This window comes from Rhizobium sp. 32-5/1, assembly GCF_029537235.1.
Taxonomy (GTDB): domain Bacteria; phylum Pseudomonadota; class Alphaproteobacteria; order Rhizobiales; family Rhizobiaceae; genus Pararhizobium.
Window position 1 is genome coordinate 1,432,809 of record NZ_CP120638.1, and the last position, 57,671, is coordinate 1,490,479.

A 57,671-nucleotide genomic window follows, 5' to 3' on the forward strand; every position below is an offset into this window, starting at 1 on the left:
TGCGCCAATGCACATGCTCGACCAGAGCCATAATGTCACCGACCCGATCGAAAGCCTGATGAACTCGGCGACCGAAGTCAGCCGCGCCTATGCGCAGGCGCTGCTCGTCGATCGCAAGGCGCTTGAAGCCTATCAGGACGGGAACGACGCATTGATGGCGACGGAAACGCTGAAAGCCGCATTCCGCACCCATGTCGAGCCTATTCTTGCCATGTCGCGTTATGAGGCCGGCGGCGCGATTTCGCCGGTCGCGGCCTATCGGGCGAGCGGCTATCGCGCCAAGGTCTCGGGCGAACGCCCGGCATCGAAAAGCGGCGGCGGTGGCATCGTCTGACAGCCTCCGTATCGGAAAGAACAGCCTCGAGCCCCGGCGTGGAAATGCCGGGGCTCGCTTGCTTTCCGGCTGGAATATTACCTCTAAACGATATATTCGAAAATTGTCACGTGCTCCTCTAACCATTTGGCCGTGCCGCACTATTTCGATTTATGAAATGCAACGGGAAAGGAACCATCCATGGGCATTGAAAGCATTCTTATCTTCATCCTGGTCGGCGCAGTCGCCGGCTGGCTCGCAGGACTTATCGTCAAGGGCTTCGGCTTTGGCCTGCTCGGCAATATCGTCGTCGGCATCGTCGGCGCCTTCATCGCGGGTATGCTGTTTCCGCGGCTCGGCGTACCGCTCGGCAGCGGCATTCTTGGCGCCATCCTGGCAGCAACCCTTGGCGCGGTTATCCTTCTCCTTCTGATTCGCGTCATCAAGCGCGCTTGAACCAGACAACTGAATGGCCTGCAGGTCACTGCGGGCCGTTTTTTTATCCTACGATCTACGGGAGCAGCCATGTCGGAGCTTTACAAGTCGGACCTCGAGCAGGCCCTGAAGGCTTTCATCGCCGATCACCCAGGCATTCATTCGCGCGAAGAAGCGATTGCGGCCGTGCTGGAAAACTGGTTCAGCACGCATGGATACCTGCCCACGGGCCAGACCGGAACACGCCCCGAGGATCTTGACGCGACCAACGACGACTGAAACAAATCGCCGATACAGCATCCGATTGTTTCATCGTGAGCGTCATGAGCCTTTCTTCCGTCAAAGCCTTCTTCTCCGAAAAAGCGCCGGATATCACCGTCATCGAACTTGAGCAGAGTACGGCAACGGTGGCGCAGGCCGCCGAAGGCCACGACGTCACACAGGGCCAGATCGCCAAGACGCTCGCCTTGCGCGTCGGCGAAACGGTTATTTTGGTTGTCATCCGCGGCGATGCCCGGCTGGACAACAGGAAATTCAAGGCGAAATTCGCAACCAAGGCCAAGATGCTCGGATTTGACGAGGTGGAAGCGGAGACCGGCCATCCGGTCGGCGGCGTCTGCCCCTTCGGCCTCATAAAACCACACACGATCTATTGCGATGTGTCGCTCAAGGCCTTCGACGAAGTCGTGCCCGCAGCCGGTGCAACCAATGCGGCGGTGCGGATCAACCCGATCCGCATGGCAGAACTCGCTGACGCCGAATGGATTGATGTTTCGGATGTTTGACTATCGATGACGGGTCACAAAGGTTTGTCAGCGACGCTTTCCAATAATGAGCGGACCAGCTCTCTACCTCTATCCGTGACTGCTGTGACTGACGTGACCGGGGAAGAGCGTGAAGGCCCGTCTGTAAAGCGTTTGAACGACTACAATACCAAGATGAACAGCATCACAGATGCGAACGACAGCACGCCGAAGATGTTCAGAAGTGTCTTCATGATATGGTCAGTCATGCCGCACGTCCTTCCTTCACCGGTCAAACCCGGAGCGGCGCCTTTGCAACCGCTCTTGAAGGGAACAACGGACAAACTGTATATTTTGATCCATTGTCGGAACCAGTTTGACCGAATTTACGCCACATAGATTAAAAAACCGTCACCACCGAAACGCTTGAACCTCTGGTTAACCTTATCCCTTAACACACTGGTAGAATTCCTCCTGAGCTCGTCCGCGAAACTCCATCGACAGCCCTCGCCAGCTTGAGATTCCACCGAAAACAACGAGATGGCATTTCCTGCCCGCGCCGAAAAGACGTACCGTTGGGGAAATCCTGTCGGCACCTCGTCTATAGGCCCCTTGAGCGAACGGACCTATCCGCAGACCATGGGGTACCCGAAGGATTTCGAGTGAACGTCAGCGACCAGCATTGGTGAAACCGGTGAGGAAGGATGTGAGATTGTTCGAAAGCGCATCGCAGAGATAGCCACCCTCCTGGACGATGACGCTTGGCAGGCCGATTTCGGCGATGGCCTGCGCGATCCTCGCAAAACCGGATGTGGAAACCGAGAGACCGCCAAAGGGATCGCCCTCATAGGCATCGAGGCCGAGCGCCACGACCAATGCATCGGGCGCATAGGCCTCGATACGGCGCAGGGCGGCGGACAGGGCCTGCAGGAAGCCCTCGTCACCTGTCTTGCGCGGCAGCGGCAGATTGTAGTTGTAGCCGAGGCCTAAGCCTTCGCCGCGCTCGTCGGCATGGCCCCAGAAAAACGGATAGAAGCGCACCGGATCGGCATGCAGCGAAACGGTCAGCACATCGGAACGGCCGTAGAAAATGCCCTGTGTGCCGTTACCGTGATGCAGGTCAACGTCGAGGATCGCCACTCTTCGCCCATCCTTCAGCAGATGCTGGGCGGCGATCGCCGAATTGTTGAGAAAGCAGAAGCCGCCGGCCACATCGGCAAAAGCATGGTGCCCCGGCGGACGGCAGAGCGCATAGGCAGAACGATCGCCAGCCATAACCGCATCCGCCGCCTCCACTGCGCTCCACGCGCTCCAGCAGGCACTGATCCACGTATCCGCAGAAATCGGGCAGGCCGTATCGGCCATATGATAGCCCGCCTGCCCGACGGCGGAGGCCGGATAACTTCCGTGGCGGGCGAGCGGATGGATATTGGGAATGACCTCTTCGGAAGCACCCTCGATCCGCTGCCAGCGTAGGAAGATGTTTTGCAGGAATTCGAGATATTCCGGCGTATGCACGGCTGCGATGGATTTGAGGCCATGATTGCGCGGCCGGTGGATCTCCGAGCCGGCCGCCTTTGCTCCCGCCAGCAGCCGTTCGATCCGCTCGGGCTTTTCCGGGTTTGGCTGCGGCGCCCCGCTGGAGAGAAACATCTTGGGATGATGCGACTTCTGTTCGTCGGCATAGAAGGTTTTCATTGGTAGGGCCTTTCGCACATCCTGTCAGACGCCGCTCTCATACTGGCCGGCGAGCGCATCGAAGGCATCGCCGTAGACGGCATGGACATGCTCATCCTTCGACCATTCGAGCCCCAAACGCTCGTAGAAATGCTGCGCCGACAGGTTCTTCGCATCGACCGACAGGCGCAAATAACAACCGCCGTTTTCGCGCACATGGGCGGCCGTTGCCCGCAGCAGGGCGACGCCGATGCCGGAACCGCGGAAACGCTCATCCACCACGATATCCTGGATGTAGGCACCGGGCCTGCCGCGCCAGGTGGAGAAACTCGGGAAGAACAGAGACATGCCGGCAAAATCTTTACCCACTTCAGCGATCAGCACGGTGAAAGCGGGACGGTCCCCGAAGCCATGATGGCGAAGATCGGCGGGCGTCGCCGTAATCCTGCCTTCCTCACCCAGATGCCGTGCGATCATCATCAGGCCACCATGGATGGCCTCCGCATCCTCTACCGTTGCCAGTCGAATCGTGAAGGATATATCCGACATCAGAACGCCACCTTGTCGCCGCCCTTGAGCGCCAGCATGGCCCGCGCCTCGTCGGGCGCCGCGACCTCCAGCGACAGGTTTTCGAGGATGATGCGGATGCGCGCCACCTGTTCGGCGTTGGATTTCGCCAGTTCTCCGCGCCCGAGATAAAGGCTGTCCTCCAGCCCCACCCGTACATTGCCCTTCATCGTCGCTCCCATGGTGATCAACGGCATCTGCTGGCGTCCCGCGGCCAGCACCGAGAAACGATACTGGTCTGCGAACAGCTTGTCGGCAATACGCTTCATATGAACAAGGTTTTCCGGATCGGCACCGATGCCGCCGAGAATGCCGAGCACGAACTGGATGAACAGCGGTCCCCTGACCAGCCCGCGATCATAGAAATGCTTCAGCGTGTAGAGATGGCCAACATCGTAGCATTCGAACTCGAAGCGCGTGCCGCAGCCTTCGCCGAGCTGCTTCAGGATGCTTTCGATATCGGCAAAGGTGTTCTTGAAGATCGTGCCGCGTGTCGCCTCGAGCACCTGCGGCTCCCATTCGTGCTTCCACATCATATCGGCTTTGGCGAGCGGGAATACGCCGAAATTCATCGAGCCCATATTGAGGGAGCACATTTCCGGCTCGGCCCGCAGTGCGGCGGCCAGCCGATCTTCCAGTGTCATCAGCGAACTGCCGCCTGTCGATATGTTGATGACCGCACCGGTCGCCTGCTTGATGCGGGGCAGGAACTGCATGAACACATCTGGGTCGGCCGTTGGCCGGCCGTCTTCAGGGTTGCGCGCATGCAGGTGCAGGATCGACGCTCCGGCCTCCGCGGCAGCAATGGCTTGTTGGGCGATCTCGTCCGGCGTGACCGGAAGATGCGGGCTCATCGACGGCGTATGCACGGAGCCGGTCACGGCACAGGTGATGATGACTTTGTTTTTCATGATGCCCTCACCCGTTGACCGGCAGATCAAGTTCGCGCGCCAGGACCTCCAGCGCATCGCCGAGGATCGACACCATTTCGCCGACCTGTTCGGCGGTGATGATCAAGGGCGGCGCGAGGATGAAATTGTCGGCCTCGATACCGTCGCCGCGGATGCGCCGCGAATAGATGATCAGGCCGCGCGCGTAGCAGAGATCGACAAGGCGCTGGTTGGTGCCCTTGGCCTTCGGCAGCGATTCGAAGGTCACCGGATCGGCCACCAAATCGGCCCCCAGCAACAGGCCCTTGCCACGCACGCCGGCGATGAACGGAAAGCGCTTCGATAGATCTTCCATCTCGCCTTTGAGCAATTCGCCCATCGCCGCCGCATTGCCTTCGCAGTCCAGCCGCTCCATTTCCTCCATCACCGCGAGACCGGCCGCGCAGGCGAGCGGATTGCCGGCATAGGTATAGCCGTGCTGGAAACCGCCCATGTCGAGCACCGGCTTGACCAGCCGGGACGAGGCGGCCATGGCGCCGAGCGCCGCATAGCCGGAGCCGATGCCCTTCGACATGGTGACGATATCGGGTCTGCAGTTCCAGTGATCGCCGCCTAGATAACGGCCGGTGCGCGCCGCACCCGTCATCACCTCATCATGGATCAAGAGGATGCCGTACCGGTCGCAGATCTCGCGGATACGGGCGAAATAGCTGTCGGGCGGAACGAGTGCCGCGGTGGCTGCGCCACCGATCGGCTCCATGATGAAGGCGACGACACTGTCGGGCCCCTCCTCCACGATTTTTGCCTCCAGCATGTCGGCGTAACGAAGGCCGCGCTCTTCCATCGAGAGGTTGTCGCGGTCGCGATAGGCACGCGGCGCCGGGATCGCCGGCATCGGCTGGATCTGCGGCGCGAAGGTTTCGGTCAGCGCCAGATCGCCGGTCACACCAAGCGCACCCATCGTGCCGCCATGATAGGACGGAAACCGGCCGATCACCTTCCAGCGGCTCGCCTGACCGGTCGCGACGGCCCATTGCCGGGCGAGCTTGATCGCCGATTCCACCGCCTCGGAACCGCCGGACACGAAGAAGATCCGGTCGAGATCATCAGGCATCTTGGCCGCCAGGCGCCGCGCCAATTCCTCGGCCGGCTCGTTTTCGAAATGCAGGCGATAGGCAAAGGTGGTCTTTTCCATCTGCCGTTTCATCGCTTCGATCACATGGCGGTTGCCATGGCCGATATTGCTGACCATCGGCCCGCTCGACCCGTCGATGAAACGCTGCCCGTCCGCAGTCCAGAAGTAGATGCCTTCGGCGCGATCGACCAGAGGGCGGCGCAGGCGGGTAACGTAGAAGAGATGGGAAGCCGGACGTTCGATGTTCATGAGGATTTGCTCTGTCGATCTATCGGTTGAGGAAACGGTTCAGCACATTGGCGGTGACGCGCTCGACCATCGCGTCGCTGCGTAACAGCCCGGCTACCCATTCGCAGGTTCCGGCGTGGAACACCTCGCCCTTGCCGCGCTTGAAATGGACGATCATGCCGTTGCTGTAACGAACCTTTTCCATGTTCTCGTCGCTCGCCTCGCCATAGAGTGTCTCGGCGATAAAGCGGCCGTCTTCGTCGCCGAAGAACTGGTCTTCCGGCGAGAGAATGTCGCTTTCCTCGACCTGGCTCGCCATGCCCAACGCCAGGATTTCCAGCCCTTCCGGTGCGCCGCTGTCGGCTGTCGGATAAGGCAGGCCGTGGCGGATCTCATAGGACAGGCCATCGACCTCGTAGCCATAGATATGGCTGTCGGCGCCGAGCACGTCGCCATAAAACAGGCCGGTTCCGGCAAAGGCCCAGTGGCCGGGACGATAGATCGGAAAACCCTTGACACCGCGCGGCGCGCAGCCACCCCAGCCGGCATAGACGCCGCTTGTTGCATTGAGCCCGAAGGTCAGCGCGCCCGGCCGCCCGATTTCCGGCGCTTCCCAGGAATTGGTGGCGCGGGTCACGTCGCCGGTCGCGTAGACGGGGTCCTCTTTACGAGCGACATATTTGTAGCAGACCTGCCGCCGGCCCTCGTCCTGCAGCCGCGTCTGCCACATGAAATTGCCGGCAAAGCGCGCAACGCGGCCGCCTCTGTCGACATAGGCATCGATCGCGTCGCGCATCTCCCAGGTCCAGTATTCGTCGTGACCGACGCAGACGACGCAGTCATAGCCATCCAGCAGGTCTGGCCGGACATGCAGTTCGTCCTGCGAGACCAGGTCTACGGCATAGCCTTGCCGTTCGGCCCAGCGGAAGAAGTGGCTGTCATAGCTTGCCCAGCCGGACGAGGCATATTTCTTGGAATAGCCCTTGGCATAGGCCCATTCCATATGCGGATAACGCGGCACTGTGCCAGGTGGGAGGCTGACCTCCAGCGGCACGCGCGGCGCATCCGGCGGCAAGACCACGAAACCCCGACACCATGGACGCTCCCGGCTGACCGTGGTCGCGAACTGGTCGCGGCCCGGCCCGGTGATGCCCTGATAGTGATTGGAGCCGCCCCAAGTGTTGTAGGCCGCCCAGGTTCCGGTTGCCGCCACCTGCAGGATGCGGCCAGGTTTTGGCCCGGCCTTCGGCAGGACAATGATGAGGTGATGGCAGCGGATCGGCTTTCCATCTCGGCCATCCGCCGTCAGCGTGATGCGATAGCCGCCGGAGGGCCAGCTTTCATGGATCTGGAATGTATGGCTCGGCGCCCAGCCGCATCCCTCCACCGAGCATTGGTCCGGCGTCTCCTGCCAGGCGGTCGCAATGCCGTCCGTGCCGTAGACGGCCGTTTCGACGCTGCCATCCCGAACGACGTCCATGCGGCAGGAGGACGCCGTCGAGCTGATATGCAAATCCACCATCGCGCCGGGTGCATAAGAAAAATCGCACGTATAGCACCAGATTTCGCCGCGCGCGCCGTCCATGCCCGGCGTTTCGTAATAATGCCCGAGCACCGCATGGCGCCGTTCTTCAGCACTCAGCCCGAAATCGGGAAACGGATCGGTCACTTCAACCACGCAAGCTCCTCGGCATTCCGTCGACGACGCGTGTCGCGGCGTGACAGGAGAATGACCGGGGATGACGTCGACTGCAAATACATAGTGGCAATGCCATGCATAGACCGGGCGAATGATACAAGGCGTCGAGTTTTTGAATTTGCGTCGGATGGCGATGATGCAGGCGCTGCCCGCCACCTAGCTCACTCAGGGCGGTGGCGAGATGGCGGCCGCTGGTGAAAACCAGAACCGGAGAGACTGCTTCCGAGAGTTTTAAGTCACGGATCCCATCGCAAGACAACCTCGTTGATTTGAATGGACCTCACCGGGCGGGCATCTGCGAGAGTAGCACGTTAATGCCGGCCTGGCAGCATTCGGCATCCTGGGCCGGCGTTCCGGAACTGACACCAATTGCACCCACGACTTCGCCGTCAATCAACACAGGTATGCCTCCTGCAACCACGAGCAATCGGCCACCAATAGCCGAATGGATACCATAGGCGGGTTTGCCCGGCTGGCTTGCTTCGCCATAGCTTTCCGTGGTGCGCTTTGCTCCGGCCGCCGTATAGGCCTTGTCCTGAGCGATGATCGTGCTTGTGATCTTACCGCCGTCCATCCGCTCAAAGGCGATCAACTGGCCGGATTCATCTGTGACGGCGATACACATCGCAACGCCGATTTCGTCTGCTTTCGCGCGTGCGCCTTCAATCAGTATGCGGGCATCGTCCAGGCTCAGTCTCTTGATGGTCAGCATGATCTTTAAATCCTTAATCTAGAAGTTCGCGAAAAAGCCGGGATGGTTCTCCGGCGGCATTTCGGCAAGGAATGCGAGCGCCGCCGCGCCGACGAGGCCGGAATTCTGGCCCAGCGCCGCCCGGATGACTTGCACGTCGTTGAACGCCGGCATGGCCCGTTGGGCGATGTAGTTCTGGATGCCAGGCTGCAGGCGGTCGAACTCATGGGAAAGGCCGCCTCCCATGACGACAATCTCCGGGCTGAAGATATGGATGAGGCTTACGAAGCCACGGCCGAGGATTTCGGCCTCCTCTTCGATCAGTGTATTGGCAAGAACATCGCCATTCCGAGCGGCGGAAAAGACATCGCGGCTGTGAACCTCGGTGCCGTTTTTTCCAAGCACCGTTTCCGTGCAGTTCAGTGCCCTGATGCGTGCCCGCAGCGCAAAGGCGGTTCCCGATCCGTAGGCCTCGAAGCATCCCCGGTTGCCGCAGGGGCAGAGTTCGCCGTTCGGCATGACGGACATGTGGCCGATATGGCCCGCCATACCCTTGCGGCCGCGAACGACGCGACCGTCGCTGATGATGCCGCCGCCGATGCCGGTGCTGACCGTTACGTAGATCAGGTTGTCATACCCCTTGCCCTCACCGAACTGCCACTCACCGATCGCCGCAGCAATGCCGTCGTTTTCTAGGCTGACAGGATAGACGAAGCGCTTCTGCAATTCCGCCTTCAGCGGGAAGCCAGCAAAGCCGGCAAGCGTCGGCACATCGCTTGCGACCCCGGCCATCGTATCGACCGGACCGGGCGTCGACACACCGACGCCCACCACCGACAAGGGCTGCCCTGCCGCCAACACCCGTTCTGCCAGGTCGAGAATTTGGCTGAGAACGCGCTCTGGGCCGGCCAAAGCCTCCGTCTGATCCTCGGCCTGGGCAAAGATTGTACCCTGTTCGCCGACCAGAGCCGCACGAACCTGCGTCCCTCCCAGATCAATACCGATGGCGACCTGCTGCATCCCGCGATCCGCCGGCTAGAGAGCGTGCAACCACGCCATGCGCTCGGATAGCGATGGCGCGTTGAAGGCTAGTGAACCGAGGACGACGGTTTGGGCGCTGGCTTGGCGAAGCAGCGGCACGGTATGCTCGCGAATGCCGCCGTCGGCAGCAAGAACGATGCGATGGTCCGCGCCGCAACCGGCAATGATCCGCCCGGTCTGTTGCAGACGCTCGCCCGCCTTTTCGTCGAGCCCCTGCCCTTTCACACCGATCGCCGTGCCAAGCAGCGTGATGAAATCGAGGCGGGCTGCATATTTTCGGATCGTCTCGACCGGTGTTTCGACCCGAAGAACCATACCGGCAGCGATGCCACGGCGATCCATAAGGTCCAGCGCCGCATCGGCGACCGCCTCGTTCTCGACGTGGATGCTGATCAGGTCACTGCCGGCATCGGCGAATTGTTCGATCTGCGACAGAAGAATGCTGTCGGCAACCATCAGATGCACATGGATCGGGCGCGCGGAGATCTTTCGAACACCGGCGGCGAGATCTGGAAAGAACAGCATGGCCGGTGCGAAATGACCATCGGCGACGTCGATGTGCAGGACGTCGACAAAGGGTTCGACACGGGCAAGATCGTCAGCCAGACGCACGAGATCGGCCGACCAGACGGAGAACTCCGCAATCAGGCGATCCTTCGGAAGGGCGTTGATCCAGGTCTTGGAGTGGGCGGTCATGATTTCAAAGCTCCTTCAAAAATGTGCTCATGGCATTCCGGAAGTCGGCGACATACTGCGCGCGGCTTTCGGCCTTTGGTGTGATCTGGACAAACCGCGCCGTCGCAATCTGCTCGGTCAGGGTGCGGGCATGGGCGATCGGATGAATGCTGTCCTGTTCGGTTCCTATGACGAGCGTTGGAACGGCGATGCGTGAAACCTCGTCTTCCGTCACGCCCGGCCCATCACTGGAAAACGCGGTCAGCAAGGCTGATGTCACCGCGATCGGCTGTCGTGTGAAGAACCCGGTGAGCGAGGCCAGATTGTCGGGCGCCTCAACAGCAAGGCGCTGGCCGATTGGCCCGGCCAGAAAGACGGTCTTCGCCTCGTTGGGCGGCAGGGTCTGCAGAAGCCGGCCGATCTCGGCATTGGGCGCCATGTTGTCCGGTGCCGCCGCCGTTACCCACGCGGGTCTTGCCAGGATCAGTGCCTTAACGAGATCCGGTCGCGTGACGGCAAGCCGTAGCGCGATGGCCGCCCCCATGGAAATGCCGCCGACTACCACGGGTGCCATCAGCTGCGTTTCTATATAGGCGGCGATGTCATCGGCAAATGTCGCGATCGACAGGCGCTCGATCGGTCCGGACTGTGAAGCGCCATGGCCGCGCGCTTCCACTGTGATGCGGCAAAAACCGGGCTCGGGCGGAAAGGCTTCTTGCGTCTGGCCGGCATCTCCGCACAGGCCATGCTGGAAAACCACCGGCGGTCCCTCGCCTGCAATATCGACATGCAGCCGGGTGCCGTCATGCGTCTCGAAGAACCGGCCCTCGCTCATCGCTCTGCCCCCGCAAGCCTGGCCTTCAGAAATTCGGCAACCCTGCCGGCTTCTGGAGCGGAAAGCCCGTGTGTGATCAGGCTCCCGTCAAAGTCGATTTCGGCCAGTTTGCGCAGGTACAAGGAATAGTCGAGAACGCCCTTGCCCGCGGTCGCAAAATGGCCGTCCTTTGTTCGGTCCTTGGCATGGGCCATGATGATGCAGTCGCCAAGCAGATCGATCGCCGAAGAAACGATCGTCCGCTGCTCCTCCATTGTCTCCACCTCGAAGAGATTGGCCGGATCGAACACGATCCTGATGCGCGGGCTCTTCATCTCGTCAATCAGGCGTCGTGCCTTGGCCGCCGAATTGACGACATTGGCAAGCTCGGGCTCGATGCCGAGAGCAACGTCAAAGCCCTCGGCGATCTCAACCGCCGTACCCATGGCTTCCAGCAGATCGCGCCAGGCCTCCGGCGAATTATTGTCGGGATGCGCCTTCCACTGATCCTGCGGATCGCGCGTGCCCGTGCAGAGCGTGATCAGCCCGGTGGACATGGCAGCGCAGCGCTTGGCCAGGACCGCGAGCCGGCGATGGCCGGCCTCGCGGATGGCGAGATCGGGATGGATCATGTTGTAGGTGCCGGAGACAGCGACGATCTCGACGCCGGTCACTTTCGCTGCCGCCGCCACCGAATGCGCCTGTTCTTCGCTGATCTCCTCGGGCATCGCGGCAAGCCCGGAACAGGCCATGTTGTATTGCGCGCACGTATAGCCCGCATCGGCAACGGATTTCAGCACCGTTTCCGGATCAGCACCCTCGAAGGTCTTGGCGAAGATGCCGAGCTTCATCACACGCCACCCGATGTTTCGGCCAGCGCCACCGCCTTGCCGCTTTCGACGGAACGGGCGATCGCCACCATTGCCTGGACCGAGGCGAGACCATCGTCGATATCGGCGCCTTCCATGGGCGTGCCGTCCAGAACTGTGCGGGCAAAGCCCTCCAGCTGGCGGCGATAGAAATGCCCGTCGGCCCCAAGCACGCGATGGGTCGCGCCATCGGCTTCGCGAAAGATGTCGACTTCGCTCGACTTGTAGTACCAGGGATTGAAGGTCCTGCCGAGAATGCTGCCATTCTCGCCGTAGATCTGGAAGCCTTCGTGCCAGTCCATGCGCACCTGCACGGTCAGGTCGAGATGGCCAAGCGCGCCGGAGGCAAATTCGACATCGACAAACCAGCACCAGATCCCAGCACGCTCCGACAGGCGCGCGTCAACCGAAACGATATCGCCCGCGAAATAGCGTGCCGTATCGATCAGGTGGCAGCCATGCGCCAGCACGTAATAGCGGCGCAGGTCGGCCTTGGGATTGATCGAGGGCTTCCGCGCATTGGCGCTTGCAACGATCAGCGGCTGAACCGCATCCGTCATCGGGTAACGATGCGTGCTGTCACAATACCAGGCCTTCAGCGCGATCAGCGCGCCCATCTCGTCGGAAATGAAGCGCTTCGCCGCCTGGAGGCCGGCGTCGAAGCGCTTCATATGCCCGACCTGAAAGACTTTACCGGATGCTTCGACGGCGGCTTTCAGGTCATGGCATTCCTCGACCGTCAGGCCGACCGGCTTTTCGCACAGCACATGTTTGCCGGCTTCGAGCGCTCGAATGGAAGCCGGAACGTGGAAGGCATCGGCCGTCGCGATGATCACCGCGTCGATATCGGGATCGGCCAGCATCTTGTCGTAGTCGTTGTAGGACTTCTCAGCACCATGCGTTATCGCCATGCGCTCGCGCAGATCATCGGCGACGTCGCAGATTGCAAAGAGATCGGCATTGGCAGCCTTGGTGCAGCTTTCGAAATGGGCCGCCTGGGCGATCTGGCCCGCTCCCAATACCCCGACGCGAAGGCGTTTTTCCTGCTTTGCTGGCATGGAGTAAACTCTCGATTTTCTTTGGTTGAATGCTGTGAAGCCGGCGTGGTGTCTCCAAGCAGAACACGACCGCCACGCGCGACGAAGCCGTTAAAGCGCCAAGTGTGTATCGGGGTCGAAGAAATGCAGCTTTGTCGGGTCTAGAGCCAGGGCGATCTGCCTGCCCGTCTCGATCGTGCTGGTCGCCTCGAATTTTGCCACAGTATTGGCGGCGCCTTTGAGATCCTCGACGGCGTCGGGGTCGCCGGAATCCACCTGAACGGCATCGACGCTCAAGTGCACGATGAATTCAGATCCGAGCTCTTCAATGGTTTTCACGGTCGCCGGAATGGACGGAAATGCAGCACCAGACGGCAGGCGGCTGTCATAGAGGTCTTCGGGGCGGATTCCGAAAACGACGGTTTTGCCCTCGAACCCCGCAAGACCGGGCGCACGCTCGAAGACGCTGGCCGGCAAGGGAATCGAGAATGCCGGCACTTGAATGCTGCCGTTCTGAAGGCGCCCTTCATAGAGGTTCATCGATGGCGAACCGATAAAGCCGGCGACAAAGGCGTTGACCGGCCGATTGTAGAGCGCCCGGGGCGTATCGACCTGCTGAAGCACACCGCCCTTCAGCACGGCGACACGGTCGCCCATCGTCAGCGCTTCGGTCTGGTCATGGGTGACGTAGATCGTCGTGACACCGAGCTGGCGCTGCAGGCTTGCAATCTCCGCCCGCATCTGCACGCGCAGCTTCGCATCGAGGTTCGACAGCGGCTCGTCCATCAGGAATGCGGCCGGTTCGCGGACCATCGCGCGGCCCATGGCGACGCGCTGGCGCTGGCCGCCGGAGAGCTGGGCAGGCTTGCTGCCGAGCAGGGATTCAAGCTGCAGGATCTTGGCGATCTCATTGACGCGTTTTGTGCGCTCGGCCTTGCTCTTGCGCGCAAGCTTCATCGAAAACGCAATATTGTCGAAAACCGTCATGTGCGGATACAACGCATAGTTCTGAAAGACCATGGCGATATCCCGGTCCTTCGGCGGAAGATCGACGACATCCTGCCCACCGATGCTCAATGTGCCACTGGTGATCTCTTCCAGTCCGGCGATCATGCGCAAGGCGGTTGATTTCCCGCAACCGGAAGGACCAACCAGGATCAGGAATTCGCCGTCGTTTACCGTCAGGCTCAACTCCTTGATCGCATGGTAGTTGTTGCCGTAGGTCTTGCAGATTTTGTCCAGAACAACCACGGCCATGACAATTTCCTCCCCGCCATTCCGAAACACCGGAGAGCGATCCTCTCATCGCCCCCAGCTCCCTCCTAAAAAGCTCAGGAGTGCGGCACAAAGTCAATACAAAAAACGTCCACCATTGCAGGTAGGATCGCCAGTATAGAAATTAAGTAATTGATATCATGTTATAAATACAGATTTATTGATCTGTATGTATGAGATTTTATTTTTTGACGCGCGTAATTTTATGCATCCACGGCTGCAGCGAAACGAGCGTTCAGGTGAAAGGCCCGCGTCAGGACGGAAACACCCATCGCGGCGGACCGATCGGGATCGCCGCCGCTGGGACACCGTCTGGCCTGCATCTTCACCCGGCTAGCGGGATGGGAACGGGAGCGCCTTCCGCAGCCATCCAGTCGCGGCACGTGCTGTCGTCGGGAAGGCCCATGCGGCCACCCCGCGCCGTGACGGCGATGGCCGCGGCGGCTGTGGCATAGGCGACGCAATCGAGCGGCGCCTTTCCCTGCGCCAGCGCCAGGCAATAGGCACCGTGAAAACAGTCTCCGGCACCGGTCGTATCGACCGCCCGTACCGCATAGGTTGGGAAATGCCACCGAGTGGCGTCGCTCCGTTGCCGAACATAAGAGCCATTTTCGCCGTCCGTGAGCACAACAGCAGACCGTTCGTCCGACCAGAGCGCATGGAGGACGGCTTCCGGCGCAGTTTTCCCCGTATAGGCCTGGCCGAAGGCAAGCGGCAGCACGAGGTGGTCGGCAAGTGTCAGGATCCTGTCCGTGACAGGACCGACCGTCCATTCGATATCAGCGACGATGGCCAGGCCGAGCCCCGCGCGCGCGCCACAATGGCTTCGGAATGCGCAGAATAGCCATCGATGAGCAGGACCGGCGCCTGCATCAGCACGGCATCGGGCAAGGCAAGGGACGTACCATGCAGCACGTCGTCGTCATAGGCGATGAAGCGATCTCCGTTCGTATCGACAGTAATGACCGAGCGGATCGGCAGGGAGGCGGCAGACCGCGGCGCAAGAGATGTGTCCACCCCGTCGCGCTCGAGCTGCTGCCCACCCACATCGTTTATCGGCTGGTCATTCAACCAGCCGATAAAGGCGGCGCGCCCACCGAGGCGAGCAATGGCCACCAAGGCGGTGGCTACGTTTCCGCCGTGGTCCATGGCGCGTTTGATGACCTTTCCCTTGCCCGATGACAGCACCCGATCGACATAGATAATGTCGTCGATGGCAAGCGCACCGAAGCCCAGGACATGGAAAGGTCGCGACATGGTTCAGAGACCTGCTGCGGCCAGGGCGTCTGCCGGCGCCATGTCGTCGTGGATGACCAGTTTGAAGGCAAGTGCAGCCTTGGTCGTATCGCCGTGACCCCAGAGATTGCGTCCGACGACCGCGCCCTTTGCACCGGCGCGCAGGGCGTCCGATGTCTGCGTCAGGGCGCCGAGCAACGTTTCGGTCTTCGGTCCACCGGCGATCACGACAGGCACCGGGCAGGTCGCCACCGTCTCGCGGAAGGAGTCGAAGTCGCCGGTATAACCGACCTTGATCACATCGACGCCGGTCTCGTAACCGATGCGCACGGCATAAGCGATTTCATCCGGGGTGAAGACGATCTTTCCGCCGTCGGAGAAATCGCGCGGATAGACATGGGCGACGACGGGCATTTCGAAACGGGCCGCGGCATTCACCGTATCGGTCAGCCAACGGATGTATTCACCTTCCGTATTGCCGCGAACCGGGATCGCAACCGCGAGCGCATCTGCGCCATAGCGGACGGCATCTTCCGGCGTTGCGATCAACTGGCGGATACGATCGTCGGCGGTGAAGCAACCGGCCTGGATGACCAGTGCGGCCTTGCCGGCATATTGTTCCCACAGATGGCGCGCAGCGCCCGGCTGGATGCTAACATAGTCAGGTCCGCCGGCCATCACCCGGCGCAAGGCACCCGGCAGGTCCGCAAGGCCGCCTTCGCGCACATTGCCGTAGCCGACGAAATGATCGACCGCGCCGCCGAACAATCTGCCTGACGGATTGGAGAAGAGGCGCGAGAGGCGAATTTTGGTTCCGAGACCCATGGCAGAATTCCTTCGTGTTTGCTGGGCTGATGTTGACCGGACCCTAACGTAAATAAAACAAGTTTCAATATTTCGAATTCTTTCATTTTGTACTTAGCGGACGATTTTTTCTATGCTAAATCGATGACTCATCAGATTTCGGAAGAGAAGCGACGGAAATCCTTTCGAAATTCGAAACCTTTTTTGAATGCAACAGGCGGTCGAGGTCACACATGCTTGCAGAGCAAAGACGGCATCAGATTTTGCTCGAACTTCAGCGGGTCGGTCAGGCGCGGACGCGACAACTCGCTGAGTTCTTCGAGGTTTCCGAAGTTACGATCCGCTCCGATCTCGAAATCATGGATGCGAAAAAACAACTGATCAAAACCCATGGCGGGGCAATTGCCATCCCGGCGGATTCCCCGCTGCAGCCTTCGAAGACCGCATGCTGCGCAATTTCGAGGCCAAGCGGCGGATCGCCCAGATGGCCGCCCGGCAAATCATCGACAATCAGTCGATCGTCTTCGACAGCGGGTCGACCTTGCTGCAGGTCGCCATGCAAATGCCGCCGGTCAACAATGTCGTGGTGGCGACGACGGCGATGAACATCGCCCAGCACCTCATGTATCGTCCGGGGCTCGACGTGCACATGATTGGCGGCCGGGTTTTCCCCAATACGGTCAGTACCATCGTCTCCGATTCCGACAAGGTCCTTGGCGGGCTGGTGGCCCATCAGGCTTTTGTCAGCGCCCATGCGATCGACCAGGCATTTGATGTTGTGGATGTCTCCGAAGACATCGCCCGGACCAAACGCAACCTCGTGCGTATGGCACGTCGGGTCGTCCTGGTGGCCGATTCCAGCAAATGGGACACCGGCGCCTCCTCCAAGGCCTTTTCCCTGTCGCGCGTCGACCTTGTTATCACCGACAGCAATATGCCCCACAGCATCCGAAGCCGGCTCGACAAACTGGGCGTGGAAGTTCGCTATGCCTGACCGGCGTTCCCTGCAAAAAGACAAGGCAGGGCGCTGCAATCAAAGCCCCATCAGGCGCAAGGCCTGGTGGTTTGCGCGCACGGCAGCCGCCGGATTCAGGCCCGCCTGTTCCGATTCCTCCTCCACCACGATCCAGCCGTTAAACAGCGGCGCTTGGCGCACCGCGGCGATCACAGCCGGCACGTCGCATGCGCCCTCGCCCAGCATCGTCCACGTCCCGCTGGCATCGACGTCCTTCAGGTGAACGTACCGGATGCGATCGTAAAAAGCCGCGAGCGTATCGGCCATCGTCTGGCCGCCGCGCAGGATATGGCCGGTGTCCGGCACCCAGCCAACCTGCGGCTCCAGCAGGGCAAACAGCGCGTCATAATCGGCGCGCGTCAACAGCAAGGTGTTGTGATGGGACGAGGGATGGACCGCGACGGTGACACCGGCTGCCTTGCCGATCTCCATCGAGCGATTGTAGCACTCCGCGGCAACCGCGAATTTGTCCGTACGCGGTCCATCCGAAACGACGGTTGCCGAACCCATCGACACGAGCGCGCCGGGAAAATTCGCCGCAAAATCCACCCAACGGCGCGTCGTCTCCATGTCGGCCGCAATCTGCTCGGGCAACGTGAAACCGCTTTGCGAGCCGAAGGCAAAAGACACCAGCGTCAGGCCGGCATCGCCAAGCGAGCGGACGAAGGCTTCGGGTTTGTCGGCATACTCGCCGATCATCGTATCGGTAATTTCTATGCCGGAATATCCGCCCTCGGCGATCGCGCGCAGCAGGTCGTCCGGTCCGCCTTTCCAGGCATTCCCCAGCATTTCCCAGGTGAAGGTCTGGCAGCCGATTTTCAATTCTGTGCTCTTCATAACTGGTCCTGATTGATCGTTGCGTCGGGCATCCACGGGCAGGCGCGGCCTTCCTTAGCCGCCAAGAATGCACAGCCCCAAATGGGCGCGACAAATGCCGATAGATCGATAAGTTAAGGGGATCGACACGCCTCCAAGTGTCTTGTCACTACGTAAGATTAAATGTTACCGTGCGTCAATATAATTTCTTCTCTGCGTTCAAGCGGCGGTCAGTCCGCATCTCCATCCACCCTCTTCAATCCGGCAGGATCAGGCAATCACATGACAAACACAAATGACACGGCACTTCGCATCGGCGTGGTGGGATGCGGAAACATTTCCATGGCCTACATGCGCAATGCACCGCTCTTCCGCGGCGTCGCGATTACCGCCTGTGCCGATCTCGACATGGCCGCCGCGCAACGCCGCGCTACGGAGTTCAGACTTCGCGCCGCCGATGTCGATTCTCTGCTGGCCGACAAGGATATCGACCTCGTCTTGAACCTCACCATACCCGCGGCCCATTTCGATATTTCGATGAAGGCGCTTTCCGCGGGCAAACACGTCTTCACTGAGAAGCCGCTGGGCGTCACAGCGAATGAAGGGCGCAAACTGGTCGAAACTGCCGCCGCCAAGGGATTGTCGCTCGGATCGGCACCGGACACATTTCTGGGTGCAGCCGGTCGACATGCGCGCCGGCAGATGGAGGCGGGCGCCATCGGCAAGCCGGTCACCGGCACCGCCTTCATGATGGGCCGCGGCATGGAACACTGGCATCCCGACCCCAGCTTCTACTACCAGCCGGGCGCCGGCCCGGTGATGGACATGGGACCTTATTACCTGACCATGATGGTCAATCTGCTCGGTCCCGTGCGCCGGGTTCAGGCCGTGGCGACCAGTGGCCAGGAAGAACGGGTCATCACCGCAGATGGGCCAAAGAAGGATACAAGCTTCAAGGTCGGTACGCCTACCAGCGTGCTCTCCATCCTGGAATTCCACTGCGGCACGACGATTACATTCGGCGCCTCCTGGGATGTGTTCCGCCACTCCAATCACCCGATCGAACTGCACGGCACCGAGGGATCGCTTCGCCTTCCCGATCCGGACAATTTCGGCGGTGTCGTGGCCATCTCGAACCGCGGCGCGCCATGGCAGGAAACGGATACGGCGGGTCACCTGTTCGGCGCCATCAACTGGCCGGTCGCAGCACCTGATCGCGCCAACTACCGGATGCTCGGTCTTGCCGATCTGGCCCGCTCTATCATCGAAGCACGGCCGGCAAGGGCCTCAGGGGCGCTGGCGCTGCATGTGCTTGAAATCATGGAGGCAATCCTGCGGGCGGGCGAGACCGGCGCGGCGCAGATCGTCGAAGGAAAGATCGCGCAGCCACAGGAACTGCGCGAAGACGAAGCCGCGAGCCTGCTGGCATGAGCGGTCTGGATCCTTCCGCGAAACGCGCACTGGCATGGCCAGGCGATCCGGAAAGGCCCGTAGAGGAGTGCTCGCCGCAAGAGGCAAAGCAGCAATTTCTGGACGGTTTCGCTCAAAAACAACTTCCTCTTGAAGACGTTGACAGCATCCAGGAACGCCGGATCGGTGACATCAGGCTGAAAATCTGGCGTGGCCGCGGCACCCCGGGCCAGGATGCGCCTTCGCTGCTCTATCTTCATGGCGGCGGCTGGGTGATCGGTGCCCCGGAAAGCCACGAAGATATCTGCCGCATCCTTGCCAATGCTGTCGGGGCTGTGGTTATATCGCCCGATTATCGGCTGGCCCCGGAACATCCCTTCCCCGCCGCAGTTGAAGATTGTGCAACGACGCTGCACTGGATGAGCGAACAGGCAGGCACGCTCGGCATCGACACGAAACGCATTCTCGTTGCAGGCGACAGTGCAGGAGGAAATCTTGCCGCCGTCCTCGCCTTGATGGCGCGCGACGCAACGGCACCACCCATCATAGGGCAGGTCTTGATTTATCCGGTTACGGATCAAAGCCAGGCATCGGACAGTTACCGGCGCTACGCGAAGGATTTCGGTCTGACGGCGGATGGCATGCGATGGTTCCGTGACCACTACCTGCCGGCCGGTGCAGACCTGACCGACTGGCGCGCTTCACCGCTCAGCAAAGCAACACTACAGGACGTTGCGCCGGCCTTCATCGTGCTTGCAGGACACGATGTGCTGTTTGACGAGGGCCTAGCCTACGCCGAACGTCTCCAGGCGGAAGCACACGCCGATCTTCGCATTTGGCCTGGGCAGATCCATGGCTTCCTCTCCATGGGCGGCACCATACCGGAAGCGCAGGAGGCTCTGGACGCGATCGCGCAGGCCTGGCGTTCAATGGATCCCGCGCTTGGCAGATAACGCGGAAAGGCTCTCGCTGATGTCAGGCCGAATCGCGCATAATCAGGGTTGCCTCAAGGATCACCCTGTTTGCCATAGGCGCCCGATCCGCGGCATCATCCTCCATGCTAAGCAACAGGATTTCAACTGCCTTGGCGGCGATCTCCGGCGCATTCTGAGCCATTGTCGTCAATGAGGGGCAGGCATAGCGGCTAAGCGGATGGTCGTCATGGCCGGCGATCCGCACGTCGCAGCCGTCCGCACGGCCTATCTTAAGGCCAGAGGCAAAGGCCGCCGCCATCGCGCCGAAGGCGAAGCGGTCGTTTGCGCACAGAAGCGTCTTGCCCGGTAGGCCGCCCTTTGCGAGAATTCGCTGCATTTGTTCATAGCCCAACCGCTCGAACTCCCAGGACGGCGCCGCGTCGCAACTGAGGACGAGCGGCGAATGCCCTTCTCGAGCCATTGTTGCACGATAGCTTTCCGTGCGCTCGTCGGTGTTCGCCATCATATGCGGAACATCAAGGAAGATGGGTGGCTCGCCGGATCGGCAGAGATATTGCACGATTGCAGCCACACTCTGCGAATTGTCGTTGCCGACGAAGGGAAGATCGAACGTGGCCGGGCTATCGAAACAGACGACAGGGATCGCATTGGTCAGCCGCTCCAGAGCGGAACGGCGCGAGCCAGGACCAAGAGGTGCCACGATCGCACCCGAAACCTTCAGGGACATCAGCGTCCGAACCGCCTCCTCCTCAAGCTCTGGCCGCGTATGGGATGACAGTTGCACCGGCCAGAAACCCTTCGCACGCAATTCCAACTCTATCAGGGAGACGACCTGAACGTAGAACGGGTCGGACATTGTCGGCACCAGAATGCCGATATTCTTGGTGCGCTTGCGGTTGAGATGGCGGGCGAAGAGATTGGGCTCGAAGCTCGACTTCTTCAGCGCAGCCTCGATGCGCTTGCGGGTCACTTCCTTGATCTGTGTCGGATCGTCGAAATATTTCGAAAGCGTAGGGCGCGAGACGCCACAGGCGCCCGCGAAATCGTCCATCGATTTGTAAGTCTTCTTTGCCATTCAAGTCCTTAGTGCCCCGCAGAACGCCGTGCGAAGGGCGAAATTTGATTTTGCGTCTACGGGACATCGGCTGACACGCATAATACGCAAGAGAGATTTCGAACAGTTCCAGGCCAAAAGGCATTGGCTCTACCGGAATCGCACCATTTTTCCCCTTCTAACTTGAAGCCAGCTTTTCGACCATACACTGCGGCGGAGCAATACTCGTCGCCTCAATCGATCCACAGTCGTCCAGCCAGGCGGGGTAATAGAAAACGCGATTTCAATAAACCCTTTCATTTGTTTACGAAAGTAAAGAAAAAAGCTCCACAAGCAACACGAACGGCACAAAAAATTTTCGCGCGCAAATTTTTATTATTATTTAAAATCATCATCTTATCGCAATAATAAAGAAAAACTCTCCTCCCTTTTCAGTCACTCTCGCATTTCGCCGTTGACATAGAGAGCCTCCAGGAACCTACTTCCATGGCGATCTGGGAGGATCGATCAACGCATAGCTCTTGGGAGGCAGACATGAATTTCAAACAATTCGGCAGTACAATGCGCGCGGCCGCCGCGGCATGGGCACTTTGCACAACAGCGGCCTATGCCGACACCACCATCGAGTTCATCCAGTGGTGGGAGCCGGAAATGCCGGCCGGCGCCCTGCGCGGCATCATGGACGATTTCGAGGCAAAAATCCCGGCATCAAGGTCACTCTTGTCAGTGGCCCCTATTCTTCGACGCGTGACCAGATCGTTGTCGGTGCTGCGTCCGGCACGCTCAGCGACGTGGTCGGCCTCGACGGCGCATGGGTCAACGGCCTGTCCAAGCAGGGTGCCATTGCCTCGCTGGACGAACTGATGGACAACGCCAAGTACGACAGGACCCAGATCACCGACATCGTGAAGGTAGATGGCAAAAGCGTGATGTTCCCGCTCGCCTCCTTCGTCTACCCTGTCTTCGTCAACCTCGATCTGGCCAAGGCGGCCGGCGTCGATAAGATGCCTTCCACGCGCAGCGAATTCGCCGACGCCGCAAAGAAGATGACGGATGCCTCCAAAAACCAGTATGGCTGGGTTTTGCCGCTTTCGCTGCAATCGCCGGGCGGCATCCAAAATGACGTCATGTCCTGGGTATGGGCATCCGGCGCTTCGATGATGAAGGATGGCAAACCGGATCTCGAGAATGAAGCTGTTGTCGGCACGCTCGAATACATCCAGTCGCTCGGCAAGGACGGCGTGATTTCGCCCGGCATCTTCGCAAAGAAGGAGCAGGACAAGGTCGAGGAATTCGTCAACGGTCGCGTCGGCATGATGGTCGATTCACTCGCGCACGTGAACCTCATCCGCGAGCGCAACCCGAACCTGAAGTTCGGTATTTCCGCCCTGCCGGCCATGGATGGCTACACAGGCAAGCGCGGCATGCCCTATGCCTCGTGGGGCATCGGCGTCAGCGAAGGCAGCGCACACAAGGAAGAAGCCTGGAAACTGGTCGAATTCCTGATGAGCGCTGAAGTCAACGGTCGCCTTGTCTCGATCGCCAACGCTTTCCCTGGCAACGTCAACGCAAAGCCTGATTTTGTTGCAGGCGATCCGGTCTTTGCGGAAGCCTTCAAGATCTTTCAAAGCGGTTATCCGGCCAACGAGTTTGTCGGGCTGCCGGTTGCCGAAGAACTGATGCGCGACATGAATGTCGAAGTGCAGAAGATGTTCGATGGCGGCCAGACCGCCAAGGAAGCTGCTGCGAATGCACAGAAGGCATGGCTGGCCAAATTCTAGGCAACCGCGTTCACAGGCACCGGCTGCGCTTCCTGCGCTACCGGTGCCATTCGCAGTCTTCGGCAGATTGGAAAGTCTAAAGCCCATGAACGGTTCCGCTCCGGCAATGGCCACCGCCCGGCCAAAGGCGCGCAAATTCCGCTACAGGACATTGCGGAAACTGGTGCCCTATCTCTTCGTGTCGCCCGCGACCCTACTCCTCACCCTGCTGATGCTGTTTCCGATGCTGATGGTGGTGCGCTATTCGCTGATGGATGGCGCCATCATGAAGAAGGGGGCCGCCTTTGTCGGTTTCCAGAATTATATGGCCCTGTTCGCGGATCCGGTCTTCTGGCAGTCGGTCGGCCAGACGCTCTACTTCACGGTCATGAGCGTGGTGTTCCATTTCATCATCGGCCTCGCCTTTGCGCTGCTGTTGAACACCGATCGTGTCGATCCGCTGATCCGCAGTATCCTGCGCGTTCTTTTTATCCTGCCCTGGCTGTTTACGGCCGTGATTATCGCCATCATCTGGCGGTTGCTGCTCGACCCGAACGGTGTCGTCAACAGCGTACTGATGGCGCTGCATATCATCGACTTCAAGGTGGAGTGGTTTTCCTCGACCAAGACGGCGATCCACGCCCTGACCTTCGCCAATATCTGGGCCGGCTATCCGCTCTACATGGTCAGCCTGCTGGCCGGCCTCCAGGGCATTCCGAAGGAGCTTTACGAGGCCGCCGGCATCGACGGCGCAAACGAAGTCGAAAAATTCTGGTACATCACCATTCCGCAACTGATGCCCATCATTATCAGCATCGCGCTTCTCGATTTCATCTGGACGATGCAGGTTTTCCCGCTCGTCTGGATGACCACCGGCGGCGGCCCGATCTATTCGACGGAAATGCTTTCCACCTACACCTACAAGCTTGCATTTTCCCGCTACGAGTTTTCGCTGGCCTCGGCGAGCGCCATCATCATTCTCGTGATTTCGATGAGCGTCACCTATTTCTACATCAAGCACCAGCAGCGCAGGTAACCGGTCATGGCAAAACGTTCCCTCAAGCACTCTGTCCTGCCAACCGTGGTGACTTATGTCGGGTTGGCCGTGGGACTGGTCTTTGCGACTTTCCCGATCGTCTGGATGTTCTTCAGTTCGCTGAAATCAAACAGGGAGATTTTCGCCCTGCCGCCTAAACTCCTGCCGGACGATTTCACTATTGCGGCCTATCTGACGATCTTCAACGATCCCGTGAAGGTCCGGTTCTTCATCAACAGCTATTTCGTAGCCGGCGTCGTGACGGTTCTCACACTCCTGATCGCCATCGTCACGGCCTATGGATTCAGCCGTTTTCAATTCCGTTTCAAGAATACCCTGAACATCTTCATCATCAGCACCCAGACCGTGCCGCCCATCACGCTTCTCATTCCCTATTTCGGCATGGTCGTGGCCTTCCGGATCTTCGATACCTATCTGGCACTCATCCTGACCTACATGGTTTTCACCCTGCCCTATGCCGTTCTGCTGATGACGGGCTACCTGAATACACTGCCGAAGGAACTCGACGAGGCGGTGCTCGTCGACGGCGGCTCGAGCTGGACGGCGTTGTGGCGGGTGATCGTCCCGGTCTCGATCCCCGGCATCGTCGCAACGGCGGTCTATACCTTCCTGCTCGCCTGGAACGAGTTTCTCTTCGCGCTGACGCTGACCAAGTCGATGGACTTGCGCACCGTGCCGATCGGCATCCAGCTTCTCATGGGGCAGCATGCCTTCGAATGGAACGAGATGATGGCGATGAGCGTGCTCGGATCGCTGCCGCTGCTGGTGCTCTATCTGGTTGCTCAGCGTTATTTTCTGGCCGGCATGACGGCGGGTTCGGTAAAAGCTGAAGCCGCCGTGGCCTGTCCATGCACGTGGACAGGCCACTCCTACAGGGTCGCCAGCGCCCTGTTTGATATATTGTTGCCATTGGCCTTGCGGATGGCCACCTTGGTCTCCAATGCCGCGATGACATCGACTGCAAAATCAACTCCGCAAAGGGCTGCGATATCCGGAAGGCCACCGGGCGTGAAGACGTTGATCTCCAGGATTTTGTCTCCAACGATATCGAGACCGACGAGGAACATCCCGTCCTCAATCAGCTTGGGTCGGACCATCTCGGCGACGGCCAGAATGTCCGGCGTGATTTCCACAGCCGCGGCGGTGCCGGCGGCGTGCATATTGGAACGAACCTCGCCGGAGGCCGGAACCCGCCGGAATGCCGCATAGGTGCCGTCCCGGGACAGAGGCCTGCCATTCATCAGGAAAAGCCGGATATCGCCGGCCTTTGCCTCGCTCAGATAGGCTTGCGCGATCAGGTAACCCTCGCCGCTGACGGCTTCGAAAATCTGGTTGAGATTTGCGTCATCCTGGGACGCGATCTTGAAGACATTCTTGCCGCCCGACCCCTGCAGCGGTTTCAGGATCACGCCCTGCTGGTGTTCGCCGATGAAGGCGCGGATTTCCTCGATGCTTTTGGAAATCAGCGTGGTCGGCCGCACTGCTGCGGGAAAACCCTGGAAATAGAGCTTGTTTTGGGCCATCGCCAAACCGCCAGGATCGTTGAGAACGATCACCCCGCGTTCGGCGGCCAGACGTCCGAAGATTGCGCCGACATGGGCAGCCCAAGGACGGTCGTCGGCGTCAAGCGATGGGTCGCTGCGCAGAAACAGGACATCGATATCGCGCGCATCGATCGTCTCGATCGCTGCATCCTTGCTCTGAAGTACCGCGTGAAAAGTCTCAGCCTTCTTGTATTTCGATCCGGGGAGCGTCAGCGCACGGACCATCAGGCTGTCATCCGGGCGCAGAACAAAGTCACCAGGCGTCAGGTAACAAATCTTATGGCCACGATCGAGTGCCGCCAATGCCAGAGCGGTTGTCGTGAAATAGGGTTCTTCCAACTCAATCGAATTGACAAAAAAGGCGATGCGCATGGTGACTCCTATAATTCGATCATATCGACAGGGGAAATGCCATTGCGGCTCCTCTCGAGACGGGCCTGGGCATCCGGATGCGAGAGAAAGTCCGGACGCACGACTGGCGCCTTGAGAAGGCCTCGGGCACTCAGTTCCTGCATGACCGAAAAATGCGACGCGGAAATCTTGCCCATCCAGAACGGGTCGAGCGCGCGGTCGCTTTTCAGATGCTCCAGCAACTGCAACAGCCCGCGAAGGTAGATCGCATCCTTTGCAAGACCGCCACCACGATAGAGGCGCAATACTAGGTTGAAGGCATCGCTTTGCGCAAGACCGTGCTCATCCGTCAGCCGCGAAAACGTCCGCTCGAAAGGCACCCCTTCCAGCATCATGGCACAGCCGACAACCCGCGCGGCAATCAGGCGCAGGCGCTCGACCGTCATGCCGCCGCTCAGATACTCCGCAAACACCGCAAGCCCCTCCTGCATGCCTTCATAACCCGCAAGCCCGGAGCGGAACAGCCGCAACCCCTGCGCCGATCCATTGAAATAGGTGAGAAGATGGACGCCGACTTCATGACTGAGCAGCGGCCCGACCCGCGCACGATCCATCAGCGTGTTGCGGGATATAAGCAGGCGGTTGCCGGAAACCATCAGGCCGGAGGGAAGATCACTGCGGAGCTCGACCGTCGCCTCGAAGCCGGAATATTGATTCCGGTATCCCGCGATCATCGCCCGCGCCAGCATGTCGAGAACAAAACAATCCGCCGTTTCCGGCTCTTGCAGACTTGCTTTGGTAACCGATGTGTCAGCCAGAATCTGTGTTGCCACCTGCAGGAGCGACGGCTCGACGGGACCGTAGAGCGCCCTGCCCAGCTCGATGAAGCGCGGCATTTCACGCGCGGCCAGCAGAGAGAGCTGCAGATCCAGTTCCTGCTGTTTCTCCCGATAAAGCGCATGCAGCACCGGATCCTCGAAACGATCGAAGCCGATTGTGAAGAGCTTGCGTTTTTCAAGCTCGATATCGACAGTCAACGGCCGATAGAGAAATCTGGGCGCTTTTCGAAACCCGCCAGCCTTGAATTCCTGCCAGGCAGCATCGGCGTTGATCGGCGTCACGGCCAGCAGAAAATCAAAGCTCGACGCGATTTCATCGATACTGCGGTCGGCGCGACTGACGGCATCGACGAAGGCCTTTCGTCCGAGTTGCCGGTGTGTCGTCAGCTTCAGAGCACCCTTCGCCTTGATGAACGCGGCCAGAGCCTGCAATCCGGCATCGAAAATATTGGCAACAAGGCGCTCTTGAAGATCCGGATAGATTTTTTCTGATTTCGCCAGCCGATAAATCGGCGCGACACGCACGCTGATGCAGGGGAACAGCGTGTCGGGAAACGCAGCATCGCTGGTCGAAGCCTGTGCTATCGCCGCCAGTTCGGCCCGGGGTGTCCGGAATTTCGCTTTGATGCCCTGCACTGCCTGCACCAGCGTACGGGCCGCGACAGACGCTGCCTCATCGTCGGTGTGAAACACCTTTACCTCGAAAGGCGGCAGATAGGGCGCATCGTCAGTCAGCAGCGTATCGGCTGCCAGTTCACCGATCTCAAGCAACATGAAGGCACCGAACCGCCTCTCAAGCGCCGCACCCACAGCTTCAACAATCGGCAGGGCAACATCGACATCGGGAGCCAGGAGATAGACCGCGCTGGCCGAGACGATATTGCGGGCAACCGCATCGTCCCTGCCCCTTTCTATATAGACGCAAAGGAAGGGAAGCGGCCTGTCGATATGAAGGCGGCCACCCTCGCCAAACTCCTTGCGTACGGATTTTCCAGTCTCGATAGAAGCCAGAACCTCCGGCATCCAGTCCGACGCCGTCGCCTCTCGCGACAGTTCTTTTTTCGGAGTTGGGTCATCGCATCGCCGCCAACGTGTCCTCGAGCACAGGAATGGTGGATGCGAGCATGGCACGCAGTGCCTGGAGCGCTTCCGGATCAGGCATGCCCGTCCATTCGTCCATGAAGAATTTCTTGAACTCGACGGCGATTGCGCAGCCGGTCTCGGGAAAGGTCTCATGAATGAACCGTGTCTGTTCACCCTTGCCCTGAAAGGCAATGTTTTCGCGGACATCCATGCGGCGACCGCGGAATTCGAAGCTGGACAACGTCTCCATGAACGCATCGACCACCCCACCCCAACGGACGCGGTCCATCGAGGACGTGCCGATATTGATTTCCGGCGCGGCGTCTCTGTCGGTCGGCGATTGATCGCGCCCGTTGCGACGATGATTGTAGCTGTGAATGTCAAGCACGACGAAACGGCCGAAATTTCGCTCTATTCCTCGCAGAAATGCCCCCAGCATCGCATAGTAATCGTCATGAACACCCAGCGAAGCCTCGACCAAATCTGCGGCAGGCGTCTGTTTCCAAACATTCAGCCCCCATGCCTGCTCCGGCAGGACATACACCGCTGCATCGCGGGCGCGATTGAGATCGACCTCGAAGCGGGACCGGTGAACGACAACACGATTGGGAACGTCGCGAATGGTAAATTCGGTGAAGGGATCCTCTTCACGCAGCCGATCCTCAGATGAGAGCGCCATAGGGAGCCGAAGATCGTTGCGGATATGATGCCCGTTGTGGATCGCGGTGGCGACGATCGGAGAATCACCGCGCTCCATCGACCACCAGGCATCCGAAGGGGAGAAATTTTCCAGAGATTGCTTGGCCGACACTCCGTATCCCCCTGGTGTCTCATCCGGTTCGCTCTGTTCGGAAACGATTATCAGAGCCGAATAACAACGCGTTGTGCGGAACTTTGTTCCTCTCCAGCGGATACAGCGTATCTCGATCGTGTCGCAGGAGGGTCTGGGGATCTACACCGTGGAACTTTATTTGAAGGTTCGTCTGGCCTGCTGGGAAGGAATGAGCCGGCGTCAGGCTGCGAAGCATTTCAACATATCGCGCGACAGCGTTGCCAAGATGATGTCCTATTCGACGCCACCAGGTTATCAGCGGCAATCACCAATCCGGCGGCCCAAGCTGGATGCGTTCGTTTCGACCATCGAGCATTGGTTGGAGGACGATCTGAAGGTGCCGCGCACGCTGTGCCATACGGCCAAGCAGGTATTCGACCGGGCGATCGAAGGGCTTCCAGGTCTCGCCGATCACCTGTTCGTAGGCGGAAAACGCCCCCTCGGCTGCCATCCTGAGCGGCTCCGGCCCCGTGCCGGCCTGCCCTTCGGTGCGGGTAAAAGGAACCGGCGGAAGGCGGCGCTTTCACCGGTCCGGGACGGCTGAGGGAGCAAATTCGGTTACGGCCAAACGGGTGGCACACCTGCGACGGACGCGGGCCTGATTTGCGAAACGAGGCTGGTCCGGCCGCACAGCGGCGCGACAGCGGCCTCTTTAAAGGCGTTGCGTTGTCATCCCATCGATTGGGAGGCAAGAGCGAACAGTTTAGCGCGTCCATCGCCAGCCGCTCCGTAATCGACACCTTCGCCGAGCGTCATAGTCGTGACGGTGTCAAAGATCGGAAGGCCGCATTGCTGTACAAAGTTGGCAAAGGACCCCGTGTCAAAATGGGTGTCAATACGCAGGAAACGACCAGCGTGAGCTTCCACCTGCGGCCCCGCAATGGCGATCGCCTCTTCAACGGACAATGCGGCAACCGGACCCAGCACGTGGCCCCGTCCAAAGGCACGGCTCATGGAATATGCCGACAATTTTTCGCCCCGAAACAGCCCATAGCAGAGCGAAATCTCGAACAAACGGGCGAGATGGACGGGGCGAGAAACCGCAAATCCTGGCGCGTCGAGTGCGATCACCGCATCGAGATCGCTTGATCGCAACGGCCTGATCTCATGCCCGGCAGGCAAGTCAGTCGTCTCCGCCGGTCTGCGGGCCTCACCCTGGCACTGGAACACCGTCTGCCGCGCCACAAAATCCAACGAGCGATAGAGGCGGCGCGCGGCGCGCGTTGCATTGAGCCGCAGGCCCATGCCGGGGCACTCGGCCAGAACACGCTGCATCAGCCATTTCGCCGTCCCATTGGCCTGCAACCGAGGCGATGTGATCAGCATTCCAAGGGTCGCGAAATGCTCTCCGTGGGGGAACCACATGGCTGAGCCCATCACACGGTCGATTTCGTCGAGAGCGACGAAACCGCGGCCGAGTTCACGCAGATATTGCCAATCTTCTGCCCGATGCGGCCAGCCGACCGCAATCGACAGCGCATGCAACTGCTCCAGCTCGACATCCGCCACGTCGGCGAAACGCATCTGGTAGGCGTCGACATGCAACGTGTCGGGTATTTTCAGATCCATCGTCCGCCTCCCTGGTGCCAAGCGAACCTGCCGTCAGCCGCTCGATACATTCTTTTACGCGTATTCTAGCCGGCCCCTACAGAACATTCCGCTTCAGCGACCTCATCCAGCACAAGAATTGACCGTATGGTGATCGCTTTCGGCAGCCATTCATGCCGTTCGCGCCTAATCTTTCAAGTCAAACTGCAACCAAGAGCCGAAGCGGGTGCCAGAAACCGCACGAGGAACAGCGCAATGAATGCCACCGATATCCTGACAGCGCTGGTGAGCTTCCCGTCCATCGTCGGCACGCCCAATGCCGGCATCGTCGAATGGGTCAGTTCGTATCTCGAGGGCTTCGGCATCACCGTGCATATACTTCCCGGCCCCGAGGGCGACAGGGCCAATCTCTTCGCCACCATCGGCCCCTCGGACAAAGCTGGTTACATTCTTTCCGGTCACATGGACGTCGTTCCCGCGCACGAAGGGGGTGGAGCAGTGATCCATTTTCCCTGCGGCGCGATGGAGAAAAGCTCTTTGGCCGTGGCACCAGCGACATGAAGGGGTTTCTAGCCGCCATGCTGGCAGCCGTCCCCGCGCTTGTCGCATCACCACTAACCCGGCCCATCCATCTCGCCTTTTCCTATGACGAAGAAGCCGGATGTCGCGGGGTGCCGCATCTCCTTGCCCAGTTGCCCGAGATGTGCGTGGCACCGCTGGGCGCGGTGATCGGCGAACCCAGCGGCATGCGGCCTATTCTGGCGCACAAGGGCAAGGCAGCCGCCCGTATCACGCTACGGGGCCGATCCGGTCACTCGTCCCGGCCGGATCTCGGTTTGAATGCTGTGCACGCCATGGCCACGGTGTTGCAGGCGGCCGTGTCGGCGGCACAGGATCTCGCAAGCGGACCTTTAGACCCGACCTTCGAGCCAGCCTATTCCTCGTTACAGGTGGGCCTGATCCAGGGTGGCCAAGCGCTCAACATCATTCCCGATTTCTGCACGCTGGACGTCGAGGCACGTGCCATCTCCGGCGTCGATCCCGCCGCCCTGCTGGCACCGATCCGCATTGCGGCCGAGGCACTGCGGGTATCCGGGATCGGCATCGAATGGGAAGATCTGAGCGCCTATCCCGCCCTCTCCTTGGCGCGGCATAAGGCCCTTGCCGACCTCTTGACGGAACTCACTGACCAGGAACCGCTCGCCGCCGTCAGCTACGGGACGGAAGCAGGCCTTTTCCAGGCAGCCGGCGTGGACGCTATCATCTGCGGTCCGGGTGATATCGGCCGCGCCCACAGGCCCGACGAATACATCCTGGTGGGTGAGCTTTCGGCCTGCCAGGCCATGATCGAGGCGCTCGGCAAGCACTGCTGCGCCTAACTTCTCCACAGATACCGAACGGACCCCTGCCCATGACCTTCCTCTTCCACTCCGACGTCCAGCGCGGCGCAATCTTCCGGGAGGCGTTTGCGCGGGATCTGCCAGATCTGCCTTTTTCCATGGACCCCGGCACAGTTGATCCGGAATCCGTGCGTTACCTGATTACCTGGACGGTTCCCGAAAACCTGCAGCGCTACCGTAATCTCGAAGTGCTGTTTTCCATCGGCGCCGGCGTCGACCAGTTTCGCATCGCCGACGTGCCGGACCATGTGAAGGTCGTTCGCATGGTGGAAGAAGGCATCGTGCGCATGATGCAGGAATATGTGACGCTTGCCGTACTCTCGCTGCACCGTGACCTACCGGCCTATCTGGGCCAGCAGCGGCAAGGGATCTGGCAGGCTCTTGCCCCGGTACAGGCGGCTGAACGGCGTGTCGGCGTGCTTGGCCTCGGCATGCTCGGACAGGCCGTACTCGAGCGGTTGAAGCCCTTCGGTTTCCAGCTTTCGGGCTGGAGCCGATCGGCCCACGAGATTGATGGCGTGACGTGCCATGCGGGAAGCGATGGCCTGAACGATATGCTTTCTGCAACCGACATTCTGATCTGCCTGCTTCCGCTGACGACCGAAACGCGCGGTTTGCTGAATGCGGATCTCTTCAGTCGCCTGCCGCAGGGGCTGGCCTCGTTCATACCGGTCGGGGACCACAGCTCGACCACGAGGACCTGATCTCGGCCCTCGACAGCGGCCAGCTCTCCGGTGCCGTCGTCGATGTCACCGATCCCGAACCGCTTCCAGCTGGCCATGCCTTCTGGAGCCATCACCGCATCCTGCTGACACCCCACGTTGCGAGTGTCACGCAGCCGCATTCTGCCGCGAAGGCCGTCATCGACAACATCAAACGCCTGCGCGCCGGTCTCGATCCGACAGGCCTTGTCGACCGCCGTCGCGGATACTGACTTCTTCAACCCGAAAGGAAAACCATGTCGCTTCTGAAAACCATCGACCCCACGCCATCGTTTGCTCCGCGCCAGGCGGTGCCAACACCGGAACGACTGATCTCCGGAACCCCCAGCTTCAGGACCTGGGCGCAGGACGCCGCCCGCAACGACACCATTCACACCGGTGTATGGGAGGCCACCCCGGGCCTTACCCACTCGATCAAGGGCGAGACCTTCGAGTTCTGCCATATCCTCTCCGGTTTGGTGGAAATCACGCCGGAAGGCGGCGAGCCGGTGACTTACAAGGCTGGCGACAGTTTCGTCATGAAGCCCGGCTTCGTCGGCACATGGCGGACGATCGAAACCGTCCGCAAGATCTATGTGACGGCTTAAAGGCGTGAGGCAGCGGCGGTCATCCCGTCCGCCGCTGCCACAACAGAGCGCCGAAGATTAAGCTGCGCGGCGGCCGCAAAACAGGGTTTTCATCCGTCGCCCCTGCAGTGATCGGGGCAAGCTACTCCAGCCGATCCGCTAGCCTCGCAAGACAGCGATCCGAGGTAATTCTGATGACCCTGAGTTTCGATCCAGACAGCCTGTCCCTTCCGATCGGGCATTTCATCGGAGATAACCTCATCCCGGCCCATGGTGTCATCCCGATGCACCGGCCCTCCGATGGCAAGGCCTATGCCGGTTGCCCGCTCGCCGACGCCGACATGGTCGACCGTGCAGTCGAGACCGCCAAGGCGGCATTGAAGACAAGCAACTGGGGCGGTGTCCGCCCGCGCGAGCGGCTGAAGGTGATGCACCGCTGGGCCGATATGATCCAGCAGGATGCCGTGACGCTAGCCCGGCTCGAAGCCCTTTCCTCGACCCGGCCGGTCGGCCATCTCGTTGAAGGCGACATTGCCATTTCGGCCGAGCAGATCCGTTTCTTCGCCGAATTCGCCGACAAGGAAGGCAGCGACCTCGTGCCGACCGATGACGGCAATCTCGGCATGATCCTTACCGAACCCTATGGCGTGGTGGGTGCCATCACCCCATGGAACTTCCCCATCTCCATGGCCGTGTGGAAGCTCGGCCCGGCCCTTGCCGCCGGCAATGCCGTGGTCCTGAAGCCCTCGGAGATGACGCCGTTTTCCGCCATTTATCTCGCGGAACTTGCCCTGCGCGCCGGCATGCCGGCCGGTTTAATCAATGTAGTCCTCGGGAATGGTCAACTGACGGGCAATGCCATCACCGGCCATCCAGACATTGCCAAGGTCAGTTTCACCGGCTCGACGCGCGCAGGTTCGGCGATCATGGAAAATGTCGCCCACACCGGCATCAAACCCATGACGCTGGAACTCGGCGGCAAGAGCCCGCAATTGGTCTTCGCCGATGCCGATCTCGACAAGGCGGCGGCAGCAATCGCCACCAGCATCATCAGCAATGCCGGACAGGCCTGCGTTGCCGGTTCGCGCCTGATCGTCGAAGAGAGTGTTGCAGCGCCGCTTGTCGAGGCGATCCTGCGTTACATGAACGCCGTTCATCCCCTGCCGACCTGGGATGAGGCAGCGCAGTATTCGCCCATCATTTCCGACCAGCAGCGCCAGCGGATCCATTCGATTGTCTCGGCGGCGGTTGCCGCTGGCGGCGAATGCCTCACAGGCGGTGCGCCGATGGATACGCCCGGCTATTTCTATGCCCCGACGCTGATTGCCGGCGTCGGCGAACAATCTCCGGCCGTCACGCAGGAGATCTTTGGTCCTGTGCTGACACTCCAGACCTTCCGCGAGGAAGAAGAAGCACTGGCACTGGCCGAGCATCCCACCTACGGGCTGGCCGCCGGGGTTTTCACCCGCGACCTTTCCCGGGCGATCCGCATCACCCGCCGCCTTCAGGCCGGAACGATCTGGGTCAACCGTTACGGCCGCTCGCGCGACCATATCCTGCCGACCGGCGGCTACAAGCAATCCGGCATCGGCAAGGACCTTGGCCGTGAAGCCTTCCAGGCCAACCGCAAGAGCAAGAGCGTCTTGATCAGACTTTGAGGACATGCCCATGACGAAAACCCACAGGATTGCCCTTATTCCCGGTGACGGCATCGGAGGTGACGTCACGGCTGCTGCCTGGGCGGTGCTGCAGAAGGCGGCGGGGTCGGCCGGCTTTGTGCTCGAAGGTACCGAATTCCCTTGGTCCTGTGCCTTCTACAGGCAAACCGGCGCGATGATGCCGCAAGATGGGATTGAGACATTGCGTGGTTTCGACGCCATCCTGCTCGGCGCGGTCGGCTGGCCGCAGCAGGTGCCGGATTCGGTTTCGCTGCACGGCCTCCTGCTGCCGATCCGCAAGAGCTTCGTGCAATACGCCAATATCCGCCCCCATCGCCTGCTGCCGGGGGTTCAGGGTCCGCTGAGAGCTGAGGCCTTCGACATTCTCTGCATCCGCGAAAACACGGAGGGCGAATATTCCGGCGCCGGCGGCCGCATTCATCAGGGCACAGCCAATGAAGTGGCGGTCGAAACCTCGATCTTCACGCGCACGGGCGTCGAGCGCATCCTGCGTTTCGCCTTCGGACAGGCGCGCAATCGCCGCGGCAAGCTCGCCTCCGTCACCAAGTCGAACGCGCAGAAATACTCGATGGTGTTCTGGGACGAGGTGACCCATCAGCTCGCGGCCGAGTATCCGGATGTCGAGGTCACCAGCTATCACATCGACGCGATGGCGGCGCGCATGGTCATGGCGCCGGAAACCCTCGACGTCGTCGTCGCCTCCAATCTCTTCGGCGATATCCTCACCGATCTCGGCGCCGCCATCCAGGGCGGGCTCGGCTATGCCGCGTCCGCCAACATCAATCCGGACAGAGGCGCCCCCTCGATGTTCGAGCCTGTGCATGGCTCGGCGCCCGATATCGCCCATCTCGGCATCGCCAATTCGATCGCGACCATCTGGTCTGGAGCGATGATGCTCGACCATCTGGGTGAAACCGACGCTGCCGCTGCGATCATGGCGGCCATCGAGCGCACGACGGCAAGCGGCATCGGCACCATTCCGGGCAAGGACAGGACGGAAACGATCACCGCTGCGATCCTCGCGGCACTCTGATTTCTATTGGACAGGACAGAAAAATGCAGACCTTGAAAGAACCGGGCCTTTTCCGGCAACAGGCTTTGATCGGTGGCCAGTGGACACCGGCGGCGTCAGGCAACACGATCGACGTGATCGATCCAGCCAGCCAATCCTTGGTCGGCACCGTGCCGGACATGGGCACCGCCGAGACATGTGCAGCCATCGACGCAGCCTCCGCCGCCTATGCCCCCTGGAAGAAGAAGACCCATGCCGAGCGGGCCGCCCTGCTCGAAGCCTGGCATGCGCTGATGCTCGAGCACATCGAGGACCTTGCGCTGATCCTGACGACAGAACAGGGCAAGCCCTTGGACGAGGCACGCGGCGAAATCCGCTACGGCGCCTCCTTCGTCAAATGGTTCGCCGAGGAAGCCCGGCGCATCGAGGGCCACACCATTCCCTCGCCCACGCCGGACCGGCGGATCGTCGTCCTGAAGGAGCCGGTCGGCGTCTGCGGCATTATCACACCCTGGAACTTCCCCAATGCGATGATCACCCGCAAGGTCGCTCCGGCCCTTGCCGCCGGCTGCACCGTGGTCATCAAACCGTCCGAATTCACGCCCTACTCGGCGCTGGCAATCGGCTGGCTTGCCGAAAAGGCCGGCATTCCGGCCGGCGTCATCAATATCGTCACCGGCATGCCGGCCGACATCGGCAACGAGATCATGGCAAACGAGACGGTGCGGAAAATCTCCTTCACCGGTTCGACGAGAGTCGGTTCGCTTTTGATGCGCGGCGCAGCCGATAGCGTGAAGCGGCTTTCGCTCGAACTTGGCGGCAATGCACCGTTCATCGTCTTCGACGACGCCGACCTCGATCTGGCCGTGGAAGGTGCCATCGCCTCGAAATTCCGCAATGGCGGGCAGACCTGCGTCTGCGCCAACCGTATTCTCGTGCAGGCCAGCGTCTATGAGACCTTTGCAGGAAAACTCAGCAGCCGTGTCAACGCCATGAAGGTCGGCCCCGGCACCGAATCCGGCGTTTCGATCGGGCCGATGATCAACCAGGCCGCCATCGCCAAGATCAACCGCCATGTCGAAGACGCGCTGGCCAAGGGAGCGACGATTGTCACGACCCGCACGAACATGCCAGCCGGCGAACAATATGCCGCCCCCATGGTTCTCACCGGCGCCACGACGGAGATGCAGCTTGCCAGCGAGGAGACCTTTGGCCCGGTGGCACCGCTCTTCCGCTTCGAAACCGAGGAAGAGGCGCTGACAATCGCCAATGGCACGCCCTATGGCCTTGCCGCCTACTTCTACACCGAGAATCTGAGGCGCGCCTGGCGTGTCGGCGAGGCGCTGGAATTCGGCATGGTGGGCCTCAACACCGGCGCCATCTCCACCGAAGTCGCGCCCTTCGGCGGCGTCAAACAGTCCGGCCTCGGCCGCGAGGGTGCCAGGGCCGGCATCGACGAATATCTGGAAATGAAGTCCTTCCACATCGGCGGGCTCGCCTGAGCCTTCCGCGATCTGCAGGAATGAAAAAGGGGATGCCAAGCCCAGCCTCTAACTGAAATGTGGAATACTTTCTGTAGCAAATATCCTTCGCGAAACTCCGACTTTTGCGAGTAAGTTTTGCGACAGATGTTCCCCTGAATAATCGGTGATGCCGATTTTGTCGCTTAACTCAGGATTTCCACTACAAGCATATGGCTTTGACAAATTAGGTCAATTGTCCTAGTAGTGGTTTGCCACTAGGACAATTGAGCAAACATGCCGGTATCATCCACCCGTGAAATAATAGTCGAAAAGGCGGATCCCCTTTTTACGAAGGTGGATACGAGGCCACGTCCTTTGCCGAGATCGCGGCGGCCGTGGGCATCTCGCGCGGCAATTTCTACCACCACTTCAAGACCAAGGATGACATTCTGGATGCAGTAATCGCGCGCCGCATGGAGCGAACACGCGCGATGCTCGACGGCTGGCAAGCCGATGGCGACGGCCCGCGTGAGCGGGTCTTATCCTTCATCCATATGCTAATCGCCAACCGGGCAAAGATCATGGCCTTCGGCTGCCCTGTCGGCACCCTGTCCTCCGAACTCGCCAAGCTCGATCACGCGGCGCAAAACCGTGCGGCCGAAATCTTCGGCGTGTTCCGCGACTGGCTCGCCAACCAATTTCGGGCGCTTGGTGCAGGCGACCGCGCCGAGGCGCTGGCGCTGCATCTTCTGGCACGGTCGCAAGGGGTGGCGGTCATGGCCACGGCGTTCCGCGACGAAACTTTCATCCGCAGCGAGGTTGCCGAAATAGAGCACTGGCTGGCAACCTTGCCGAACCTTTCCCCGTCCAACTGACCAAAGAGCACCGATGTTCGTGACCTTCCTGAAATTTGCCGAGAACCGCGCCGCCGCGCCGGAGTTCATGGCAGCGCATAACGATTGGATCGCGCAGGGCTTTGCCGATGGTGCGTTCCTCTGCGTCGGCTCACTTCTGCCCGCTGCCGGCGGGGCTATCCTCGCCAATGGGGAAAGCCGGGCCGATCACGATGCGCGTATCGTCGCCGACCCGTTCGTTGTTCAGGGCATCGTGACCGCTGAAACCTACGAGATCGACCCAAAACGCACTGTTGCCGCGCTGGATTTCGTGAAGATGCCAGCATGAGTGGAACCGTTCCCGGCCCGGATGGCCGCCCGCGTTGCCGGTGGTGCGCCGCCGCCCCGGAGTTTTTCGCCTACCATGATCGCGAATGGGGCGTCCCGGTCGTTGAAGACATACGGCTATTCGAGAAACTTTGCCTTGAAAGTTTCCAGTCGGGTTTGAGCTGACGCACCATCCTCGCCAAGCGCGAGAACTTCCGAACCGCTTTCGCTGGCTTCGATTTCCGCAAGATGGCCCTATTCGGAGAGGCCGATGTGGCGCGGCTGCTGGCGGATCCGGGCATCGTCCGCCATCGGGGAAAGATCGATGCCGTGATTAACAACGCCCGCCGTGCCTGCGACCTGGTCGTAGCCGAGGGATCACTGGCGGCGTTTGTCTGGCGGTTTGAGCCGGAAAAAGACAATGCGGAGCCGCAAAGCCGTTCAACTTCTCCAGCTTCCGAGAAGCTATCCAAGGAGCGCGCAAGCGGGGTTGGAGATCTCGTCGGCGCAACCACAGTCTATGCATTCATGCAGGCAATGGGGCTGGTCAATGACCATGTAGAGGGGTGCGCCATGCGATCCGAAGTCGAGCAAGCACGAATGAATTGCGTCGCCCCTCCTAGGGGTCGCAAAACCAACGTTCTCCGTTAGGTGAGGACGGAGAATGCTTCAAGAAGGTATTTCCCGCAACACAAACCGCTCCAAACACCCATGCCACAAGGGGATTCGGCACCAGTATCTACTAGGATTCCACATCTCGGTTAGGGGCTGGGATGCCAAGGCCCCCTTTTTTATACATATCGGAACCAGCCAGAAACCGGACTGGTCCCTACTGAAACCGGTCGAGCGCCTTGTAATAGAGCCCCACCAGGGGCAGGAACCAGGGCGTGCCGAAATGGCCCGGAACCGCCGGCCAGTCGAGGCCTTTGAGCGGGTTGTGGTCCGGGCGTCCAAGCATGGCATCGGCCATCGTCATGCCAAGATGGGTGGAAAGCTGTGCGCCATGGCCGGAATAGCCCATCGCGTACCACACCCCATCCTGATAGCCTGCCCGCGGAAAACGGTCCTTGGTCATATCGACCAACCCGCCCCAGCAGTAGTCGATCTCGACCTTGGCGAGCTGCGGAAAGAGCCGAACAAGGCTTTCGCGCAGGATCGCGCCGCCCTTGGCGTCGGATCGCTGGTCGGACGTGGCCGAGAAACGCGCCCTGCCGCCGAAGATCAGCCGGTTGTCTGGCGATAGACGCCAGTAATTGCCGATATTCATCGAGTTCACACAGGTGCGGTTGCCCGGCATGGTCGCAGCGACTTCGGCATCCGTCAACGGCCGCGTGGCGACGATGAAGCTGCCGACCGGGATGATGCGACGCCGGAAGTAGCCGAAATTCGAGCTGGTATAGGCGCCGGTGGCGACCAGAACCTGATCTGCCGTCACAATGCCCCTTGCCGTCTTCAGAACATGCCGACCGCCCGTGTGGGTATGCTCCGTAACCGCCGCCTTCTCGGCAATGACCGCACCGCTGCGGCTGGCCGCCCCGGCCAGGCCGACAACATAACGCCCCATATGCATCATCGCGCTCTTCTTCGACAGCATGGCGCCGTGGAAGGGCGATCCGACTTCACGCCTGAGGTCGGCGGGCGAAAGCAGCGCCGTATCGGCATCCACTTCGGCATGCACCGCCTCGAAATTCTTCGCGATGCTGTCGAAATGCACCGGCTTGGAGGCGAGCTTCAGCTTGCCGGCCCGGCGGAAATTGCAGTCGATGCCCTCCTCGGCGATGATGGCCTCCAGCGTGTCGATCGAGGCATCCAGTGCCTGGTAGAGCGCAATGGCGCGCTCCTTGCCGATCTCCGCCTTCGCCGCCAGATAGCTGTGCGCCAGACCATTGTTGAGATGGCCGCCATTGCGCCCCGACGCCCCGTAACCCACGGTTTCCGCCTCCAGCACGATCACCCTGGTCCCGGCCTTGGCAAGCTGCCGCGCCGCGCCAAGCCCGGTAAAGCCGCCGCCGATCACCGCGACATCGTAGTGACCCTCGATCGGTCCTTCGACGGCGCCATCGAAGGCGGATGCCGTATCGTGCCAGTAGGACAGGTATTTCATGGGTTTGTCTTTCCTTAGAGCCCGACGACGCCAGGCAGGCCGGAGATATCGGAGATTTCGACATAACCGTAATAGGGATTGGCCGGTTCATGGCCACGGTTGACCCAGACCTTGTTCTTGATTCCAAGATCATGGGCAGACATCAGATCGTAGCGGAAGGAGGAAGAGCAGTGCAGGATGTCTTCCGGCCCGCAGCCGAGCATGTCGAACATATACTCGAAAGCCTGGAAGCGTGGCTTGTAGGCATTCGCCTGCTCGGCCGTATAGACGGCGTGAAAGGGTGCGCCGAGCTTTTCGACATTCGACATGATCTGCGCATTCATCGCATTGGAGAGAATGACCAGCGGGATTTCCTTGGCGACCTTGGCGAGCCCGGCCGGCACATCCGCATGCGGCCCCCAGGTTGGCACCCGCTGATAGACGAACCGCGCATCTTCGTCCTTGAAGGCGACACCGTTTCGCTTGCACGCCCGCTCCAGCGAATTGTAGACGACATCGGCATAAGGCTTCCAGTCGCCGAGGATCTCGTCGAGCCGGTAGGCTGCGAAGTTCCTGATGAACTCCAACATCTTCGGTTCATCCATCCGCTGTCCGTAGAGGTCGCGCGCCGCTTCCGCCATCTGGAAATTGGTCAGGGTGCCGTAGCAGTCGAAGGTAATGTATTTCGGGTGGAAGGTCGTCATGCGCGTCGTCCTTGATAGGCAGGGCCGTGCAGCCGGTTGCTGATGGCTAGATCATAGGTCGGCTTCCAGCGACCGCGTCGACTGAATTGCGGGATTTGAAAGCAGAAAGTTCCGTATCTGTCGGCCGGAATGGCATTTGGTTGGGCATGGAGCACACAATCGGGTTTCGAAATCTCTTTCCAGCGACGCCTATGACCAGCTCACAGCATAAGATGCGGCGGCCACCTGCTCCTACGGCTGAAGATATCGTTGCTGGTGCTGCCTTCAGACAATCTACCGGCCCGTTGAACGCAACACTTGTATTCAGGAAATGAAGGTACCACCCCATGCAGATTTTCGACATCGCCATTGCGCCCATAGCCCTGGAGCATCTTGATGATGCCGTCCGGCTGTCGCGCCAGTCCGGCTGGCCGCATCGGCCGGAAGACTGGCGACTGGCTCTGGCACTGAGCGAAGGCTTCGTCGCGGTCACGGGCTCCGGCGAGGTTGCCGGCACGATCCTGATGACCCCTTATGGCGCAGACTGCGCAACGATCAACATGGTGATCGTCGACGAAGGAATGCGCGGACGCGGGCTTGGACGAAGGCTGATGGACGCCGCCATGACGCTTGCCGGTGGCCGGCCACTGCGCCTTGTCGCCACGGCCGAGGGATTGCCACTTTACGAACGCCTGGGTTTTCGCAAAACGGGAACGATCGTCCAGCATCAGGGCGTTGCCGGCAGCATCGCAGCACCCGACAACACCCGGGCAGCGACCGCTGACGATCTTCCGGCCATTCTCGACCTCGACAGGCAAGCCTACGGTGCCGACCGCTCCGATCTCATTCGAAAGCTTGCTGAGATCGGCGAATATGCCGTGATCTGCCGCGAGGCGCAGGTAGCCGCATTTGCCGCTATTCGCACCTTCGGCCGCGGCGAAGTGATCGGCCCGGTCGTTGCTCCAGATCTCGAAGATGCCAAGGCACTTGCCTCGCACTTCATCAGTCGCCGGGAAGGCGCTTTCCTACGCGTCGATACCGGTGCCGGAACTGGTCTCGCCCCTGGCTCGAAGATCAGGGCTTCGCCCATGTCGGCGGTGGCATCGCCATGGCCCGGCCCGTGACCATCCCGCCCGCCGCACCGGCGGTCACCACCTTTACCCTTGCCAATCAAGCCCTCGGCTGACCCGGAGATGACAATGTTGAACAATTCCCTCATCGAGCTTGATCGCGCTCACCTCATCCATCCGGTCGCCTCCTATCGTGGCCATGAGCAACAGGGCGTTCGGGTACTCGCCTCCGCCAAGGGGGCGACGGTGACCGACGCTTCCGGCCATCGGCTTGTCGACGGTTTTGCTGGCCTCTGGTGCGTCAATGCCGGCTACGGTCATGATTCGATCGTCGAGGCAGCCGCGCGCCAGATGCGGGACCTGCCCTATGCGACGGCCTATTTCGGCCTGGGTTCTGAACCGGCAATCCGACTTGCTTCCGAACTCGCCGACAGGGCGCCCGGCGACCTCAAGCACATCTACTTCACCCTTGGCGGCTCGGACGCCATCGACAGCACCATCCGCTTCATCCGCTATTACTGGATCGCCAAGGGCCAGCCGCAGCGCGACCAGTTCATCTCGATCGAGCAGGGCTATCATGGGTCTTCCACGGTCGGAGCCGGATTGACAGCCCTCCCCAATTTTCACGCCGGCTTCGGTATCCCGTTCGACTGGCAGCACAAGATTCCGTCGCCCTATCCCTACCGCAACCCGGTTGGGGAGGATGCAGCCACAATCATCGCGGCGTCGCTTGCCGCCCTGCGCACCAAGGTCGAGGCCATCGGTCCCGACCGGGTCGCGGCTTTTATGCCGAGCCGATCCAGGGTTCGGGCGGCGTCATCGTGCCGCCGAAAGGCTGGATCAAGGCCATGCGTGACCTCTGCCGGGATCTCGATATCCTTTTTGTCGCCGATGAGGTGATCACTGGCTTTGGCCGTACCGGCCCCCTGTTCGCCTGCTCGGACGACGACATCGTTCCCGATTTCATGACGACCGCCAAGGGCTTGACCTCGGGCTATGTGCCAATGGGTGCAGTTTTCATGGCGGACCATATCTATCAGGTGATTGCGGATGGCGCGGGGGCGTCCTCGGTCGGCCACGGTTATACCTATTCGGCCCACCCGGTCAGCGCCGCCGTCGGCCTCGAAGTTCTCAGGCTTTATGAAAATGGCCTTCTGGAAAACGGGGTGAAAGCCGGCGCGCGGCTGATGACCGGCCTTAAGGCGCTTCGCGATCACCCACTTGTCGGCGACGTGCGCGGTCGCGGCATGTTGGCGGCAATCGAACTGGTCTCGAGTAAGAAGACGAAAACTCCTTTGCCCGCCGAAGCGCAGCCGGCACGCCGCATATTCGACCGTGCCTGGGACAACGGGCTGGTCATCCGCGCCTTTGCCACCGGCGTGCTGGGCTATGCGCCTCCGCTCTGCTGCACCGACGAGGACATCGACGCCATTCTCGAGCGAACCGTAAAAACGCTCGACCAGACACTGGAGGATCCGGATGTACGCCGGGTGCTGAAGGACTGAAAGGCCAGCAGGCAAGCACTCCCCGAAATATCGCGGAGCGCTGCATTTTAGAATCTTCTGCCGTGCCATGGCATCGATTCGGCGAAAACGGTGCGATGAAGATGCCAAACTTGACGACAGCGAAGGCCCACCCCTTGAAATTGGGGCATTTGACAGGAAAGCCCCGGTAAGTTCGGGACAGGGAACAGCATAATCTTTCGCCAAGCGTACCGAAGTGGTGCCCTATACATTCGAAACTGGGGATCTGAAATTGACCAAGTCGCTGCCTGAATTCAAATACATGAGTTTCGACGTCGTCGGAACGCTGATCGATTTTGAAGGCGGGCTGACCTCTTGCCTCAACGAGATCGCGTCGGAAGCGGGCGTGACCATTGACGCCGAGGAAGCGCTGAGCCTTTATCGCTATGCCGATGATGCCGATCTTTTCCCGGATGACCTCGTCCGCGTCTACCTCGCGATTGCTCCAAAGCTCCGCCTGCCGGCTGACCGGGCCCTTGGCGAGCGCCTGCGCGATTCTGCCAAAAAATGGAAAGCCTTCCCCGACAGCGCTGAAGCCATGGCGCGGCTTGCCCGCGACTACCGGCTCATAGCCATGACAAATGCCCGTCGCTGGGCGTTCGAGCATTTCTCAGCAGAACTCGGCAATCCCTTTCATGCCACTTTTACCGCAGACGATACCGGCACAGAGAAACCCGATCCGGCATTTTTCCACCAGGTCTTCAACTTCCTCTCCGGCGAAGGCGCAAGCAAGGATGATATCCTGCACGTGGCGCAGAGCCAGTATCATGACATCGGCGTCTCGCGTGACCTGGGCATGACCAATTGCTGGATCGAACGTCGCCACGCGCAGAGGGGCTATGGCGGCACGATCGAGCCGGCGGAGTTCACCAAGCCGGACTACCACTTTACCTCCATGGCCGGCCTTGCCTATGCCGCGACTGCCGCACGGAGCTGACCGACGATCATCTCAACGACGAGCAAAGCCCGCGTCAAGACGGGCGGCCCGATAACCAGACGACAAAAAAGGGGAATGACATGACCGATAGAACTCTCAACTGGACCTCGTCAGACGATGCGATGGTCGAAAACGCTATTCGTCGCGGCGCCACGCGTCGTGAGCTTCTCCACATGCTGCTGGCCGGCGGCGTTGCCCTCACGGCCAGCGGTGCGATTCTCGGACGCGCCACCAGCGCTTTTGCCGCAACGCCCAAGTCGGGCGGACACCTCAAGGCGGCAGGCTGGTCGGCATCGACGGCCGACACACTCGACCCGGCCAAGGCCTCGCTGTCGACAGACTATGTGCGCTGCTGCGCGCTGTACAACCGATTGACTTTCCTTGACAAAAGCGGCGTGGCTCAGATGGAGCTCGCCGAGAGCGTAGAGAGCTCGGACGCCAAGATCTGGACGGTCAAGCTGCGCTCGGGCGTCACCTTCCATGATGGCAAGACCCTGTCGTCGCAAGACGTCGTCTTCTCGCTGATGCGGCACCTGGATCCCGATGTCGGTTCCAAGGTCAATTCGATCGCCAAGCAGATCACCAGTGTCAAGGCTGTCGACCCGCTGACGGTGGAGATCACCCTGGCGAACCCCAATGCCGACCTTCCAACCATCCTGTCGATGCATCACTTCATGATCGTCCAGGATGGCACGACAGACTTTTCCAAGGGCATCGGCACGGGCGCCTTCAAGCTCGAAAGCTTCGAGCCGGGCGTCAAGTCTGTCGCGGTCAAGAATCCGAACTACTTCAAGTCTGAAGGGCCATACATCGATTCCTTCGAGTATTTTGCCATCAGTGACGACAACGCGCGCGTCAATGCGCTTCTTTCGGGCGACATTCATCTGGCGGCATCCATCAAGCCCCGTTCGATGAAGCTGGTGGAAAGCCAGCCGGGCTTCGTCCTCTCGCAGACCACGTCCGGGAACTATACCAACCTCAACATGCGCCTCGACATGGAACCGGGCAACAAGGCCGATTTCGTAGCCGGCATGAAGAACCTGATCAATCGCGAGCAAATCCAGAAATCGGTCATGCGCGGCCTGGCCGAACTGGCCAGCGACCAGCCGGTTTCGCCCGCAAGCATATACTATAATGCCGAACTGAAGCCGAAGACCTACGATCCCGAAAAGGCCAAGTTCCATTTCGAAAAGGCAGGGCTGGTTGGCCAGTCCGTCCCAATCGTCGCGTCCGATGCGGCGACTTCCTCGGTCGACATGGCCACGCTGGTTCAGCAGGCAGGAGCAGAGATCGGTATGAATTTCGACGTCCAGCGCGTGCCGTCCGACGGCTATTGGTCAAACTATTGGTTGAAGGCGCCCGTGCATTTCGGCAACATCAACCCCCGCCCCACGCCAGATATCCTGTTCTCGCTGCTCTATTCCTCCGACGCACCGTGGAACGAAAGCCAGTACAAGTCGAAGAAGTTTGACAGCATGCTGGTCGAGGCTCGAGGTCTGCTTGACCAGGTCAAGCGCAAGGCGATCTACGACGAAATGCAGGTCATGATCTCTGAGGAAGCCGGCACCGTGATCCCGGTCTTCCTGTCCAATGTTGACGCGCTTTCAGGCAACCTGAAGGGCTTGGAAGCCAACCCGCTGGGTGGCCAGATGGGCTACGCCTTCGCGGAATATGTCTGGCTCGAGGCCTAGCAGACATTAGGAAGGGCAAGGCGTCGCAGTGGCGCCTTGCCTTCTTCATCCGCGGCCGCCCGGAGCTTGCTCGGCGAATGACCGCGCATCGGACTATCGCCCCGCGGCGTTGTCCGCCATTGTAAAACTATGTCCAGCAGGGAGCCTCTTCTTGAGCACATATGTACTCAATCTTATCGCGGTTCGGCTGCTGATCGCGGCCTTGACACTCCTAATCGTGTCCTTCGCGGTGTTTTTCGCGACGGCGATGCTGCCGGGCGATACTGCGACCATCCTGCTCGGCCAGGCCGCAACACCGGAAGCCGTCGCCGGACTCCGTAGCGCCATGCACCTTGACGATCCCGCATACCTACGTTTCCTGTGGTGGCTTGGTGGGCTCTTAAGTGGCGATCTCGGAACGTCCTACGTCAACAATGTCGCAGTTGCGGACCTGATTGGCGGTCGCTTCGTCAATACGATGAGACTTGCCGGCATCACCGCCTTGTTCTCCGTGCCGCTTGCACTGACACTTGGCATCACCGCAGCGATGTTTCGTGGTTCGCTCTACGACCGCGCGGTGACCATCCTTACCATCGGCGTCATCTCGATTCCGGAATTCATGGTCGCAACCTCGGCTGTCCTGGTGTTTTCTGTCTACCTCAAATGGCTGCCCGCGCTTTCCTTTGCCAATGATGTCACCTCCATCTGGCAGATGCTCCAGGTCTACGCCATGCCGGTGATCAGCCTGACGTTCGTTGTCGCGGCACAGATGATCCGGATGACCCGCGCCGCCGTCATCGATACCATCAACACACCCTATGTCGAGACAGCGCTTTTGAAGGAGCTTCCCGCCCCCGCATGGTGCTACGTCACGCCTTGCCAAACGCCGTCGGCCCGATCGTCAATGCGGTCGCGCTGTCCCTGTCCTATTTGGTCGGCGGCGTGATCATCGTCGAAACCATCTTCAATTACCCCGGCATTGCCAAGCTGATGGTCGACGGGGTGGCAACCCGCGACCTGCCACTTATCCAGTCCTGCGCCATGATCTTCTGCATCGGCTATCTCAGCTTGATCACACTCGCAGACATCATTGCCATTCTTGCCAACCCGAGGCTGCGTTGATCATGACCCAATCCGCCACCCTTTCGCAAAAATTCGGCTACCGCTTCAGCTGGGTCGGCATGATCGGCCTGTCGATCATGCTTTTCTGGGGGTCATGGCGTTGATTGCGCCACATATCATTCCTCACCCGGTCGGCGAGATCGTCGATGAGGATTATTTCGGCGCGATAAGCAGCCGGTTCTGGCTCGGCTCGGACTATCTTGGCCGCGACATGCTATCCCGGGTTCTTATGGGCGCTCGCTACACCGTCGGTATCTCGCTCGCCGCCGTCTCTATCGCCTGCTTCTGCGGCGTCGTCCTCGGCATGACAGCGGCAGTTGTCGGTGGATGGTTGGATGCAGTGTTGAGCCGTTTTCTTGATGCCATGAACTCCATACCCGGCAAGCTATCCGGTCTGGTCGTGGTCGCCGCGGTCGGCTCGTCCATCAGCGTGCTGATCGTCACGCTCGCCGTCATCTACACGCCGGGTGCCTATCGTTTTGCCCGGGCGCTGGCCGTGAACATCAACACCATGGACTACATCACGGTGGCGCGCACACGCGGTGAAGGCATCTTCTACATCATTCGCTCCGAAATCCTGCCCAACATCACCGGCCCGGTGCTTGCCGATCTCGGCCTGCGCTTCGTTTTCATCGTCTTGCTGTTGTCCGGCCTTTCTTTCCTGGGGCTCGGTGTGCAGCCGCCTTATGCAGATTGGGGCGCGCTGGTGCATGAAAACGTCGGGGGCTGCCGTTCGGCGCCCCCGCCGTCATCGTCCCCTCGCTGGCGATCGCCAGCCTGACCATCAGCGTGAACCTCCTGATCGACAACCTGCCGCAAAAAATCCGAGATCGGAACGCCTGAATGGAAAACCTCGTCGAAGTCCGCGATCTGAAAGTTGAGGCCACCACCGACAGCGGCCGCCGCGTCGAAATCATCAAGGGCGTGAGCCTGGATATCGCGCCTGGAGAAATTGTGGCCCTCATTGGCGAGAGCGGATCGGGAAAACCACCATCGCTCTGACGCTCATGGGCTACACCCGCTCCGGCTGCAGCATTTCGGGCGGCACTGTCCGGATCGCCGGCAAGGACATGGTGACGCTGAGCGAACGTGAACGCGCCGGAATCCGGGGCACCGAGGTCGCCTATGTCCCCCAGTCCGCTGCGGCGGCATTTAACCCGGCCCAGCGCATCATCGACCAGGTAGTCGAAGTCACTCGGATCCATCGGCTGATGCCGGCTGAAGAGGCACGGCAGAAGGCGGTCGGACTATTCCGTGCCCTTTCGCTGCCCAATCCCGAGACGATCGGCGGCCGCTATCCCCATCAGGTTTCCGGCGGCCAGTTGCAACGCCTTTCGGCCGCTATGGCGCTCATCGGCGACCCGAAGCTTGTCATCTTCGACGAACCGACCACTGCCCTCGATGTCACCACCCAGATCGAGGTGCTGCGCGCCTTCAAGTCGGTGATGAAGGCGGGCGGCATTTCGGGTGTTTACGTGTCGCACGATCTGGCCGTGGTCGCCCAGATCGCTGATCGCATTGTGGTCTTGCGCAACGGTGAAGTACAGGAGGTGGGCGCCACGGCTGACATTCTGACCCGTGCTCGGCATCCCTACACGCGCGAACTCCTGGCCGCGTTCGAACCCAAGGCGCGAGGCGAAGAGACTATGGTGGAAGAGAGAAAAGTCCTTCTAGAAATTAAGGGGCTATCCGCCGGCTACGGCCCGATTCAGGCGGACGGGCTACCTCTGGTTCGCGCGGTTCAGGATGTAAGTCTGACTGTGGAAAAAGGGCGCAATCTCGGGATCATCGGTGAATCCGGTTGCGGCAAATCCACGCTGGCTCGTGCCATTGCAGGCATTCTGCCCGCATCCTCGGGGACAATCTTCTTCGATAAATCCGAACTTGAAGGCTCGGTCCGACAGCGCAGCCGCGATCAGTTGCGCGAAATGCAGATTGTCTTCCAGTACGCCGACACGGCACTCAACCCGGCAAAATCGATCGAGGAGATTCTCGGTCGGCCGCTGATGTTCTACCACGGAATGAAAGGCAAGCAGCGGGACAGCCGCATCGATCAGTTGCTCGACATGGTACACCTACCGAAGGCGCTCCGCCACCGGCGACCACAGGAACTGTCAGGCGGCCAGAAGCAACGCGTCAACTTTGCCCGCGCGCTTGCCGCCGAGCCGAAGCTCATCATTTGCGATGAAGTCACGTCGGCTCTGGATACCGTGGTCGCAGCGGCCGTCATCGAACTCCTGAAGGAACTGCAGCGTGAACTTTCGCTGTCCTACATCTTTATCAGTCATGATCTTTCGGTGGTCGAGGCAATCTGCGACGAGATTGTCGTTATGTATGGCGGCCGCAAGGTTGAGGAGATCACGCCTGCCGCGCTGAAGGCACCGCAGCATCCCTATTCGAAGCTGCTCTTCTCTTCCGTTCCGAAGCTTGATCCGAGTTGGCTGGACACTCTCGAACTTGATCCTGAGCTGGTCACGACGTACGGCCATCGCTGACGACGAGCTTCATCGTACACCTTACCGCAAACCTAGAGTGGGTGGCTTAACCGATGGAGCGGCATCGCTCTGCGCCATCCTCATGCAACGGCGTGCTGAGCCAGAAGAATGGACTGTAAAGGAAATGAAGCTCTAAAGTGGAAACAGGCTGGTCAACGGCATATGAGTTTTCACGATTGGTGATTTCAGCACGACGAAGCTGAAATACTTGTCGATGCCGATATCCATATCGGTCAACCGTTCCATTATCCCCTGATATTCGCCAATACCGGCCGTGACGAACTTGATGAGATAGTCGTAGCCCCCCGACACCAGATGGCATTCAATCACTTGATCGATCTTCCCCACGACAGCCAGGAAACGGGCGAAATCGATCTGCCGGTGATTCTTTAGTGTGACCTCAGTAAAGACGGTCAGTGTCTGCCCGAGCTTGCTGATATTGATTTGTGCGGAATAGCCCTCGATGAAACCTTCCTGCTGGAGCTTCTTGACGCGCATCAGGCAAGGACTGGGAGACAGGTTCACCAACTCGGCCAACTCGACATTCGTGATGCGGCCATTCTTCTGCAGCTCATGGAGAATCTTGATGTCTATCCGGTCTAGTTTCATCTATTTATCTCCCCGATAAGCGCCGAAAACTGGCGGAATTTTATGCTGCAGATTTCCTCGATCGAGCTTAACACCATGGCGGATCGTGTCTATTCCATTCTGCGCAGATGAGCCCAGCACGATCGTCGGCATTGATATGTCGTCACGGAATCTTCTGCTGCACAACTAGTATGTGCGGCACCCTTGGTGCGGACGAGCCGTTATGCTGGTTTCGCGATCAGGAGACCGATACCCATGCCAGCGCCGCTTATGCTTGTGGAAAGCCCAGATGAATTCCCCGATCGGCCGATGCCGTCATCATCGGAGCCGGCATTGTTGGCGTCTTTGCAGCGTATTATCTCGCAAGAAGAGGCCTAAAGGTCGTCCTGCTGGAGAAGGGCCGCGTCGGCGCCGAACAATCGAGTCGCAACTGGGGCTGGTGCCGCCAGCAGAACCGCGACGCCCGTGAACTGCCGATGGCCACGAAGAGCCTCGATCTCTGGGAACAATTCGGCCAGGACAGCGGGGAAGACACCGGCTTTCGCCGCTGCGGGTTGCTTTACCTGAGCAACAGTGAGGAAGAACTGGCCGGCTGGGCACGATGGCGGGACTTCGCCCGCACCGTTGGCGTGACGACCCATATGCTGGACAGCGTCGCTGCCGCCGAACGAGGTGTGGCGACTGGCCGTGCCTGGAAGGGTGGCGTGTTTTCACCAAGTGACGGGACAGCCGATCCGTCCCGCGCCGCACCGGCCGTCGCGCGCGCCATCCTCAAGCTTGGCGGAACCGTGCTTCAAAACTGCGCCGCACGCGGCATCGAGACCGAAAGTGGCCGGCTTTCAGCCGTCGTCACCGAGCAGGGTACGATCCGCACGACAACGGCGATCCTTTCCGGCGGTGCCTGGGCTTCCTCCTTTGCCGCCAGCTCGGCATCCGGTTTCCCCAGGCGTCCATCCGATCGTCGATCCTCTCTGTCTCTCCGGGAGAAGCCGTGCTTCCCGATGCGCTGCATACAGCCGGGGTCTCGGTGACCCGCCGGGGCGACGGTGGTCATACGCTTGCCATCAGCGGCCGTGGCCGGGTGGACCTCACCCCACAACAGATCCGCTTTGCGCCACAATTCCTGCCGATGTTCCTGCGCCGCTGGCGCTCCCTCTCGCCGGGCGGTCTCGAGGGCATGCGCAGCGGCCATGAGAGCCTCTCTCGCTGGCGCCTCGACCGTCAGACCCCGATGGAACACATGCGGATCCTCGATCCGGCCGTCAATCGCGGCACGATCCGGCTGACCTATGAGCGCGCCACAGAACTGCTGCCGGCCCTGAAGGGACGCCGTATCGCCGCAAGCTGGGCCGGTTATATCGACTCCACCCCTGACGGTGTGCCCGCTATCGGGGAGACGCCATCCGTTCCTGGCTTCATCCTGGCCGCCGGATTCAGTGGCCACGGTTTTGGCATCGGCCCCGGCGCAGGCCATCTGATCGCCGATATCGTCACGGGAGCGGACCCGCTGGTCGATCCGCGCCCGTATCATCCCAACCGCTTCTCGCAATCCGCATGGGGCAAAGTGGCAGACTTTTGAAACACAGCATTTGGCGCTAGGCTGCCCCGCGGTTAGTCCGCTAGACAAACTGGAGATCTCGATGCAAGCCCGACAGCTCGCATTTCCGAAACATGCCGGGCGAAGGAGATCTGCCGGTCGCCGACTTCGTCGCTGAGGTCGCGGCGACGGGATATGACGGCTATCTCTCGCTGGAAATCTTCAACGACCAGTTCCGCGGCGGCTCGCCCAGGGCCATTTCCGTCGACGGGCATCGCTCGCTGATCTACCTGGGCGACCGGGTGCGACGAAAGCCCGATGCTGCAGGCCTGACGGTGCCGTCGATGCCGGACCGCGCTTCGGTGGCCGGTGTCGCGTTCATCGAGTTTTCGGTTGGCGAGGGCGATGCCGAGCTACTGATCACGATGATGCATTCACTCGGCTTCCGGAAGACCGCGATCCACAAAACGAAAAATGTTAGCGTCTACCAGCAGGGTGATGTCCGCATTCTCGTTAACAGGGAAGAGATTGGCTTCGCCAGCAATGCCTATGCCGTTCACGGCGCATCGGCCTACGCCATGGCCTTGCAGGTCGAGGATACATCTACTGCCATGGCCCGCGCGGTTGCTCTGGGCGGAGAGCCCTTCAGTCAGCCGGTTGGCCCTGGTGAACTTGAAATTCTCGCGATCCGCGGGGTCGGCGGGACCTTGATATATCTGGTTGATGCCAAATCCAACCTCGAGCGGGGGTGGGAGATAGACTTCCAGCCCGCCGAAGACGAAGCCGCCCCGAATTCGGCGGCACTGCTTGCTGTCGATCATGTGGCCCAGACGGTGGCCCATGAGGAGATGCTGACCTGGCTCTTGTTCTACACATCGATCTTCGAGACTAAAAAGTCCCGATGGTCGACATCATCGATCCGTCCGGCGTGGTGCGCAGCCAGGTCATCCAGAACGACGAGGGAACGCTGCGCATCACGATGAACGGTGCGGAAAACCGGCGTACGTTTGCCGGCCATTTCATCGCTGAGACATTCGGGGCCGGAATCCAGCACATCGCCTTTCGCACTGAGGACATCTTCGCCACGGCCGAGGCGCTTCGTAGGAACGGCTTTACAGCGCTGCCGATCTCACCGAACTACTACGGCGATATCGAAGCGCGTTTCGGTCTCGATCCGGCAATGACCGAGAGGCTCTGGGCTGACAACATCCTCTACGACCGCGACGCGCACGGCGAATACTTCCAGCTCTACAGCGGCACCTACGGCGAGGGCTTCTTCTTCGAGATTGTTCAGCGCAGCGGGTATCAAGGCCATGGCGCCGCCAATGCGATATTCCGGATTGCGGCCCTGAAGAAACAGATGAGACCGGAGGAAATGCCGCGAATTTGATGAGCACTCCCGCCTTGTTGGGGGCCGTCCACATATGGGATCTCAAGGCCACAGATTATCACCATTGCGCGTAGCAATCCGTCACCGGCGGCAAAAGCAAGATTCTGATATCAGGTAGCCACGCGTTCGCCCCGCCGTCGGAGCGAGCAGACCAAACACGAAGACCGTGCTTTTAATTCTGCAATCCTGCACTGCTTTCAACGGCCCGGCAGCTCATGGGCGGCCACGAGAACCAAGATGGCTCCCGATAGGGCCTGCAGACCCTTCTTCGATCGGGATATCAGCTTGGGACGTGTCTCGAACATATGCACCATTTGCTGTCGGAAGAATACCGCAGTGACCGCGACCGAAGACAAAGCCAGTGCAACGCAGAGCGTCATGACGAAGAGCGGCAGTGGGCACGGGATCAGTCCGGCCAACAATCCGACGACGATTGTTGAGTTTCAGCAGGTTTTGCCCCTCTTTTCAGACCATTCTATTGGAGCCCGCCACGTTTCACGGACGCAATCAACAGATCTACGAACGCAGAGACTTTTGGCGGTCTAAAGCGGGCGGCGGGGTATACCGTGTAGACACCACCCGATGGTAGATGCCAGTCGGGCAGGACATGAGTCAGGCGTCCGCTCGCTATGTCAGCGGCCGCCAGGAAATCCGGCAAAACCGATAGCCCGCCGCCCTGCCTCACCGCTTCCATCACCGCCGGCGTTGTGTTGATCGCGATGTCAGCCCTGAAACGCACAGTTCGTGCCTCGCCTTCGTTGCGAGTAAAGGTCCAGTCCAGGGGTTCCTTCAGCGCGTTGTTGGCTACGAATGGCAGGGACGGCAAATCGCCCGGCCCATTGAGTTTGGCTACTTTGCTCACGAGGTGGGGCGTGCCAACCAGATATTGGCGAAATGTTCCGACCCGGCGCGCTTGCAGGCTTGAATCGGCCAGCCAGCCGACGCGAATGGCGAGGTCCATGTTGTCGGCGACGAGATCCACCATTTTGTCGCTGAGGCTCAGCTCGACCTTGCAGTCCGCATATCGGGCAGTGAAGGCGGTCACCAGGGGCACAATCACCGAGGTGCCATAGTCATATGGCGCGGTGATCCTCAGCAGACCCTTTGGCTCTGTTCTGGCTTGAGCCAACTCTCTCAGAGCATCCTCAGCCTCGCGCAAGACGAGGACGCAACGGAGGTGGAACATCCGTCCTGCCTCGGTCGGCTGGAGGCGTCTTGTCGTGCGCATCAGCAGCGTGGTGCCGACCTCTTCTTCGAGCTTTGCCACCTGCTGGCTGACGACGGCCTTTGTGATGCCGAGATATTCGGCCGCGCGTGTGAAGGAACCTGCATCGACGACAGCGACGAAGTAGGCAAGCCGATTGAGGTTTGTCGCTTCCTGCATGCGTACGCTCCAAGCTGATTGTTTGCTTTTAGCATACATTCTGTCCTATTCAACGGACTTCTCGGTCCAATGCTCTCATGCCATTTATAGCTCCATAAGGAGCAAGACATGAGCGACAAGGCCTACGTTACCTACCTCTTCGATCCCCTCTGCGGCTGGTGCTATGGCGCGTCGCCTTTGCTCGCACAACTCGTCGCGCTTCCAAACCTCCTCGTCACACTGGCGCCGACGGGCCTTTTCTCAGGGAGAGGCGCACGGGTGGTAGACGAACATTTTGCGAACTTTGCTTGGTCCAACGATGTTCGCATCGCGAGCTTAACGGGGCAGCAGTTCACCGAGCACTATCGCGTAAAGGTGCTCGGCGGTGGCGGCTTGCTAAATTCTGGCCCAGCGACGCTGGCAGTCACAGCCGTTTCTCTGACAGAACCGTCTCGCGAAATTGATGCCCTTCGGCTTATCCAGGAAGCGCGCTATGTCGCTGGTCGCGACGTGACCGCCATGCCGGAGTTACGCGCCATCCTGGAGGGTGCCTATCTCAGTGCCGCCGCCGCTCGCCTTGCGGCACCGGATGCGGAGTTGCTGGCGGCAAACTGCAAGCGTGTCGAGCGGGCCCAGTTGCTGATGCAGGAGTTCGAAGCCGGTGGCGTGCCAGCGTTGATTGTCGATGACGGACAGCGAACCGAGCTGGTCAAGGCCCACCAGCTGTTCGGCAACGCCGATGATCTCATAGCAAGGCTTTCCGCTCTTGGCAGGGCCCGGCCAACCCTTTCCTAAAACCCTAAACCTGGAGACTATCATGTTCACAAGGAGAACCATCATGAAAACCACTCTCGCCGCCGGTGTCACCGCCGTCTTCGCGCCTGCTGACTTGGGCCATGCCGCAGGAGGCCTCACCTGGAAGCATTTCCCCGCCGGGCAGAATGGCTTCTTCCGTGTGCCTGTTCTGATCTCCGGCGCCACGGAAGGCGTGCTCATCGATGGCGGCTTCACGCTTCCCGACGGCAAGGCCCTGGCCGAGGCGATCACGGCAACGGGCAAGAGGCTCACAACGATCTATGTCAGCCAGTCCGACCCAGATTACTATTTCAGCCTAGGTCCGATCAAGGCTGCTTTCCCCAATGCCAAGGTGATCGCCGCCTCGGCCACGGTTGCTGCGATCATGGCCAGCGTCGAGAAGAAGCTCGCCGTCTGGGGTCCTCAGCTCAAGAAAAATGGCCCACAGACGCTGGCCGACGTCGTAATGCCCGAGATCTTTGACGGCGGGGCGTTGACCGTCGACGGCGAGACGATCGAGATTGTCGAGGCGGAAGGCCTCGCCAACCGGCGCTATCTGTTCGTGCCATCGCTGAACGCTGTGTTTGGTGGCGTGATGATCTTCAACAGTGTCCATGTTTGGACGGCAGACACCAACAGTGTGGAACTGCGGGCGGCCTGGATTGCCAATCTCGAAAAGATCGCAGCGCGCCAGCCGGCGGTTGTCGTCGCCGGCCATATGGCTCCAGACGCTCCAACCGACCTTTCCGGCGTCGAACACACCATTGCTTACCTGAAGGCCTTCGAGGAGGAACTCGTCAAGCATAAGGACTCCACCTCGCTTAAGGCTGCGATGGAAGCACGCTTTCCGGGTCTCGGCATGGGGGTAGCACTTGACATCGGCTCCAAGGTCGCCACCGGCGAAATGAAGTGGGGCTGATCGCCATGGGTGCCAATCTCGATCTCATCAGGGCCACCTATGAGGGCTCGTCGGAAGATAACGGCCGCAACCTGCTTGCGGCTCTGGCGCCCGATGCGACGTGGACAGAAGCCGAAGGCTTCCCCTATGCCGGCACATATGTAGGCCCCGACGCCATTGTCACCGGGGTATTCCACAGGCTCGGCACGGAGTGGATTGGCTATAACGCGAAAGTCCATACCTTTATGGAAGACGGTGATCGTGTTGCGGCGTTCGGTATCTACTCTGGCACCTACAAAGCGACGGGCAAGTCGATGATGGCGCACTTTGCCCATCTCTACGAGGTCCGCGACGGCAAGATCGCCAGCATGGTCCAATATGTCGATAGCCATATGGTGATGCAGGCGACAAGCCCTGCTGAATAGGATTATGACTCTGAATAACCTGACATCGTTTCCTTACGGGATTCGATGTCAGGTTTCCGGGTCGTATTTCCATATTGGGCCGCATGTAAGCCGTCACCACTTACCGATCTCCACAGGCTAAGATCAAGGACTAGCCAGCCGCTCTGCGAGGCCAGAACCTCGTCCCTCAGCACCCGGATCGCCCGCAAGCGAAACCCTTTGGAGTCCTCCCACGGTGCTGGGTCGTCGAGCGAACCTTCGCATCGCTTGGCAGATGCCGAAGACTGGCAAAGTCCATCGCCTCCTCAGAGGCATGGATCATGATCGCCCACATTCGCCTGATCACCAGGCGGCTTGCAAGGTGAGAGCTGGCTCGGGAAATCTGTACTGCGGGGATAAGTGGAATTTCTGCCTGACTTCGGCTTAGATGCCGGGAACAGGAGATACCATGACGAGACGACCGCGCCGGAACCATAGCCCGGCTTTCAAGGCGAAGGTGGCACTTGCCGCGATCAGAGGCAAGCAGACGCTGGTGGAATTGTCCCAGCAGTTCGACGTGCACGCCAACCAGATCAAACAGTGGAAAGACCAGCTCCTTGAGGGGGCGACAGGCGTTTTCGGCGATGAAGCCAAGGCGGAAGCCGGCGGGACCAACCGTCGACGTCAAAACGCTGCATGCCAAGATCGGCGAACTGACATTGGAGAACGATTTTTTATCCGGTGCGCTCGGCAAGGCGG

The 57,671-nt window shown here is 60.2% G+C and carries 40 protein-coding genes and 19 pseudogenes (2 of these 59 cut by a window edge); 35 read left to right on the forward strand and 24 right to left on the reverse strand.

Translation table 11 applies throughout. The annotated features are described in order from the left end of the window. From rhaI to P6U16_RS07430, 5 genes and pseudogenes are all read left to right on the forward strand, one after another. Nucleotides 1-334: pseudogene (gene rhaI / locus P6U16_RS07410) on the forward strand (L-rhamnose catabolism isomerase); it begins 963 nt to the left of the window's first position. A 180-nt stretch (nucleotides 335-514) separates the two neighbouring features. Beyond that, entirely contained in the window at nucleotides 515-769 is a 255-nt protein-coding gene (locus P6U16_RS07415) for a GlsB/YeaQ/YmgE family stress response membrane protein (RefSeq protein ID WP_277703218.1), read from the forward strand. Between the two features lie 69 nt (nucleotides 770-838). Beyond that, complete coding sequence (locus P6U16_RS07420; protein WP_277703219.1) at nucleotides 839-1,027, forward strand: hypothetical protein; 189 nt, start codon at nucleotides 839-841, stop codon at nucleotides 1,025-1,027. Nucleotides 1,028-1,071: 44 nt separating this feature from the next. Next, nucleotides 1,072-1,533: a YbaK/EbsC family protein gene (locus P6U16_RS07425; RefSeq protein ID WP_277703220.1), complete on the forward strand. Its 462-nt coding sequence runs from the start codon at nucleotides 1,072-1,074 to the stop codon at nucleotides 1,531-1,533. 498 nt (nucleotides 1,534-2,031) lie between these two features. Next, on the forward strand, nucleotides 2,032-2,157 hold the full coding sequence (locus tag P6U16_RS07430; protein ID WP_277703221.1) for a hypothetical protein: 126 nt from the start codon (nucleotides 2,032-2,034) through the stop codon (nucleotides 2,155-2,157). Between the two features lie 3 nt (nucleotides 2,158-2,160). Here P6U16_RS07430 and P6U16_RS07435 read toward each other — a convergent pair whose 3' ends face one another. The 14 genes and pseudogenes from P6U16_RS07435 to P6U16_RS07500 all read right to left on the reverse strand — a co-directional run bounded on the left by P6U16_RS07435 (nucleotide 2,161) and on the right by P6U16_RS07500 (nucleotide 16,150). Further along, nucleotides 2,161-3,189 (reverse strand): histone deacetylase family protein, encoded by a 1,029-nt coding sequence (locus P6U16_RS07435; RefSeq protein WP_277703222.1) that lies wholly within the window; start codon nucleotides 3,187-3,189, stop codon nucleotides 2,161-2,163. 24 nt (nucleotides 3,190-3,213) lie between these two features. Continuing rightward, nucleotides 3,214-3,717: a GNAT family N-acetyltransferase gene (locus P6U16_RS07440; RefSeq protein WP_277703223.1), complete on the reverse strand. Its 504-nt coding sequence runs from the start codon at nucleotides 3,715-3,717 to the stop codon at nucleotides 3,214-3,216. Further along, complete coding sequence (locus tag P6U16_RS07445; protein ID WP_277703784.1) at nucleotides 3,717-4,649, reverse strand: 3-keto-5-aminohexanoate cleavage protein; 933 nt, start codon at nucleotides 4,647-4,649, stop codon at nucleotides 3,717-3,719. The genes P6U16_RS07440 and P6U16_RS07445 overlap by 1 nt, the downstream gene beginning before the upstream one ends. Nucleotides 4,650-4,653: 4 nt before the next feature. Further along, entirely contained in the window at nucleotides 4,654-6,009 is a 1,356-nt protein-coding gene (locus tag P6U16_RS07450) for an aspartate aminotransferase family protein (RefSeq protein ID WP_277703224.1), read from the reverse strand. A 19-nt stretch (nucleotides 6,010-6,028) separates the two neighbouring features. After that, nucleotides 6,029-7,666, reverse strand: coding sequence for a N,N-dimethylformamidase beta subunit family domain-containing protein (locus P6U16_RS07455; RefSeq protein WP_349017677.1), 1,638 nt, complete (start codon nucleotides 7,664-7,666; stop codon nucleotides 6,029-6,031). A 301-nt stretch (nucleotides 7,667-7,967) separates the two neighbouring features. Beyond that, entirely contained in the window at nucleotides 7,968-8,399 is a 432-nt protein-coding gene (locus P6U16_RS07460; RefSeq protein WP_277703225.1) for a heme-binding protein, read from the reverse strand. 18 nt (nucleotides 8,400-8,417) lie between these two features. Then, nucleotides 8,418-9,398, reverse strand: a complete 981-nt coding sequence (locus tag P6U16_RS07465; protein WP_277703226.1) for an ROK family protein — start codon at nucleotides 9,396-9,398, stop codon at nucleotides 8,418-8,420. A gap of 15 nt (nucleotides 9,399-9,413) precedes the next feature. Next, on the reverse strand, nucleotides 9,414-10,115 hold the full coding sequence (locus P6U16_RS07470) for a ribulose-phosphate 3-epimerase (protein WP_277703227.1): 702 nt from the start codon (nucleotides 10,113-10,115) through the stop codon (nucleotides 9,414-9,416). Between the two features lie 4 nt (nucleotides 10,116-10,119). Next, the gene (locus P6U16_RS07475; RefSeq protein WP_277703228.1) at nucleotides 10,120-10,929 is read right to left on the reverse strand and encodes an alpha/beta hydrolase; all 810 of its coding nucleotides are present in this window, start codon (nucleotides 10,927-10,929) and stop codon (nucleotides 10,120-10,122) included. Then, the gene (locus P6U16_RS07480) at nucleotides 10,926-11,759 is read right to left on the reverse strand and encodes a sugar phosphate isomerase/epimerase family protein (protein WP_277703229.1); all 834 of its coding nucleotides are present in this window, start codon (nucleotides 11,757-11,759) and stop codon (nucleotides 10,926-10,928) included. Before P6U16_RS07480 ends, P6U16_RS07475 begins: the two co-directional genes overlap by 4 nt. Further along, a complete protein-coding gene (locus tag P6U16_RS07485; protein WP_277703230.1) occupies nucleotides 11,759-12,835 on the reverse strand; it encodes a Gfo/Idh/MocA family oxidoreductase in 1,077 nt (358 codons plus the stop codon). Before P6U16_RS07485 ends, P6U16_RS07480 begins: the two co-directional genes overlap by 1 nt. Nucleotides 12,836-12,925: 90 nt before the next feature. Beyond that, a complete protein-coding gene (ugpC, locus tag P6U16_RS07490; protein WP_277703231.1) occupies nucleotides 12,926-14,071 on the reverse strand; it encodes a sn-glycerol-3-phosphate ABC transporter ATP-binding protein UgpC in 1,146 nt (381 codons plus the stop codon). A gap of 343 nt (nucleotides 14,072-14,414) precedes the next feature. Further along, nucleotides 14,415-15,346, reverse strand: a pseudogene (locus P6U16_RS07495) (PfkB family carbohydrate kinase). Between the two features lie 3 nt (nucleotides 15,347-15,349). Then, nucleotides 15,350-16,150 (reverse strand): class I fructose-bisphosphate aldolase, encoded by an 801-nt coding sequence (locus P6U16_RS07500; protein WP_277703232.1) that lies wholly within the window; start codon nucleotides 16,148-16,150, stop codon nucleotides 15,350-15,352. A gap of 212 nt (nucleotides 16,151-16,362) precedes the next feature. On the opposite strand from P6U16_RS07500, the pseudogene P6U16_RS07505 reads away from it, so the two are divergent. Next, nucleotides 16,363-17,123, forward strand: a pseudogene (locus tag P6U16_RS07505) (DeoR/GlpR family DNA-binding transcription regulator). 39 nt (nucleotides 17,124-17,162) lie between these two features. Here the strand turns inward: P6U16_RS07505 and P6U16_RS07510 are convergent. Beyond that, the gene (locus tag P6U16_RS07510) at nucleotides 17,163-17,981 is read right to left on the reverse strand and encodes a sugar phosphate isomerase/epimerase (RefSeq protein ID WP_277703233.1); all 819 of its coding nucleotides are present in this window, start codon (nucleotides 17,979-17,981) and stop codon (nucleotides 17,163-17,165) included. A 261-nt stretch (nucleotides 17,982-18,242) separates the two neighbouring features. Here P6U16_RS07510 and P6U16_RS07515 point away from each other — a divergent pair, with 261 nt between their 5' ends. Next, nucleotides 18,243-19,391: a Gfo/Idh/MocA family oxidoreductase gene (locus P6U16_RS07515; RefSeq protein ID WP_277703234.1), complete on the forward strand. Its 1,149-nt coding sequence runs from the start codon at nucleotides 18,243-18,245 to the stop codon at nucleotides 19,389-19,391. After that, nucleotides 19,388-20,323, forward strand: coding sequence for an alpha/beta hydrolase (locus tag P6U16_RS07520; protein WP_277703235.1), 936 nt, complete (start codon nucleotides 19,388-19,390; stop codon nucleotides 20,321-20,323). Before P6U16_RS07515 ends, P6U16_RS07520 begins: the two co-directional genes overlap by 4 nt. A 22-nt stretch (nucleotides 20,324-20,345) precedes the next feature. On the opposite strand, the gene P6U16_RS07525 is transcribed toward P6U16_RS07520, so the two are convergent. Next, complete coding sequence (locus tag P6U16_RS07525; protein ID WP_277703236.1) at nucleotides 20,346-21,380, reverse strand: LacI family DNA-binding transcriptional regulator; 1,035 nt, start codon at nucleotides 21,378-21,380, stop codon at nucleotides 20,346-20,348. 513 nt (nucleotides 21,381-21,893) lie between these two features. Here P6U16_RS07525 and P6U16_RS07530 point away from each other — a divergent pair. The 3 genes and pseudogenes from P6U16_RS07530 to P6U16_RS07540 form a co-directional block, all read left to right on the forward strand. After that, nucleotides 21,894-23,140, forward strand: a pseudogene (locus P6U16_RS07530) (sugar ABC transporter substrate-binding protein). Nucleotides 23,141-23,225: 85 nt separating this feature from the next. Then, nucleotides 23,226-24,155: a sugar ABC transporter permease gene (locus tag P6U16_RS07535; protein ID WP_277703237.1), complete on the forward strand. Its 930-nt coding sequence runs from the start codon at nucleotides 23,226-23,228 to the stop codon at nucleotides 24,153-24,155. Nucleotides 24,156-24,161: 6 nt separating this feature from the next. Beyond that, a pseudogene (locus P6U16_RS07540) lies at nucleotides 24,162-25,004 on the forward strand (carbohydrate ABC transporter permease); the annotation flags it as partial. A 41-nt stretch (nucleotides 25,005-25,045) separates the two neighbouring features. Here the strand turns inward: P6U16_RS07540 and P6U16_RS07545 are convergent. The 3 genes from P6U16_RS07545 to P6U16_RS07555 are packed head-to-tail and all read right to left on the reverse strand — an operon-like array spanning nucleotide 25,046 to nucleotide 28,750. Next, complete coding sequence (locus tag P6U16_RS07545; RefSeq protein WP_277703238.1) at nucleotides 25,046-26,092, reverse strand: glutathione synthetase; 1,047 nt, start codon at nucleotides 26,090-26,092, stop codon at nucleotides 25,046-25,048. A gap of 8 nt (nucleotides 26,093-26,100) precedes the next feature. Beyond that, a complete protein-coding gene (locus P6U16_RS07550) occupies nucleotides 26,101-27,933 on the reverse strand; it encodes a flavohemoglobin expression-modulating QEGLA motif protein (RefSeq protein WP_277703239.1) in 1,833 nt (610 codons plus the stop codon). A 49-nt stretch (nucleotides 27,934-27,982) separates the two neighbouring features. After that, complete coding sequence (locus tag P6U16_RS07555) at nucleotides 27,983-28,750, reverse strand: N-formylglutamate amidohydrolase (protein WP_277703786.1); 768 nt, start codon at nucleotides 28,748-28,750, stop codon at nucleotides 27,983-27,985. Nucleotides 28,751-28,994: 244 nt separating this feature from the next. Between P6U16_RS07555 and P6U16_RS07560 the strand changes: the two are divergent. After that, nucleotides 28,995-29,207: pseudogene (locus P6U16_RS07560) on the forward strand (IS21 family transposase); the annotation flags it as partial. Between the two features lie 287 nt (nucleotides 29,208-29,494). Here the strand turns inward: P6U16_RS07560 and P6U16_RS07565 are convergent. Then, a complete protein-coding gene (locus tag P6U16_RS07565; protein WP_277703240.1) occupies nucleotides 29,495-30,394 on the reverse strand; it encodes a GNAT family N-acetyltransferase in 900 nt (299 codons plus the stop codon). Between the two features lie 234 nt (nucleotides 30,395-30,628). Here P6U16_RS07565 and argE point away from each other — a divergent pair. The 9 genes and pseudogenes from argE to P6U16_RS07610 all read left to right on the forward strand — a co-directional run bounded on the left by argE (nucleotide 30,629) and on the right by P6U16_RS07610 (nucleotide 39,026). Next, nucleotides 30,629-31,752, forward strand: a pseudogene (argE, locus tag P6U16_RS07570) (acetylornithine deacetylase). Nucleotides 31,753-31,784: 32 nt separating this feature from the next. Further along, a pseudogene (locus P6U16_RS07575) lies at nucleotides 31,785-32,707 on the forward strand (glyoxylate/hydroxypyruvate reductase A). Nucleotides 32,708-32,731: 24 nt separating this feature from the next. Next, nucleotides 32,732-33,082, forward strand: a complete 351-nt coding sequence (locus P6U16_RS07580) for a cupin domain-containing protein (protein ID WP_277703241.1) — start codon at nucleotides 32,732-32,734, stop codon at nucleotides 33,080-33,082. Nucleotides 33,083-33,255: 173 nt separating this feature from the next. Next, nucleotides 33,256-34,719 carry an aldehyde dehydrogenase family protein gene (locus P6U16_RS07585; protein WP_277703242.1) on the forward strand — a complete coding sequence of 488 codons (1,464 nt, stop codon included), beginning with the start codon at nucleotides 33,256-33,258 and terminating at the stop codon, nucleotides 34,717-34,719. A gap of 10 nt (nucleotides 34,720-34,729) precedes the next feature. Beyond that, nucleotides 34,730-35,773, forward strand: a complete 1,044-nt coding sequence (locus P6U16_RS07590; protein ID WP_277703243.1) for a tartrate dehydrogenase — start codon at nucleotides 34,730-34,732, stop codon at nucleotides 35,771-35,773. Nucleotides 35,774-35,796: 23 nt separating this feature from the next. Then, nucleotides 35,797-37,254, forward strand: a complete 1,458-nt coding sequence (locus P6U16_RS07595; protein WP_277703244.1) for an NAD-dependent succinate-semialdehyde dehydrogenase — start codon at nucleotides 35,797-35,799, stop codon at nucleotides 37,252-37,254. 255 nt (nucleotides 37,255-37,509) lie between these two features. Continuing rightward, nucleotides 37,510-38,090: pseudogene (locus P6U16_RS07600) on the forward strand (TetR/AcrR family transcriptional regulator). Between the two features lie 13 nt (nucleotides 38,091-38,103). Then, the gene (locus P6U16_RS07605; RefSeq protein WP_277703245.1) at nucleotides 38,104-38,397 is read left to right on the forward strand and encodes a hypothetical protein; all 294 of its coding nucleotides are present in this window, start codon (nucleotides 38,104-38,106) and stop codon (nucleotides 38,395-38,397) included. Further along, nucleotides 38,394-39,026, forward strand: a pseudogene (locus P6U16_RS07610) (DNA-3-methyladenine glycosylase I). Before P6U16_RS07605 ends, P6U16_RS07610 begins: the two are co-directional and overlap by 4 nt. A gap of 178 nt (nucleotides 39,027-39,204) precedes the next feature. Here the strand turns inward: P6U16_RS07610 and P6U16_RS07615 are convergent. Then, nucleotides 39,205-40,479: an FAD-binding oxidoreductase gene (locus P6U16_RS07615; RefSeq protein ID WP_277703246.1), complete on the reverse strand. Its 1,275-nt coding sequence runs from the start codon at nucleotides 40,477-40,479 to the stop codon at nucleotides 39,205-39,207. Between the two features lie 14 nt (nucleotides 40,480-40,493). Beyond that, a complete protein-coding gene (locus P6U16_RS07620; RefSeq protein ID WP_277703247.1) occupies nucleotides 40,494-41,162 on the reverse strand; it encodes a haloacid dehalogenase type II in 669 nt (222 codons plus the stop codon). Nucleotides 41,163-41,488: 326 nt separating this feature from the next. On the opposite strand from P6U16_RS07620, the pseudogene P6U16_RS07625 reads away from it, so the two are divergent. From P6U16_RS07625 to P6U16_RS07655, 7 genes and pseudogenes are all read left to right on the forward strand, one after another. Further along, a pseudogene (locus P6U16_RS07625) lies at nucleotides 41,489-42,327 on the forward strand (GNAT family N-acetyltransferase). A 13-nt stretch (nucleotides 42,328-42,340) separates the two neighbouring features. After that, nucleotides 42,341-43,716 (forward strand): annotated as a pseudogene (locus P6U16_RS07630) (aspartate aminotransferase family protein). A gap of 250 nt (nucleotides 43,717-43,966) precedes the next feature. Then, nucleotides 43,967-44,671 carry an HAD-IA family hydrolase gene (locus P6U16_RS07635; RefSeq protein WP_277703248.1) on the forward strand — a complete coding sequence of 235 codons (705 nt, stop codon included), beginning with the start codon at nucleotides 43,967-43,969 and terminating at the stop codon, nucleotides 44,669-44,671. Nucleotides 44,672-44,751: 80 nt separating this feature from the next. Continuing rightward, nucleotides 44,752-46,362 (forward strand): ABC transporter substrate-binding protein, encoded by a 1,611-nt coding sequence (locus tag P6U16_RS07640; RefSeq protein ID WP_277703249.1) that lies wholly within the window; start codon nucleotides 44,752-44,754, stop codon nucleotides 46,360-46,362. 151 nt (nucleotides 46,363-46,513) lie between these two features. After that, nucleotides 46,514-47,463, forward strand: a pseudogene (locus P6U16_RS07645) (ABC transporter permease). A 2-nt stretch (nucleotides 47,464-47,465) separates the two neighbouring features. Continuing rightward, nucleotides 47,466-48,306: pseudogene (locus tag P6U16_RS07650) on the forward strand (ABC transporter permease). Beyond that, nucleotides 48,307-49,958: pseudogene (locus P6U16_RS07655) on the forward strand (ABC transporter ATP-binding protein). Between the two features lie 132 nt (nucleotides 49,959-50,090). Here the strand turns inward: P6U16_RS07655 and P6U16_RS07660 are convergent. Continuing rightward, nucleotides 50,091-50,567 (reverse strand): Lrp/AsnC family transcriptional regulator, encoded by a 477-nt coding sequence (locus P6U16_RS07660; protein WP_277703250.1) that lies wholly within the window; start codon nucleotides 50,565-50,567, stop codon nucleotides 50,091-50,093. 234 nt (nucleotides 50,568-50,801) lie between these two features. On the opposite strand from P6U16_RS07660, the pseudogene P6U16_RS07665 reads away from it, so the two are divergent. Together P6U16_RS07665 and P6U16_RS07670 are read left to right on the forward strand one after the other, a co-directional pair. Continuing rightward, nucleotides 50,802-52,125, forward strand: a pseudogene (locus P6U16_RS07665) (FAD-binding oxidoreductase). 74 nt (nucleotides 52,126-52,199) lie between these two features. Beyond that, nucleotides 52,200-53,473: pseudogene (locus P6U16_RS07670) on the forward strand (VOC family protein); the annotation flags it as partial. 475 nt (nucleotides 53,474-53,948) lie between these two features. Here the strand turns inward: P6U16_RS07670 and P6U16_RS07675 are convergent. After that, nucleotides 53,949-54,857 carry a LysR family transcriptional regulator gene (locus P6U16_RS07675; RefSeq protein ID WP_277703251.1) on the reverse strand — a complete coding sequence of 303 codons (909 nt, stop codon included), beginning with the start codon at nucleotides 54,855-54,857 and terminating at the stop codon, nucleotides 53,949-53,951. Nucleotides 54,858-54,965: 108 nt separating this feature from the next. Here P6U16_RS07675 and P6U16_RS07680 point away from each other — a divergent pair, with 108 nt between their 5' ends. From P6U16_RS07680 to P6U16_RS07700, 5 genes and pseudogenes are all read left to right on the forward strand, one after another. Further along, entirely contained in the window at nucleotides 54,966-55,631 is a 666-nt protein-coding gene (locus tag P6U16_RS07680; RefSeq protein WP_277703252.1) for a DsbA family protein, read from the forward strand. A 22-nt stretch (nucleotides 55,632-55,653) separates the two neighbouring features. Continuing rightward, nucleotides 55,654-56,550, forward strand: coding sequence for an MBL fold metallo-hydrolase (locus tag P6U16_RS07685; protein ID WP_277703253.1), 897 nt, complete (start codon nucleotides 55,654-55,656; stop codon nucleotides 56,548-56,550). A gap of 5 nt (nucleotides 56,551-56,555) precedes the next feature. Further along, the gene (locus P6U16_RS07690; RefSeq protein WP_277703787.1) at nucleotides 56,556-56,954 is read left to right on the forward strand and encodes a nuclear transport factor 2 family protein; all 399 of its coding nucleotides are present in this window, start codon (nucleotides 56,556-56,558) and stop codon (nucleotides 56,952-56,954) included. Between the two features lie 185 nt (nucleotides 56,955-57,139). After that, a pseudogene (locus P6U16_RS07695) lies at nucleotides 57,140-57,298 on the forward strand (IS5/IS1182 family transposase); the annotation flags it as partial. 83 nt (nucleotides 57,299-57,381) lie between these two features. Then, nucleotides 57,382-57,671: pseudogene (locus P6U16_RS07700) on the forward strand (IS3 family transposase) (it continues 876 nt past the right edge of the window).

Bases quoted from the DNA above. Each gene is read 5' to 3' on its own strand.
- P6U16_RS07425 (WP_277703220.1), top strand. From the start codon at position 1,072: ATGAGCCTTTCTTCCGTCAAAGCCTTCTTCTCCGAAAAAGCGCCGGAT.
- P6U16_RS07550 (WP_277703239.1), bottom strand. From the start codon at position 27,933: ATGCCGGAGGTTCTGGCTTCTATCGAGACTGGAAAATCCGTACGCAAG.
- P6U16_RS07535 (WP_277703237.1), top strand. From the start codon at position 23,226: ATGAACGGTTCCGCTCCGGCAATGGCCACCGCCCGGCCAAAGGCGCGC.
- P6U16_RS07500 (WP_277703232.1), bottom strand. From the start codon at position 16,150: ATGGGTCTCGGAACCAAAATTCGCCTCTCGCGCCTCTTCTCCAATCCG.
- ugpC (WP_277703231.1), bottom strand. From the start codon at position 14,071: ATGGCCGTGGTTGTTCTGGACAAAATCTGCAAGACCTACGGCAACAAC.
- P6U16_RS07595 (WP_277703244.1), top strand. From the start codon at position 35,797: ATGCAGACCTTGAAAGAACCGGGCCTTTTCCGGCAACAGGCTTTGATC.
- P6U16_RS07510 (WP_277703233.1), bottom strand. From the start codon at position 17,981: ATGAAGAGCACAGAATTGAAAATCGGCTGCCAGACCTTCACCTGGGAA.
- P6U16_RS07435 (WP_277703222.1), bottom strand. From the start codon at position 3,189: ATGAAAACCTTCTATGCCGACGAACAGAAGTCGCATCATCCCAAGATG.
- P6U16_RS07615 (WP_277703246.1), bottom strand. From the start codon at position 40,479: ATGAAATACCTGTCCTACTGGCACGATACGGCATCCGCCTTCGATGGC.
- P6U16_RS07675 (WP_277703251.1), bottom strand. From the start codon at position 54,857: ATGCAGGAAGCGACAAACCTCAATCGGCTTGCCTACTTCGTCGCTGTC.
- P6U16_RS07470 (WP_277703227.1), bottom strand. From the start codon at position 10,115: ATGACCGCCCACTCCAAGACCTGGATCAACGCCCTTCCGAAGGATCGC.
- P6U16_RS07660 (WP_277703250.1), bottom strand. From the start codon at position 50,567: ATGAAACTAGACCGGATAGACATCAAGATTCTCCATGAGCTGCAGAAG.
- P6U16_RS07565 (WP_277703240.1), bottom strand. From the start codon at position 30,394: ATGGATCTGAAAATACCCGACACGTTGCATGTCGACGCCTACCAGATG.
- P6U16_RS07465 (WP_277703226.1), bottom strand. From the start codon at position 9,398: ATGCAGCAGGTCGCCATCGGTATTGATCTGGGAGGGACGCAGGTTCGT.
- P6U16_RS07485 (WP_277703230.1), bottom strand. From the start codon at position 12,835: ATGCCAGCAAAGCAGGAAAAACGCCTTCGCGTCGGGGTATTGGGAGCG.
- P6U16_RS07475 (WP_277703228.1), bottom strand. From the start codon at position 10,929: ATGAGCGAGGGCCGGTTCTTCGAGACGCATGACGGCACCCGGCTGCAT.
- P6U16_RS07605 (WP_277703245.1), top strand. From the start codon at position 38,104: ATGTTCGTGACCTTCCTGAAATTTGCCGAGAACCGCGCCGCCGCGCCG.
- P6U16_RS07480 (WP_277703229.1), bottom strand. From the start codon at position 11,759: ATGAAGCTCGGCATCTTCGCCAAGACCTTCGAGGGTGCTGATCCGGAA.
- P6U16_RS07515 (WP_277703234.1), top strand. From the start codon at position 18,243: ATGACAAACACAAATGACACGGCACTTCGCATCGGCGTGGTGGGATGC.
- P6U16_RS07525 (WP_277703236.1), bottom strand. From the start codon at position 21,380: ATGGCAAAGAAGACTTACAAATCGATGGACGATTTCGCGGGCGCCTGT.
- P6U16_RS07555 (WP_277703786.1), bottom strand. From the start codon at position 28,750: ATGGAGCGCGGTGATTCTCCGATCGTCGCCACCGCGATCCACAACGGG.
- P6U16_RS07450 (WP_277703224.1), bottom strand. From the start codon at position 6,009: ATGAACATCGAACGTCCGGCTTCCCATCTCTTCTACGTTACCCGCCTG.
- P6U16_RS07440 (WP_277703223.1), bottom strand. From the start codon at position 3,717: ATGTCGGATATATCCTTCACGATTCGACTGGCAACGGTAGAGGATGCG.
- P6U16_RS07680 (WP_277703252.1), top strand. From the start codon at position 54,966: ATGAGCGACAAGGCCTACGTTACCTACCTCTTCGATCCCCTCTGCGGC.
- P6U16_RS07460 (WP_277703225.1), bottom strand. From the start codon at position 8,399: ATGCTGACCATCAAGAGACTGAGCCTGGACGATGCCCGCATACTGATT.
- P6U16_RS07545 (WP_277703238.1), bottom strand. From the start codon at position 26,092: ATGCGCATCGCCTTTTTTGTCAATTCGATTGAGTTGGAAGAACCCTAT.
- P6U16_RS07420 (WP_277703219.1), top strand. From the start codon at position 839: ATGTCGGAGCTTTACAAGTCGGACCTCGAGCAGGCCCTGAAGGCTTTC.
- P6U16_RS07590 (WP_277703243.1), top strand. From the start codon at position 34,730: ATGACGAAAACCCACAGGATTGCCCTTATTCCCGGTGACGGCATCGGA.
- P6U16_RS07690 (WP_277703787.1), top strand. From the start codon at position 56,556: ATGGGTGCCAATCTCGATCTCATCAGGGCCACCTATGAGGGCTCGTCG.
- P6U16_RS07585 (WP_277703242.1), top strand. From the start codon at position 33,256: ATGACCCTGAGTTTCGATCCAGACAGCCTGTCCCTTCCGATCGGGCAT.
- P6U16_RS07640 (WP_277703249.1), top strand. From the start codon at position 44,752: ATGACCGATAGAACTCTCAACTGGACCTCGTCAGACGATGCGATGGTC.
- P6U16_RS07580 (WP_277703241.1), top strand. From the start codon at position 32,732: ATGTCGCTTCTGAAAACCATCGACCCCACGCCATCGTTTGCTCCGCGC.
- P6U16_RS07620 (WP_277703247.1), bottom strand. From the start codon at position 41,162: ATGACGACCTTCCACCCGAAATACATTACCTTCGACTGCTACGGCACC.
- P6U16_RS07520 (WP_277703235.1), top strand. From the start codon at position 19,388: ATGAGCGGTCTGGATCCTTCCGCGAAACGCGCACTGGCATGGCCAGGC.
- P6U16_RS07685 (WP_277703253.1), top strand. From the start codon at position 55,654: ATGTTCACAAGGAGAACCATCATGAAAACCACTCTCGCCGCCGGTGTC.
- P6U16_RS07415 (WP_277703218.1), top strand. From the start codon at position 515: ATGGGCATTGAAAGCATTCTTATCTTCATCCTGGTCGGCGCAGTCGCC.
- P6U16_RS07430 (WP_277703221.1), top strand. From the start codon at position 2,032: ATGGCATTTCCTGCCCGCGCCGAAAAGACGTACCGTTGGGGAAATCCT.